This is a genomic window from Comamonas sp. w2-DMI (assembly GCF_040187735.1).
Taxonomy (GTDB): Bacteria; Pseudomonadota; Gammaproteobacteria; order Burkholderiales; family Burkholderiaceae_C; genus Comamonas; species Comamonas terrae.
Genome location: NZ_JBANEL010000015.1, coordinates 1 through 56096, shown reverse-complemented (window position 1 = coordinate 56096; position 56096 = coordinate 1). Strand labels below are relative to the sequence as shown.

51 protein-coding genes and 1 pseudogene (1 of these 52 running past the window's edge) are annotated in these 56096 nt (G+C 67.1%); 31 read left to right on the top strand and 21 right to left on the bottom strand.

Features of this window, described 5'->3' with window-relative positions; all coding sequences use genetic code 11:
• The 7 genes and pseudogenes from V8Z74_RS16065 to V8Z74_RS16035 all read left to right on the top strand — a co-directional run.
• Positions 1-406, top strand: the 3' end of a protein-coding gene (locus tag V8Z74_RS16065) for a VOC family protein (RefSeq protein WP_349710153.1). Its footprint begins 569 nt before the window's first position; 406 of the gene's 975 nt are visible here — the last part of the coding sequence; the start codon falls outside the window, past its left edge; its stop codon occupies positions 404-406.
• A gap of 63 nt (positions 407-469) precedes the next feature.
• Positions 470-1447: a Bug family tripartite tricarboxylate transporter substrate binding protein gene (locus V8Z74_RS16060; protein WP_349710152.1), complete on the top strand. Its 978-nt coding sequence runs from the start codon at positions 470-472 to the stop codon at positions 1445-1447.
• Between the two features lie 175 nt (positions 1448-1622).
• A complete protein-coding gene (locus tag V8Z74_RS16055; protein WP_066480929.1) occupies positions 1623-1844 on the top strand; it encodes a recombinase-like helix-turn-helix domain-containing protein in 222 nt (73 codons plus the stop codon).
• A 26-nt stretch (positions 1845-1870) separates the two neighbouring features.
• A complete protein-coding gene (locus V8Z74_RS16050; RefSeq protein WP_349710151.1) occupies positions 1871-2896 on the top strand; it encodes a Rieske 2Fe-2S domain-containing protein in 1026 nt (341 codons plus the stop codon).
• Positions 2893-3853, top strand: a pseudogene (locus V8Z74_RS16045) (PDR/VanB family oxidoreductase). Before V8Z74_RS16050 ends, V8Z74_RS16045 begins: the two are co-directional and overlap by 4 nt.
• 34 nt (positions 3854-3887) lie before the next feature.
• Complete coding sequence (locus tag V8Z74_RS16040) at positions 3888-4943, top strand: porin (RefSeq protein WP_066480923.1); 1056 nt, start codon at positions 3888-3890, stop codon at positions 4941-4943.
• Positions 4944-5093: 150 nt separating this feature from the next.
• Positions 5094-6362 carry an MFS transporter gene (locus V8Z74_RS16035; protein ID WP_349710149.1) on the top strand — a complete coding sequence of 423 codons (1269 nt, stop codon included), beginning with the start codon at positions 5094-5096 and terminating at the stop codon, positions 6360-6362.
• Positions 6363-6496: 134 nt separating this feature from the next.
• Here V8Z74_RS16035 and V8Z74_RS16030 read toward each other — a convergent pair whose 3' ends face one another.
• The 5 genes from V8Z74_RS16030 to tsaB all read right to left on the bottom strand — a co-directional run bounded on the left by V8Z74_RS16030 (position 6497) and on the right by tsaB (position 10353).
• Positions 6497-6913 (bottom strand): serine/threonine protein kinase, encoded by a 417-nt coding sequence (locus V8Z74_RS16030; protein ID WP_349710148.1) that lies wholly within the window; start codon positions 6911-6913, stop codon positions 6497-6499.
• A 68-nt stretch (positions 6914-6981) separates the two neighbouring features.
• Positions 6982-7968, bottom strand: a complete 987-nt coding sequence (gene corA / locus V8Z74_RS16025; protein ID WP_066480920.1) for a magnesium/cobalt transporter CorA — start codon at positions 7966-7968, stop codon at positions 6982-6984.
• A gap of 272 nt (positions 7969-8240) precedes the next feature.
• Positions 8241-9143, bottom strand: coding sequence for a uracil-DNA glycosylase family protein (locus V8Z74_RS16020; RefSeq protein WP_349710145.1), 903 nt, complete (start codon positions 9141-9143; stop codon positions 8241-8243).
• The gene (gene rimI / locus V8Z74_RS16015; RefSeq protein WP_349710143.1) at positions 9134-9649 is read right to left on the bottom strand and encodes a ribosomal protein S18-alanine N-acetyltransferase; all 516 of its coding nucleotides are present in this window, start codon (positions 9647-9649) and stop codon (positions 9134-9136) included. Before rimI ends, V8Z74_RS16020 begins: the two co-directional genes overlap by 10 nt.
• Positions 9646-10353 (bottom strand): tRNA (adenosine(37)-N6)-threonylcarbamoyltransferase complex dimerization subunit type 1 TsaB, encoded by a 708-nt coding sequence (gene tsaB / locus V8Z74_RS16010; RefSeq protein ID WP_066480917.1) that lies wholly within the window; start codon positions 10351-10353, stop codon positions 9646-9648. The genes rimI and tsaB overlap by 4 nt, the downstream gene beginning before the upstream one ends.
• A gap of 242 nt (positions 10354-10595) precedes the next feature.
• Between tsaB and dacB the strand changes: the two genes are divergently transcribed.
• The 3 genes from dacB (at position 10596) to V8Z74_RS15995 (ending at position 14192) form a co-directional block, all read left to right on the top strand.
• Positions 10596-12059: a D-alanyl-D-alanine carboxypeptidase/D-alanyl-D-alanine endopeptidase gene (gene dacB / locus V8Z74_RS16005; RefSeq protein WP_349710141.1), complete on the top strand. Its 1464-nt coding sequence runs from the start codon at positions 10596-10598 to the stop codon at positions 12057-12059.
• A 253-nt stretch (positions 12060-12312) separates the two neighbouring features.
• Positions 12313-13491: an SGNH/GDSL hydrolase family protein gene (locus tag V8Z74_RS16000; protein ID WP_349710139.1), complete on the top strand. Its 1179-nt coding sequence runs from the start codon at positions 12313-12315 to the stop codon at positions 13489-13491.
• Positions 13492-13520: 29 nt separating this feature from the next.
• Positions 13521-14192, top strand: coding sequence for an OmpW/AlkL family protein (locus V8Z74_RS15995; RefSeq protein ID WP_066480916.1), 672 nt, complete (start codon positions 13521-13523; stop codon positions 14190-14192).
• A gap of 181 nt (positions 14193-14373) precedes the next feature.
• Here V8Z74_RS15995 and V8Z74_RS15990 read toward each other — a convergent pair whose 3' ends face one another.
• Complete coding sequence (locus tag V8Z74_RS15990) at positions 14374-15918, bottom strand: CoA-acylating methylmalonate-semialdehyde dehydrogenase (RefSeq protein ID WP_349710137.1); 1545 nt, start codon at positions 15916-15918, stop codon at positions 14374-14376.
• Positions 15919-16016: 98 nt separating this feature from the next.
• Between V8Z74_RS15990 and V8Z74_RS15985 the strand changes: the two genes are divergently transcribed.
• Entirely contained in the window at positions 16017-17006 is a 990-nt protein-coding gene (locus tag V8Z74_RS15985) for a LysR family transcriptional regulator (RefSeq protein WP_349710135.1), read from the top strand.
• A 16-nt stretch (positions 17007-17022) separates the two neighbouring features.
• Here the strand turns inward: V8Z74_RS15985 and V8Z74_RS15980 are convergent, their stop codons facing one another.
• The 5 genes from V8Z74_RS15980 to V8Z74_RS15960 form a co-directional block, all read right to left on the bottom strand.
• Positions 17023-18021, bottom strand: coding sequence for an L-threonylcarbamoyladenylate synthase (locus V8Z74_RS15980; protein WP_349710133.1), 999 nt, complete (start codon positions 18019-18021; stop codon positions 17023-17025).
• 11 nt (positions 18022-18032) lie between these two features.
• Positions 18033-19205 (bottom strand): 5-(carboxyamino)imidazole ribonucleotide synthase, encoded by a 1173-nt coding sequence (locus tag V8Z74_RS15975; protein ID WP_349710131.1) that lies wholly within the window; start codon positions 19203-19205, stop codon positions 18033-18035.
• On the bottom strand, positions 19202-19696 hold the full coding sequence (gene purE, locus V8Z74_RS15970; RefSeq protein ID WP_349710129.1) for a 5-(carboxyamino)imidazole ribonucleotide mutase: 495 nt from the start codon (positions 19694-19696) through the stop codon (positions 19202-19204). The genes V8Z74_RS15975 and purE overlap by 4 nt, the downstream gene beginning before the upstream one ends.
• Before the next feature lie 105 nt (positions 19697-19801).
• Positions 19802-21172 (bottom strand): hypothetical protein, encoded by a 1371-nt coding sequence (locus V8Z74_RS15965; RefSeq protein WP_349710127.1) that lies wholly within the window; start codon positions 21170-21172, stop codon positions 19802-19804.
• Complete coding sequence (locus V8Z74_RS15960) at positions 21169-22191, bottom strand: ABC transporter ATP-binding protein (RefSeq protein WP_349710125.1); 1023 nt, start codon at positions 22189-22191, stop codon at positions 21169-21171. The genes V8Z74_RS15965 and V8Z74_RS15960 overlap by 4 nt, the downstream gene beginning before the upstream one ends.
• A gap of 303 nt (positions 22192-22494) precedes the next feature.
• On the opposite strand from V8Z74_RS15960, the gene trxA reads away from it, so the two are divergent.
• Positions 22495-23445 (top strand): thioredoxin, encoded by a 951-nt coding sequence (gene trxA, locus V8Z74_RS15955; protein WP_066480906.1) that lies wholly within the window; start codon positions 22495-22497, stop codon positions 23443-23445.
• 29 nt (positions 23446-23474) lie between these two features.
• Here trxA and V8Z74_RS15950 read toward each other — a convergent pair whose 3' ends face one another.
• From V8Z74_RS15950 to V8Z74_RS15935, 4 genes are all read right to left on the bottom strand, one after another.
• Complete coding sequence (locus tag V8Z74_RS15950) at positions 23475-24809, bottom strand: sensor domain-containing diguanylate cyclase (RefSeq protein WP_349710122.1); 1335 nt, start codon at positions 24807-24809, stop codon at positions 23475-23477.
• A 61-nt stretch (positions 24810-24870) separates the two neighbouring features.
• Positions 24871-25221 (bottom strand): ribbon-helix-helix domain-containing protein, encoded by a 351-nt coding sequence (locus tag V8Z74_RS15945; protein WP_349710120.1) that lies wholly within the window; start codon positions 25219-25221, stop codon positions 24871-24873.
• A 92-nt stretch (positions 25222-25313) separates the two neighbouring features.
• Positions 25314-25895, bottom strand: a complete 582-nt coding sequence (locus V8Z74_RS15940; RefSeq protein ID WP_349710118.1) for a DJ-1/PfpI family protein — start codon at positions 25893-25895, stop codon at positions 25314-25316.
• A gap of 278 nt (positions 25896-26173) precedes the next feature.
• Complete coding sequence (locus V8Z74_RS15935) at positions 26174-27091, bottom strand: phosphoribosylaminoimidazolesuccinocarboxamide synthase (protein ID WP_066480898.1); 918 nt, start codon at positions 27089-27091, stop codon at positions 26174-26176.
• Between the two features lie 561 nt (positions 27092-27652).
• Here V8Z74_RS15935 and hpf point away from each other — a divergent pair.
• The 3 genes from hpf to hprK all read left to right on the top strand — a co-directional run bounded on the left by hpf (position 27653) and on the right by hprK (position 29718).
• Entirely contained in the window at positions 27653-28015 is a 363-nt protein-coding gene (gene hpf / locus V8Z74_RS15930; protein WP_066480892.1) for a ribosome hibernation-promoting factor, HPF/YfiA family, read from the top strand.
• Between the two features lie 239 nt (positions 28016-28254).
• Positions 28255-28728, top strand: coding sequence for a PTS sugar transporter subunit IIA (locus V8Z74_RS15925; RefSeq protein ID WP_066480889.1), 474 nt, complete (start codon positions 28255-28257; stop codon positions 28726-28728).
• Between the two features lie 27 nt (positions 28729-28755).
• The gene (gene hprK / locus V8Z74_RS15920) at positions 28756-29718 is read left to right on the top strand and encodes an HPr(Ser) kinase/phosphatase (protein WP_066480888.1); all 963 of its coding nucleotides are present in this window, start codon (positions 28756-28758) and stop codon (positions 29716-29718) included.
• Between the two features lie 66 nt (positions 29719-29784).
• Here hprK and V8Z74_RS15915 read toward each other — a convergent pair whose 3' ends face one another.
• From V8Z74_RS15915 to fur, 3 genes are all read right to left on the bottom strand, one after another.
• Entirely contained in the window at positions 29785-31005 is a 1221-nt protein-coding gene (locus tag V8Z74_RS15915; protein ID WP_349710115.1) for a DUF1501 domain-containing protein, read from the bottom strand.
• Positions 31006-31027: 22 nt separating this feature from the next.
• Complete coding sequence (locus V8Z74_RS15910; protein WP_349710113.1) at positions 31028-32656, bottom strand: DUF1800 domain-containing protein; 1629 nt, start codon at positions 32654-32656, stop codon at positions 31028-31030.
• Positions 32657-32815: 159 nt separating this feature from the next.
• The gene (fur, locus tag V8Z74_RS15905) at positions 32816-33244 is read right to left on the bottom strand and encodes a ferric iron uptake transcriptional regulator (protein ID WP_066480879.1); all 429 of its coding nucleotides are present in this window, start codon (positions 33242-33244) and stop codon (positions 32816-32818) included.
• Positions 33245-33380: 136 nt separating this feature from the next.
• Between fur and V8Z74_RS15900 the strand changes: the two genes are divergently transcribed.
• The 6 genes from V8Z74_RS15900 to V8Z74_RS15875 all read left to right on the top strand — a co-directional run bounded on the left by V8Z74_RS15900 (position 33381) and on the right by V8Z74_RS15875 (position 38825).
• The gene (locus V8Z74_RS15900; protein WP_066480876.1) at positions 33381-33935 is read left to right on the top strand and encodes an outer membrane protein assembly factor BamE; all 555 of its coding nucleotides are present in this window, start codon (positions 33381-33383) and stop codon (positions 33933-33935) included.
• A 109-nt stretch (positions 33936-34044) separates the two neighbouring features.
• Positions 34045-34875 (top strand): 4-hydroxy-tetrahydrodipicolinate reductase, encoded by an 831-nt coding sequence (dapB, locus tag V8Z74_RS15895; RefSeq protein WP_349710111.1) that lies wholly within the window; start codon positions 34045-34047, stop codon positions 34873-34875.
• Between the two features lie 59 nt (positions 34876-34934).
• On the top strand, positions 34935-35597 hold the full coding sequence (locus V8Z74_RS15890; RefSeq protein WP_349710109.1) for a MotA/TolQ/ExbB proton channel family protein: 663 nt from the start codon (positions 34935-34937) through the stop codon (positions 35595-35597).
• 16 nt (positions 35598-35613) lie between these two features.
• Positions 35614-36045: an ExbD/TolR family protein gene (locus V8Z74_RS15885; protein ID WP_349710107.1), complete on the top strand. Its 432-nt coding sequence runs from the start codon at positions 35614-35616 to the stop codon at positions 36043-36045.
• A gap of 141 nt (positions 36046-36186) precedes the next feature.
• The gene (locus V8Z74_RS15880) at positions 36187-37191 is read left to right on the top strand and encodes a DUF2157 domain-containing protein (RefSeq protein WP_349710105.1); all 1005 of its coding nucleotides are present in this window, start codon (positions 36187-36189) and stop codon (positions 37189-37191) included.
• Entirely contained in the window at positions 37188-38825 is a 1638-nt protein-coding gene (locus V8Z74_RS15875) for a GDYXXLXY domain-containing protein (RefSeq protein ID WP_349710103.1), read from the top strand. Before V8Z74_RS15880 ends, V8Z74_RS15875 begins: the two co-directional genes overlap by 4 nt.
• A gap of 103 nt (positions 38826-38928) precedes the next feature.
• Here V8Z74_RS15875 and V8Z74_RS15870 read toward each other — a convergent pair whose 3' ends face one another.
• Positions 38929-40179, bottom strand: a complete 1251-nt coding sequence (locus V8Z74_RS15870) for a mechanosensitive ion channel family protein (protein ID WP_349710102.1) — start codon at positions 40177-40179, stop codon at positions 38929-38931.
• A gap of 464 nt (positions 40180-40643) precedes the next feature.
• Here V8Z74_RS15870 and leuS point away from each other — a divergent pair, with 464 nt between their 5' ends.
• The 3 genes from leuS to holA all read left to right on the top strand — a co-directional run bounded on the left by leuS (position 40644) and on the right by holA (position 45038).
• Complete coding sequence (leuS, locus tag V8Z74_RS15865; RefSeq protein ID WP_349710101.1) at positions 40644-43352, top strand: leucine--tRNA ligase; 2709 nt, start codon at positions 40644-40646, stop codon at positions 43350-43352.
• A gap of 65 nt (positions 43353-43417) precedes the next feature.
• Positions 43418-43930, top strand: coding sequence for an LPS-assembly lipoprotein LptE (locus tag V8Z74_RS15860; protein WP_066481026.1), 513 nt, complete (start codon positions 43418-43420; stop codon positions 43928-43930).
• Between the two features lie 58 nt (positions 43931-43988).
• On the top strand, positions 43989-45038 hold the full coding sequence (gene holA / locus V8Z74_RS15855) for a DNA polymerase III subunit delta (protein ID WP_066480865.1): 1050 nt from the start codon (positions 43989-43991) through the stop codon (positions 45036-45038).
• A gap of 63 nt (positions 45039-45101) precedes the next feature.
• Here the strand turns inward: holA and V8Z74_RS15850 are convergent, their stop codons facing one another.
• Both V8Z74_RS15850 and V8Z74_RS15845 read right to left on the bottom strand, forming a co-directional pair.
• Positions 45102-45296, bottom strand: coding sequence for a hypothetical protein (locus V8Z74_RS15850; RefSeq protein ID WP_066481024.1), 195 nt, complete (start codon positions 45294-45296; stop codon positions 45102-45104).
• Positions 45297-45454: 158 nt separating this feature from the next.
• Positions 45455-45754, bottom strand: coding sequence for a hypothetical protein (locus V8Z74_RS15845; RefSeq protein WP_349710098.1), 300 nt, complete (start codon positions 45752-45754; stop codon positions 45455-45457).
• A 79-nt stretch (positions 45755-45833) separates the two neighbouring features.
• On the opposite strand from V8Z74_RS15845, the gene V8Z74_RS15840 reads away from it, so the two are divergent.
• The 7 genes from V8Z74_RS15840 (at position 45834) to gshB (ending at position 55807) form a co-directional block, all read left to right on the top strand.
• Complete coding sequence (locus V8Z74_RS15840; protein ID WP_349710096.1) at positions 45834-47114, top strand: glutamate-5-semialdehyde dehydrogenase; 1281 nt, start codon at positions 45834-45836, stop codon at positions 47112-47114.
• 87 nt (positions 47115-47201) lie between these two features.
• Complete coding sequence (gene trkA / locus V8Z74_RS15835) at positions 47202-48659, top strand: Trk system potassium transporter TrkA (protein WP_066480852.1); 1458 nt, start codon at positions 47202-47204, stop codon at positions 48657-48659.
• An 11-nt stretch (positions 48660-48670) separates the two neighbouring features.
• Positions 48671-50137: a TrkH family potassium uptake protein gene (locus tag V8Z74_RS15830; RefSeq protein WP_349710093.1), complete on the top strand. Its 1467-nt coding sequence runs from the start codon at positions 48671-48673 to the stop codon at positions 50135-50137.
• A 79-nt stretch (positions 50138-50216) separates the two neighbouring features.
• Entirely contained in the window at positions 50217-51512 is a 1296-nt protein-coding gene (gene gshA, locus V8Z74_RS15825; protein ID WP_066480849.1) for a glutamate--cysteine ligase, read from the top strand.
• 78 nt (positions 51513-51590) lie between these two features.
• On the top strand, positions 51591-53459 hold the full coding sequence (locus V8Z74_RS15820) for a potassium transporter Kup (RefSeq protein ID WP_066480847.1): 1869 nt from the start codon (positions 51591-51593) through the stop codon (positions 53457-53459).
• A gap of 134 nt (positions 53460-53593) precedes the next feature.
• Positions 53594-54766 carry a benzoate/H(+) symporter BenE family transporter gene (locus V8Z74_RS15815; RefSeq protein ID WP_349710091.1) on the top strand — a complete coding sequence of 391 codons (1173 nt, stop codon included), beginning with the start codon at positions 53594-53596 and terminating at the stop codon, positions 54764-54766.
• Positions 54767-54859: 93 nt separating this feature from the next.
• Positions 54860-55807 carry a glutathione synthase gene (gene gshB, locus V8Z74_RS15810; protein ID WP_349710089.1) on the top strand — a complete coding sequence of 316 codons (948 nt, stop codon included), beginning with the start codon at positions 54860-54862 and terminating at the stop codon, positions 55805-55807.
• The last annotated feature ends 289 nt before the right edge of the window (positions 55808-56096 follow it).

Here is a 56096-nt window from a genome sequence, read left to right as displayed (position 1 = left end):
CTTCCTGCGCACCGCGCCCGATGGCGGCCACCACGACATCTTCCTGCTGCAGCGCCCCGACAGGCACGCCGGCCTGAACCACGTGGCCTTCACCGTGCGCGACATCCACGAGGTCTTCGGCGGCGGCATGCACATCTCGCGCTGCGGCTGGGACACCCAGCTCGGCCCGGGCCGCCACCCCGTGTCGTCGGCCTACTTCTGGTACTTCAAGAACCCGGCCGGCGCGCTGGTCGAGTACTACGCCGACGAGGACCAGCTGACCGGCGACTGGCAGCCGCGCGACTTCGAGCCCGGCCCGACGGTGTTCGCCGAATGGGCGATCGACGGCGGCCTGGACGGCAACACCCGCCGCCAGAAGGGCGCGGGCGCCGCCGACGGCAAGTTCCTGACCGATAAAAAGCATTAAGAGGCATTGACGGCACCGGCCGGTATCCCACCCTCCACGATTCCACAACCCACGGGCTATTCCATGAAAAACATTCGTCGCCAGGTAGTTATCGCTGCTGCATTGCTGGCTGCAGCCCAGATGTCCGGTTCCGCGCTGGCGCAAGCCTATCCGGCCAAGCCCATCACCCTCGTCGTGGCCTATCCGGCGGGCGGCGATACCGACGCCATGGCGCGCCTGTATGCCGACAAGCTGTCCCAGCGCCTGGGCCAGCCCGTGGTGGTGGACAACCGGCCCGGCGCCAGCGGCACCATCGGCACCGTGCATGTGGCCAAGGCCGCACCCGATGGCTACACGCTGCTGCTGGCGCCCAACACCTTTGCGATCGCGCAGTTCGTGCTCAAGACCGCCTCGGGCTCGAGCTACGACGTACTCAACGGCTTCACGCCCATCGTGCAGACCAGCGTGCAGCCCATGTTCGTGGCCACCAGCCAGGGCTCGGGCATCAAGGACATCAAGACCCTGGTGAGCCAGGGCAAGAGCGGCAACCTGACCTATGCCAGCCCCGGCAGCGGCTCGCCCATGCACATCCTGGGCGAGATGTTCAACAAGGCCGCCGGCACCAGGCTGGGCCACATCCCCTACAAGGGCGTGGCGCCGGCCGTCAACGATCTGATCGGCGGCCATGTGCCCACGACCTTCATGACCTGGGGCCCGATCGCGCCCTATGCCGGCACCAAGGTCAACGTGCTGGCCGTGGCCGATGCCCAGCGCAGCACGCTGGCGCCCAACGTGCCTACGCTGGGCGAACTGGGCATCAAGGACGTGGAAGTGTCGGCCTGGCAGGGCCTGTTCGGCCCCAAGGGCATGTCGCCCGAGACCGTCAAGCTGCTGAACACCCACCTCAACGAAATCCTCAAGATGCCGGACGTTGTCTCCAAGATGGCCACCTTCGGTGCCCTGCCTGCGGGCGGCGAGCCGGCGCGCCTGGCCAGGACCAACGCCGCCGATTACAACCGCTTCGGCAAGCTGATCAAGGACCTCGGCATCCAGGCTGATTGATATGACCCTCCCTGAGTCGCTTCGCGCCTTCCCCCCCCAAAGGGGGACGACACCTTCGGTGCGGGGCGGCCCTTCCTCGGTGTCCCTGAGCTTGGACTGCGCCAGTTCCATGCGCAGCGCGCCCCGGGCAATGAAATCGAACCACGATTCAAGACAGTTTTCGAAGGAGAGAACCATGGCTGTAGATCGATATCTCGAACCCCACCAGGCCCGTCAGCGTCCCGGCACGCTGTTCGAAGACCTGCTGGGCGATGCCATCGAGCGCGCCTTTGGCGAAGGCGTGCAGACGCTGCCCGAGCTGGTGGCCTACATCAACCGCAGCGGCCCCGCCGGCGAGAACGGCGAGGCCTGGACCGAACAGAGCTTCCAGGCGCTGATGGCGCGCCTGGGACAGTGAACCCGCGAGCACGACAGGAGCGCCCCATGAACGTACAAACCATCACCATCGATCCGGTGGACCGTCTGCTCAACCAGGGCCTGAAGAACCTCTGGTACGCCGTCTGCCCTTCCAGCTTCGTCAAGACCGAACCCATCTCGCTGCGCCGTTTCGGCCGCAAGATCGCGCTGTGGCGCGATGCCGCCGGGCAGGTCCATGCGCTGGAAGACCACTGCCCGCACCGCGGCGCGCCGCTGTCCCAGGGCGTGAACCTGGGCGACCGCCTGGCCTGCCCCTACCACGGCGTGGAAGTGCGCTGCGACGGCACCGTGACCAAGGTGCCCGGCAGCCCCGGCTGCAAGCTCGAGGGCTCGCGCGCCGCGCTGGACTTCCATGTGCGCGAGTCGCATGGCGCCATCTTCCTCTACAACAGCGACAAGCATGTGGACGAGGCGCCCGAGTTCACCCTGCCCGAGGAGCTGACCTCGCCCGCGTACTCGAACTTCCTGTGCTATGCCGAGTGGCGCAGCGACTACCGCTACGCGCTGGACAACGTCATGGACCCCATGCACGGCACCTTCCTGCACAAGCAGTCGCACTCCATGTCCGAGGGCGACAGCAAGGCCACCTTCCAGGTGCGCGACACCGACCACGGCTTCGTGTTCGAGAAGGTCGGCCAGCGCGGCGTGAACTTCGACTGGACGGAGTTCGGCGACACGGGCGTGCATTGGATGCGCCTGGAGATCCCGTACCCCAAGACCGGTGGCCCCGGCGGCAACTTCGCCATCGTCGCCTGCGTCACGCCCATCAGCGCCGAGCTGTGCTCCGTGTTCTTCTGGCGCTGCCGCAAGGTGGACGGCTGGATGCGCGACACCTGGCGCTTCCTGTACCGCAACCGCCTCGAGGCGCGCCACTGGGCCGTGCTCGAGCAGGACCGCATCATGATGGAGCAGATGGAGCACGACGCCAACGAGCGCGAGAACCTCTATCAGCACGACATCGGCCTGGTGCGCCTGCGCCGCCACCTGCGCCGCCTGGCCCAGGAACAGATCGACGAAGGCATCGCATCATGAGCAACATCTTGCAGGCCTTCGTGCACACGCTGCGCTACGAGGCCCAGGACACCATCAGCGTGGAACTGCGACCGGTGGACGGCGGCGAGTTCCCGGCCTTCACGGCGGGCTCGCACATCGACCTGCACCTGCCCAACGGGCTGGTGCGCAGCTATTCGCTGTCCAACGACAGCAGCGAGCGCCACCGCTACGTGGTCGGCGTGCTGCGCGACCGCGCCAGCCGCGGCGGCTCGCGCTGCGTGCACGAATCGCTGCGCGTGGGCATGCCCATCACCATCTCCGAGCCGCGCAACCATTTCGCGCTCGACGAGAGCGCCACGCACTCGGTGCTGGTGGCCGGCGGCATCGGCATCACGCCCATGCTGTGCATGGCGCGCCGGCTCAAGGCCCTGGGGCAGTCGTTCGAGATGCTGTACTTTGCGCGCGAACGCAAGAGCGCGGCCTTCCTGGCCGAGCTGCAGGCCCTGGGCATGCCGCTGCATCTGCATTTCGATGCCGAGGCCGGCGGCCCGCCCGATCTGCGCGGCCTGCTGGCCCAGCGTGCGCCCCAAGCCGGTCTGCACCACTACGCCTGCGGCCCCACGCCCATGCTCGACGCCTTCGAGAAGTTCTGTGCCGAGCTGGGCCATGCCAACGCCCACATCGAGCGCTTCACGCCGGTGGAGGTCAAGGCCGCTTCCGACGCGCGCACCAACTACACGGTGGAGCTGAAAAAAAAGCGGCCGCTTCATCGAGATCACGCCCGACAAGTCGCTGCTGGACACGCTGCTGGAAGCCGGCATAGCCGTGGACCACAGCTGCTGCGAAGGCGTCTGCGGCTCCTGCGAGACGCGCGTGCTCGAAGGCATACCGGACCACCGCGACTCGGTGCTCAGCCCCAAGGAGAAGGCCAGCAACAAGGTCATGATGGTCTGCGTCTCGGGCTGCAAGAGCGACAAGCTGGTTCTCGACATCTGATTCCACACCAAAACCACACAGAGGAGACATCCCCATGAAATCATTGCTTATACCCGTGCTCGGCGCGGCGGTTGCGGGCCTCGGCGGCACCGCCTTCGCGCAGTCCAAGGTCGAACTGTTCGGCGTCGTCGATGTGGGCGTGGCCCACCTGGGCGGTTCGGGCGCGTCCAAGACCGGCCTGTCCACAGGCGGCGCCAACATCAGCCGCCTGGGCTTTCGCGGCACCGAGGACCTGGGCGGCGGCCTGAAGGCGGGCTTCTGGCTCGAGGCCGGCCTGGACGTGGACAGCGGCAACGGCAAGGCTGCCGGCGGCAGCCTGAGCTTCAACCGCCGCTCCACCGTGAGCCTGATGGACAGCTGGGGCGAGATCCGCCTGGGGCGCGACGACTCGGCCACCTTTCTGAACACGCTGATCTTCGACCCCTTCCTGACCAACGGCGTCGGCGGCACGGGCGCGTTCACCATGCTGGGCGTTCCGGGCGTGCCCTCGACCGGCGGCGCACCCATCCAGATCAGCAATGCGGTGAGCTACTTCCTGCCCCAGAACCTGGGCGGCTTCTACGGCCAGGCGCAGGTGGCATTCGGCGAGCAGTCCAGCAACGCGCCCAACAAGCGCGAGGGCGACTACCGCGGCCTGCGCCTGGGCTACCGCCAGGGCGCGTTCAACGGCGCGCTGGCCACGGGCCGGCTCTATGGCAATACCAGCGACACCAACCTGACCGCGAGCAACCTGGGCCTGTCCTATGACTTCGGCGTGGCCAAGCCCATGCTGCTGTGGGCCACGGAAAAGCGCGGTGGCACCAAGATCACGGCCGTGCAGCTGGGCGTGACCGCGCCCGTGGGCAATGGCGAGGCGCGCGCCTCCTTCGGCCACTACAACACGTCGGGCAGCAATGCTGACTGGAACAAGATCAGCGTAGGCTATGGCTACAACTTCTCCAAGCGCACCCAGGTCTACGGCACCTACGCCTTCCTGAAGAACAAGGGCTCGGCGGCCCGGTCCATCGGCGTGCAGGGGCTGAGCGCTCCGGGCACCACGCCGGGTGGCAACTCCAACGGCCTGGAGTTCGGCATCCGCCACTTCTTCTGATCCTGCCCCATCGGTCCGGCAGCCGCCGGACCGGGGTTTCGGCGGCCCACCGGCCGCCGCACCGCGCGCCCCCCCGGACGTGCGCCCTGGCGGGGCCGGCGGGTGCCGGTCCCGGCTTTTCCCTTTGACAACGCTAGCCGGACCCACATCATGAAAGACTCACGCTCGTTGCGCTGGTGGGGCGTGGTCACGCTGTTCGTGATCGTCGCCATCTCCTACGTGGATCGGATCAACATCTCGGTCCTGATCACCGACCGCGACTTTCTGTCGCACATCGGCCTGACGCCCGACGATCGCACGCGCCAGGGCCTGCTGGCCACGGCCTTCATGGTGGGCTACGGCGTCTCGTCCTTCGTGCTCACGCCATTCTGCGCGGCGCTGTTCGGCGTGCGCCGCAGCCTGTTCGGCGGGCTGCTGCTGTGGGGCGTGGTGACCTTTCTCTCGCCGGCCATGAGCAGCTACGGGTTGCTGCTGGCCTCGCGCATCCTGCTGGGCGTGTCCGAAGGGCCGCTGTTTTCGCTGGCCGGCAGCTACATCAAGGCGCATTTCGAGAGCCGCGAGAACGGCAAGCCCAATTCGCTGGTCAACATGGGCACCGGGCTCGGCCTGGCGGTGGGCTATCCCTTCGTCGGCTACCTGGTCGTGGGCCACAACTGGGAGACCTCGTTCCATGTGCTGGGCCTGATCAACGTGCTGCTCGGCGTGCCCCTGGTCTGGGCCTTCGTGCGCATGCCCAAGGTGGAGACCGGCCTGCCAAAGCCCCGGTCGCTGGGCGAAGCCATGGGCCAAGTCGGCAAGATCGTGCGCGGCGCCATGCACACGCGCTACCTGTGGCTGATCACCATCCTGACGGCGGCCTTCCTGTCGTACCTGTGGGGCAGCAGCAACTGGCTGCCCGCCTACCTGAAGGAGTCGCGCGGCTTCTCGATGCGAGAGATGGGCTGGCTGGCTTCGCTGCCGCAGTACGCGAGCGTGGCGGCGGTGTTCGTGGGCGGCATGATCATCGATCGCATCGCGCGCCGCCAGGTGCCGCTGATCTTCGTCTTCGGCAGCATCGGCGTGGCCGCTGCCGTGTGGCTGGCCATCCACATGGAGGACCGCTATGCCGCGGCCTACTGCCTGATTGCGGCCAACTTCTGCTGGGGCCTGATGAGCCCGGCCATCCCGAGCACCGTGCAGCACTGCGCACGGCCCGAGCACGTGGCCAGCGCCTATGGCGTGGTCAACGGCGCGGGCAGTCTGGTGGCGGGCTTCATGCCGGCCGTCATGGGCGCGGTGATCGGCGCGCTGTCGCGCCATGGCGGCGTGAGCGCGGGCTTTTTCGCGGGCTTCGCGGCGCTGATCGGCACGCAGGTGATCGTGATGCTGTGCGGCATCGTGTTGTGGGTGCGCGAGCGCGGCCAGGCCGCTGCGGCCTGAATCTGCTCCTCAAAAGAGAGCGGGTGGCGCCTTATCTCTGTGCATCTTCTGCATGTTCTGCCATGCACAAGGCAGGCAAGAGACGCGGAAAGCTTCTTTTTTGATAGCAAACCGCCCGGCCGCGCGAGCCTCGCTCAACGCCGGTTCCTGCGGTCGCTGGGGCCGTTGCGGTCGGACAGCACCTCGGTCGGCGGCTTGATCTCGCCGCTGTCGCCGCCTTCGGCCTGCCAGGTGCCCCCGCTGCGCCCGGTATGGCCGCGCGGATGGCCCATGTCCGTGCCGTCGTCGAAATCGAGCGGCCCGTCCTGCGGCAGGGCGTCGAAGCGGTGGGCGGTCATGTCCTCGATGGAATCGGACACATCCTCCTCGGCGCTCAGGTGCTCGTTGATATCGTCGCCCTCGGGCAGGTCGGCCGTGGGATCATCGCTGCGGTCGATACGCGGCTCCCTGGGATCGGGCTTGGGTGTGATGTTCGGTATGCGCATGGCGTTCTCCGGTTGCGGCATGGCCCCCAGGGCCATGCATTGCATGGCATTAGCCTGAACGCGCATGAATCTCCGGGGAGTGGGCGCAGTGCGTGCCTGCCGGTAGGAGCAGGCCGATGCGCCGTACCGGCCTCCTACTTGAGCCAGCCGCGCTTTCTGAAGTACAGCATGGGGCCCACGGCGCTGGCGATCATCAGCAGCACCACATAGCCGTAGCCGAATTCCCATTCCAGCTCGGGCATGAACTTGAAGTTCATGCCGTAGACGCTGGCGATCAGCGTGGGCGGCAGCAGCGCCACGCTGGCCACCGAGAAGATCTTGATGATCTTGTTCTGGTTGATGTTGATGAAGCCGACCGTGGCGTCCATCAGGAAGTTGATCTTGTCGAACAGGAAGGCCGTGTGGCTGTCCAGCGACTCGATGTCGCGCAGGATCTGGCGCGCTTCCTCGAACTGCTCGGCGTTGAGCATCTTGGAGCGCATCATGAAGCTCACGGCGCGGCGCGTGTCCATGACGTTGCGGCGGATGCGGCCGTTCAGATCTTCCTGGCGCGCGATGGCGCCCAGCACGTCGCGCGCCACGTCGTCGGTCACGTCGCCCGACAGCACCATCTTGCTGGCCTTCTCGAGGTCGTCGTAGATGCGCTCCAGCGTGTCGGCCGAGTATTCGGCATCGGCGTCGAAGAGCTTGAGCAGCACGTCCTTGGCCTCGTCGATGAGGCCTGGCGCGCGGCGCGCGCGCATGCGCAGCAGCCGGAACACGGGTACGTCCTCGTCGTGGATGGAGAACAGCACGCCGCAGCTGCGCAGGTTCTGGTTGTGCTCGTTGAGGATGAAGGCCACGCGCACCGAGCGCGAGTCCTCGACATCGTCGATCAGGAAGTCGCTGCGGATGTGCAACTCGCCGTTGTCTTCCTCGTAGAAGCGGGCCGACTCCTCGATGTCGTCGTCCATGGCGTCCTCGGGAATCGACAGCTCGTAGTGCTGCTTGATCCAGCGCTTTTCCTCGGGCGTGGGCGATTCCAGGTCCACCCAGATGGGACGAAAGCGCGACAGGTCTTCAAGGGACTCGATTTCTTCCTGGACAAGGCGGCCGTTGGCCAGCGTAAAGATGTTGAGCATCAGCTCACTCCCGGTGTGTTCTCAAGGCTTTTGGCGGTGATGGGGTGCGCTTTCAACCCCGCTAGTCCTGTCGGCCGGGAGTTGAAAGCTACCAACTGGGGTAGGGTTCCACGGATTTCTTTCGCTGAATATGCGTCCCGGGCCAAGGGCTGGGGACGAGTGACGGTTGGCTGTCTGAAAGCTGGCAATTATGCAACGTTGCACTGCATCAAACGGCCAGCGGCACCGATGGGGTAGTGCAGGCCGGGGGCTTGTTCCGCGCGTGCCAGGCGTCACACGGCCTGGGTGAACGCCAGGGCATGGCACAGATCGGCCCAGGCGCCGGCCTTGGCCTGGGGGGCGCGCAGCAGGTAGTTCGGGTCGTAGGTCACCACCGTGGGCACGCCGGCAATGCGGTGCGGCTCGGCGCGCAGGCGGCCCAGGGCCTCGTGCCGGCCCAGCACGGCGCGCGCGCTGGCCAGACCCAGCACCAGCACGCAGTCGGGCCGCAGTTCGTGCAGCAATGCCTCGAGCGCGGGCTGCAGGGGCTCGGCCGGCTGGGCGGCATCGGCCGGGGCGCGGTGCAGTGCGGCACTGAAGACACGCGGATGCTTTTGCAGCTGCAGCGCGCGCAGCATGTTGTCCAGCAGCCTGGCCGCATCGCCTTCGAGCGCGGTCCGGGCGCAGCCGGGGCCGGGCTTTTGCGCCGGGCTCAGCGGCAGCGGATTGGCCGGCGGCTCCAGCAGGATCAGCCAGCCGCCCTGCGCCGGCATCGGCTCGCTGCCCCCGGCATCGGGATAGACTTTCTGCGGCCGGCCCAGGCGCCAGCCCACGCCAGGTTCGCCGGCCGGGCCCGCGGCGGGATGCTGCACATAGCTGCGGGGCGCGCGCGCGGCGCTGTCCTGGCGGACGGCGGAAGGGGCGGGATCCGGAGCCGGAACGGGAGCCGGTGCAGGGGCACGCTGCTGCATGGCGGGCGCGGAGGGCACCGGGGCCGCGGGTGCCTCGACGGGCGGCTCGGGAATCCCGGGCGCCCGTGCCACGGCTTCGCGCAACGGGGCGGGCGTAGCGCTGGCCACGGGCGTTTCGGGGGCTTGGGGCACGTCCGGCGCAGGCATTGGGGGGGCGGGCAGCCAGACGGTGATGCCCATGGCTTCCAGCATGGCCCGCTGGCGGGCATCCAGGTTCAGGTCCATAGTTTCAGGCTCATCAGCACCGCGTGCTCACGCGGTCCTTCGGGTGTGGGGTAGTAGTTTTTGCGCTGGCCCACTTCGGCAAAGCCGTGCCGGGCATAGATTTCGCGGGCACGGGCATTGCTTTCGCGCACTTCCAGCCAGATCCACTGCGCATTTTTCTGCCGCGCCGACAGCGACAGCGCATCGAGCAGCACGCGGGCCCAGCCCTGGCGCTGGAACGCGGGGTTGACGGTGATGTTGAGCAGATGCACCTCGTCCAGCACCGTCATGGCCACGAAATAGCCGAGCAGTTCGTGGTGCTGGTTGACCAGCAACTGCGCCTCGTAGCCGGCGGCCATGGCGTCCTGGAAGTTGCCGCGCGACCAGGGATGGGTATAGGCCTGGGCCTCGATGGGCAGCAGCGTGTCCAGCCACAGCGCGCTCAGCGGCTCGAAATGCACCAGGGCCTCGGGCTCTGCGGCACGACCGGGCAAGTCGGAGCGGGAATGGCTGGCGCTGGAGTTCATGGCGTGGCGGGTGGCTGTGCGGCACGGGCGGCTTCGCGCTCGGCCGTGGTCTGCGCCACTTTATCGCGGATATAGCGCGGCAGGGCCTGATCGGCGGGCACGGCCCTGCCGGCGGCCAGCAGCGCGGGAGCCAGGCGCAGCAGGGCGGTGGCCGTGGGCATGGCCGCCACATGGCGTGCCTGCGGCGCCAGCTGCTCGCCATAGACTGCCCGGGCATTGCCTGCGACCGTGCTGCCGGCCGGCAGTTGCAGCGCGCCGGGCGCGCACAGGCCGAAGTCCTCGCCGAAATCCTCGGGGCCCTGCCAGCGGCCGTCGGACCAGGCAAAGCGCGCGTGGTAGACCTCGTGCATGCGCGCATCCAGCACGGCCACCAGCTCGGTGCAGCCGTGCAGCGCGCGGGCTTCCTCGGCCACGGCCAGCAGCGTGTCCACGGGCAGCACCGGCACCCGGGCCGCGAATGCCAGGCCCTGGGTGATGGAGCAGGCCGTGCGCAGGCCGGTGAACGAGCCCGGGCCGCGGCCGAAGACGATGGCATCCAGCTCCTTGAACTGCAGGCCGGCATCGGCCATCAGGGTGCGGATGGCGGGCAGCAGCCGGGCCGAGGACTGTGCCGCACCCGGGCCGCTGTGCTGCCAGATGGCATCGCCGCGCTGCACGGCGACGAAGAAGGTGTCGGTACTGGTGTCCAGGGCAAGAAGATTCATGGCGGAGCCGCGCAAGGAAACGGAAACACGACTGACGCAAATCAGGATCAGGCAGGCGCTTGGCTTCAAGGAAGCCGTCCTGGCGCATCCTCGCTTGCGGAAGTCCTAGGGGAAAAATGCTGGCAGGTGGCGCCGCAGCAGGCTGCCTATTATCGGCCGGCTGCCGCAGCCTTGCCCGGCGGGCCGGCAATGCCCGCAGGTGCGGCGTCCGGCGTGGCGACGCCGGCGTAGACTCGCTGCCCATGTCATTGATCTCGTCCTGGATTTCCCCTCTCGCGGCCGCGTTGCTGGCCGCCGTCGCCCTGCCGGCCGCACAGGCGCAGGCACCGTCCCCGATGGGCGCCACCGCCCAGGCCGTTGCCGATACCCGCCTGCCCGCCAGCGTGGATGCGGCCCTGACCCGTGCCAGGATACCGCGCGACGCGGTCTCGCTGCTGGTCCTGGACGTGGACGGCAAGAGCGCGCCGCGCCTGGCCTGGCGCACGCAGGTGCCCATGAATCCGGCCTCGGTCATGAAGCTGGTCACCACCTACGCGGCCCTGGACCAGCTGGGTCCGGCCTATGTCTGGCGTACGCCCGTGTATTTCGGCGGGCCCGTGGCCGACGGCGCGCTGCGCGGCAATCTCTACATCCAGGGCCAGGGGGACCCCAAGCTGGTGCTGGAGCGCCTGTGGCTGATGCTGCGCCGCCTGCAGGGCATGGGCGTCAAGGTCATCGTGGGCGACATCGTGCTGGACCGCTCGGCCTTCCAACTGCCCGCGCATGATGCGGCCAGCTTTGACAACGAGCCCTGGCGGCCCTACAACGCCGCGCCCGATGCGCTGCTGGTCAACTACAAGGCCGTGGGCCTGGGTTTTGCTCCCGATACAGGAGCAGGCGTCGCACGCATCCAATACGATCCGCCGATGTCGGGCATGGAAACTCAGGCCACGGTGCCGCTGGCTGCTATGAATTCAGATTGCGGCGACTGGCGCAGCAAGCTGCAGCTGGACATGAGCGACCCGCAGCGCATCGCCTTCCAGGGCCAGTACGCGGCCCAGTGCGGAGAGAAAAGCTGGTCCGTGGCGCCTGCCCAGCCCGAGCTGTTCGCGGCCCGTGCCATCGAAGGCATGTGGCGCGAACTCGGCGGCAAGCTCACCGGCAGCGTGCACGACGGCAGGGTGCCTGCGGGCCTGCAGCCCGCGCTGCAGATCGAGTCGCCGTCGCTGGCCGAAGTGGTGCGCGACGTGAACAAGTACAGCAACAACATCATGGCCCAGCAGGTATTCCTGACGCTGGGCATGCAGCGCACCGGCGTGGCCAGCTTCGAGACCTCGCGCCAGGTGCTGGCGCAGTGGTGGCAGGCGCGGTTCGGCAGCGACCAGCCCGCCGTGGACAACGGCGCGGGCCTGAGCCGCAATGCCTGGGTGACGGCCGGCGGCCTGGGCCGGATGCTGCAGCAGGCCTGGAATTCGCCCGTCATGCCCGAGTTCGTGGCCTCCATGCCCATCGTCGGCGTGGACGGCACGCTGCGCCGCAGCCAGAGCCGCCATGCGGGCGCGGCCCACCTCAAGACGGGCACGCTGCGCGACGCCTCGGCGCTGGCCGGTTATGTGGACAGCGCCAGCGGCCGCCGCTACGTGCTGGTGGCCATGGCCAACCACCCCAATGCCGGCGCAGCGCGCCAGGCCTGGGAGGCCCTGATCGACTGGGTCGGCGCGCAGTAGCGCGCCCGGGCTGCTTGTCTATGCCAAGCGCTCCTGAAACTGGCGCACTCTAAGCGCGGGACGGCCAGCAAGGGCCGCCCCGCAGCAAAGGCCGTCGTCCCCCTTGAGGGGGAAGCCGCGCAGCGGCTCAGGGGGTGTTTCATCCTCCGCTATCGGTAATTGCCCGGTATGGCGCCAAGGTGACTATCGCTAGGATGACGTTCTGAAAAAAAAGCACGCCCGTGCTATTCATAACGTGATGGAGGTCATCATCTTGGCAAACCAATTCAAACTCCTGGCCGCCGCTTTGGCGACCGCCGGCCTGCTGGCCGCCTGCGGCGGTGGCGGCGGCGCCGACACCACTCCCAAGGCCAAGGTGACTTCGGTCAAGGTCATGGGCGACAGCCTGTCGGACAGCGGCACCTTCGGCTTCAAGTTCACGGTGCAGGGATCGGCGCCCACCGGCGCGGGCTCCACCATGATCTGGCCCGAGCGCATTGCCGACCAGTACAGCCAGAGCCTGTGCGCCCATTACCGTGCGGGCGACGAGAACCTGACCTCCTACCAGGAAGTTGCCAGCTGCACCAACTATGCGGTGGGCGGCGGCCGCGTGAATCCGCTGGGGGCGCCCGCCACGTCGCCGCTGTCGGTGCTGGTGCAGATCCAGGCCGCCTCCAAGGCCGGTTTCGGCGCGGATGACCTGGTGATCATCGACGGCGGCGCCAACGACGCGGCCGACGTGATCGGAGCCCTGATTGCCGCCGCCAAGGGCAATTCGCAGCCGCTGAATGCCATGGTGGCCTGGCTGGATTCCAAGGCGCCGGGCACGTCCGCAGCCCTGATGACCCAGGCCGGCGGCGATGCCTCCAAGTTTGCCGGCCTGGCTGCAGGCGCCTATCTGCAGACCCTGGCCAAGGCCCTGGCCGGCTCCATTGCGCAGAATGTGGTCGCCAAGGGCGCCACGCGCGTGGCGGTGCTCAATGTGCCGGCCATCACCAAGACGCCGCGCTTCCAGATGGTCCTGGCCAGCATTGCCCAGGCCGCCGGTGGCGGAGACCAGGGCGCTGCCGTGGCCGCCAAGCAGGAAGCCTCGTTCGACGCGCTGGTGCAGGCCTTCAATGCGCAGCTGGCCGCCAGCCTGGCCGGCCAGTCGCAGGTGGCCGTGGTCGACTTCTACACCGAGTTCAAGAACCAGATCAGCAATCCCGCCCAGTACGACTTCGACAACGTGAAGGATCCAGTGTGCCCGGTCACCGGCGTGGACGGCAGCGGCCTGCCCACCTATACCTTCCCGACCTGCACGGCCGCCGCCCTGAGCGCCACGCCCGGCAAGACCAGCCCCGACTGGTGGCAGCACCATGTGTTTGCCGACAGCTTCCACCCCACGCCCTACGGCCATCAGCAGATGAGCCAGCTGGTATCGCGCGCCCTGGCCCAGAAGGGCTGGCTGTAATCCGTTCCGCGAAAGACAAGGAGACAAACATGAAGAAGTTTTTGCGGATCGCCGCCGGGGCCGCGGCCCTGACCGCCTGCGGCCTGGCGGGTGCGCAATCGGCGGGCACCTGGTCGGCGCGCATCGGCGCCACCCATCTGTCGCCCGACGTATCGAGCGGCAATCTGTCGGCGCCGTCGTTTCCCAACACCAAGGTGGATGCCAAGAGCGATACCCAGCTGACCGGTGGCCTCACCTACATGGTGACCGACAACTTCGCGCTGGACGTGCCGCTCGGCCTGCCGTTCAAGAATGACCTCGTGGGCGACGGCGCGCTGGCCGGCGTGGGCAAGCTGGGCAGCACCAAGGTGCTCGCGGCCACGGTGTTCGCCCAGTACCGCTTCAACGCGGCCAATGCCGCCTTCCGCCCCTACGTGGGCCTGGGCGTGACCTATGCCTGGTTCTTCGACGAGAAGACCACGGCCACGCTCAACGGCCTGTCCGGCGGCACGCAGGCCAACCCGACCACGGCCAAGCTGGACAACAAGTTCGGCATCACGCCGCAGATCGGCTTTGTCTACAACCTGAACGACCGCTGGTTCATCGATGCGGCCTACTACAAGAGCTTCCTGAAGAGCACCATCCACCTGTCGACGGGCCAGAGCATCAAGGTCAAGTTCAACCCCGATGTCTTTGCCATCGGCATCGGCTACCGGTTCTGATGCCGCAAGGCCGATAAAAAAAGTCCGGGCCTGACCCGGACTTTTTTTTGGGGGGGCCGCTCCGGCAACGGGCAGGCTTTCAAGCTGCCGTGTTCCACGGCCCGAGGTACCGGGCAGGGGGGGCGTCCGGCGGTGGAAGCGTCTGCTCTCCACGGAAGATGCCGCGCGGCGGCCCAGGGGATTACTTTGCCGTCGGCATCGCGAATTCCGCGCCCTTGGGCGTGCTCTCGGGCCAGCGCTGCATGATGCTCTTCTGGCGTGTGTAGAAGCGCACGCCTTCCTCGCCGTAGGCGTGCATGTCGCCGAACAGGCTGCGCTTCCAGCCGCCGAAGCCCTGCCAGGCCATGGGCACGGGAATCGGCACGTTGATGCCCACCATGCCGACCTGAATGCGGCGGCCGAACTCGCGGGCCACGTGGCCGTCGCGCGTGAAGCAGGCCACGCCGTTGCCGAACTCGTGGCGGTTGACCAGCTCGACGGCCTCGGCGAAGTCCTTGGCGCGCACGATGGCCAGCACCGGGCCGAAGATCTCTTCCTTGTAGATGCGCATCTCGGGCGTCACATGGTCGAACAGCGTGCCGCCCAGCCAGAAGCCGTCCGAGGTGTCGGTGCCCGTGCCGGCACCCGCCGCGCGGGCGTCAAAGCCCCGGCCGTCCACCAGCAGCTGCGCGCCTTCCTGCACGCCCAGCTCGATGTAGCTGCAGATGCGCTCGTGCGCGGCGCGCGTCACGATGGGGCCCATCTCGGCGGCCAGGTCCTCGCCGTCCAGCACCTTGAGCGTCCGGGCGCGCTCGACGAGGCGCGGCACCAGCCGGTCGGCCGCATCGCCCACCAGCACGGCCACGCTGATGGCCATGCAGCGTTCGCCGGCCGAGCCGTAGCCCGCGCCGATCAGCGCGTCCACGGCCTGCTCCATGTCGGCGTCGGGCATGACCACCATGTGGTTCTTGGCACCGCCCAGGGCCTGCACGCGCTTGCCGTGGCGCGCACCGGCCTCGTAGATGTGGTTGGCGATGGGCGTGGAGCCCACGAAGCTCACGGCCTGCACGGCGGGGTGTTCGAGCAGCGCGTCCACGGCCTCCTTGTCGCCCTGGACCACGTTGAACACGCCGTCGGGCAGGCCGGCCTGCCGGAGCAGATCGGCAATCATCAGCGAGGGCGTGGGGTCGATGGGGCTGGGCTTGAGCACGAAGGTATTGCCTGCGGCAATGGCCACGGGGAACATCCAGCAAGGCACCATGACGGGGAAGTTGAACGGCGTGATGCCGGCCACCACGCCCAGGGGCTGGCGCAGCGTCCAGTTGTCGATACCGGTGGAGACCTGGTCGGTGAAACCGCCCTTGAGCAGCTGCGGAATGCCGCAGGCGAACTCCACGATCTCGATGCCGCGCGTGACCTCGCCCTGGGCATCGGTGAAGACCTTGCCGTGCTCGGCCGTGATGGCGTGGGCCAGCGCATCCTTGTGCTGGTTGAGCAGCTCCAGGAAGCGGAACAGTACGCGGGCGCGGCGAATGGGCGGCGTGTCGGCCCACTTGGGAAAGGCGGCCTGGGCCGCGGCCACGGCGGCGTCCACATCGGCACGCGCGGCCAGGGCCACGCGGCCCGTGACGCGGCCCGTGGCCGGATTGGTCACGTCCTGCGTGCGGCCGCCGGCGCCTTCGGTGCGCTGGCCGTTGATGAAGTGGACGATGGGAGTCGGTGCGGATTGGGGTGTGGTGGTGCTCATGAAGGCCAGTCTAGAAAGCCTGGGCGGGCTTGCCTAGATAGGCTGGCTTGAATTGATTGTTCATTGTGGTGAACAATCCATGCATGGAAAGCAAAAATATGAACGCGCAGCCGGCCGGACCGGGGCCGGGGCCGGTGGCGGGGACGGGCATCGGCACGGGCGCCGAGGCGCTGTGGAGTCATCTGCACTGGCTGGTGGTGCTGTCGCAGCAGGGCAGCTTCACGGCGGCGGCGGCGCGGCTGGGTGTGAGCAAGGCGGCGATGAGCCAGCGCATTGCCGAGCTGGAGCGCGCCGCCGGCGTGGCCCTGGTGCGGCGCACCACGCGCAGCGTGCGCCTGACCGAGGCCGGCGAGCGGTTGGTGGACCATACGCGCGGCGCCTTCGAGCACATCGCCCACGGCTTTGCCAGCGTCAAGGATCTGGCGGCCGAGCCGCGCGGGCTGCTGCGCGTGACGGCGCCCGTGGCCTTCACGCGCCAGCAGCTCATGCCGCGGCTGCCGCGCTTCGTGCGCGCCTATCCCGAGATCCGGCTGGAGCTGGACCTGTCCGACCGCATGCGCTCGCTGGCGCTGGAAGGGTTTGATCTGGCCGTGCGCCATGTCTCGGCGCCGCCCGAAACCCATGTGGCCTGGGCGCTGGCGCCCACGCGCGCGCTGCTCGTGGCCAGCCGCGACTATCTGGCCGCCCATGGAGCGCCAGCCACGCCGCAGGCCCTGGTGGGGCACAACTGCCTGCACTATCCGCGCAGCCAGGGCCAGCCGGCCTGGCATTTCGTGCGCCGCAAGAGGGGTGAAAAAGAGGGCGAGCGCATCGTCGTGCCTGTAGCGGGCGGTTTTGCCGCCAACAACAGCGAGATGCTGCGCGATGCGGCGCTGGCAGGCCTGGGCATTGCGCTGGTGCCCGATTTCAGCGCCCAGTCGGGGCTGGCCTCGGGCCAGCTGCAGCAGGTGCTGGCGGACTGGAAATCGGTGGATGCCTTCGGCGAGCAACTGTTCGCCATCCGCCCCTACGCCAGCCATGTGCCGCGCGCCGTGGCGGTGTTCGTGGAGTTTCTGCGCGAGTCGTTTGCCGAGGGCTTCGGGTCCTGACCCGGTGCCCGCGTGCTCAGCCGGCCGCCGCCGCGCGCTGCAGGCGGTCGCGCACGCCTTCCCAGTCCGCCGTGTCGGGCGGGGTTTCGATCCAGATCAGGCGGGCGCCGATCTCGTCGAAGTCGCGCAGCGTGCCGAACAATTCTCGGGCGGCGTCCAGGGCCTGCGCCGGCATGGCGCGCAGGGTGATGCCCTGGGCCGTCGAGCGCAGCGGGCTGCGGTGGTAGACGGCGATGTGCCGGCCTTCCGAGCCCAGGATGTCCAGCGCCGACTGCAGCTGCCGGGCGTCCATGAGCCGCACCTTGGCATTGGGCGCATAGTGGGCCAAAAGCGTGCCGGAGGCCCGCGGCGTGTGCGCGGGCAGCTCTTCCTTGGAGAGCGGGCGCAGGCCGCAGGCGCGCTCGATGTCGTCGCGCGTGATGGCGCCGGGGCGCAGCAGCACGGGCACGCCGCGCGTGCAGTCCACAATGGTGGATTCGATGCCCACCTCGCAGGCGCCGCCGTCCAGCACCAGCAGCGCATCGCCGAACTCATCGGCCACATGGCGGGCCGTGGTGGGGCTGACGCGGCCGAACTTGTTGGCGCTGGGCGCGGACACGCCCCAGACCGGCGGTTCCAGCCGCTGGCAGGCCGCGAGCACGGCACGGGCCACGGGATGCGAAGGGCAGCGCAGGCCCACGCTGTCCTGGCCGCCCGTCGAAGCCCTGGCCGCATGGGGCAGGCGCGGCAGGATGAGGGTGAGCGGGCCGGGCCAGAAGGCGTCGATCAGCTGCTGGGCGAAGACCGGCACCTCCTTGGCATAGCGCGTGATGGCCGCGCTGTCGGCCACGTGCACGATCAATGGATGGTTGGCCGGGCGCCCCTTGGCCGCGAAGATCTGCGCCACGGCGGCATCGTTGTCGCTGTCGGCCGCCAGGCCGTACACCGTCTCGGTGGGCAGACCCAGAAGTTCGCCGCGCTGCAGGGCCCGCGCCGCGGCCTGCACCGAGGCGTCCAGGTTTCCATCCAGTATCACGTTGCAGCCTCTCAGAACGGCGCGATGCCGAGGATTTCTGCCGCCTTCAGCGCCGTCGCGCGCACGGCTTCCGGCGTGGCGGCCGTGATGTTCAGGTGGCCCATCTTGCGGCCGCGTTTGGCATCGGCCTTGCCGTACAGATGCAGGTGGCAGCCGGGAAGCTGCAGCACCTTGTCCCAGGCCGGCGTCGCCGGCGTATCGCCGCCCTGCCTGAACCACAGATCGCCCAGCAGATTGAGCATGATGGAGGGGCTGTGCTGGCGCGGCTGGGTCAGCGGCAGGCCGGTCATGCAGCGCACCTGCAGCTCGAACTGCGAGACATCGCAGGCGTTCTGGCTGTAGTGGCCGCTGTTGTGCGGGCGCGGGGCGATCTCGTTGACGACCAGCTTGCCGTCCTGCAGCACGAAGAACTCCACGCACAGCACGCCCACGTAGTCCAGGCCGTCAGCTACGGATTTCGCAGCTGCCAGCGCTTGCTCTGCCTGGGCTGCAGGCAGGTTGCCTGCATAGACCTCGGTCACGGCCAGAATGCCCTCGCGGTGCAGATTGCGCTGCACGGGCAGGTTGACGATGTCGCCGTTGCGGCCGCGGGCCACGATGACCGAGCATTCGTGCGCCAGCGGCAGCATCTTCTCCAGCACGCAGGCCACGCGGCCCAGCTGCTCCCAGGCGGCGGCGAGCTCGGCGCGCGTCTTCACGCGCACCTGGCCCTTGCCGTCGTAGCCCATGCGGGCGGTCTTGAGGATGCCCGGCAGCAGCGCATCGTTGACGGCGGCCAGCTGCTCGGGCGTGGCTATCACGGCGTAGGGCGCGCAGGGCACGCCGCACTTCACGAAGTGCGCCTTCTCGGCGGCGCGGTCCTGGGCGATGGCCACGGCGGAACCGGCGGGCGAGACGGGCAGGCTCGTCGCCAGCTGGTTCAGTGCGCCGGCGGGCACGTTCTCGAATTCGGTGGTCACGGCCGCGCAGAGCCTGGCCAGCTCGGCCAGGCCTTGCGGGTCTTCATAGCCGGTGCGGATGTGGTGGTGGCTGACCAGGCCGGCGGGGCTGGTTGCGTCCTGGTCCAGCACGGCCGTGAAGTAGCCCATGGCCTGGGCGGCATGCACGAACATGCGGCCCAGCTGTCCGCCGCCGAGCACGCCGAGCGTCGCACCCGGCAGGATCACGTCGGTGTCTTTGCTCATGCGTTCACCGGCAGCGTCATGTTGCGGGCGGCTTCGGTCTGCTTGGCGCGGAAGGCTTCGAGCTTCTTGCGCAGCCCGGCATCCTCGTTGGCCAGCAGGGCCACGGCGAACAGGGCCGCATTGGCTGCGCCGGCATTGCCGATGGCGAAGGTCGCCACGGGCACGCCCTTGGGCATCTGCACGATGGAGTGCAGCGAGTCCACGCCCTGCAGGTGGCGGCTGGCCACGGGGACGCCCAGCACGGGCACGGTGGTCTTGGCGGCAATCATGCCGGGCAGGTGGGCGGCACCGCCGGCACCGGCGATGATGGCCTTGAGGCCCCGGTCAGCGGCGGCTTCGGCAAAGCGGAACATGTCGTCCGGCATGCGGTGGGCGGAGACCACCTGGGCCTCGAAGGCGATACCGAATTGCTGGAGGATGGCAACTGCGTGCTGCATGGTGTCCCAGTCGCTGCTGGAACCCATGACCACGCCAACTTGGATGGGGTTCATGTCGTGTGGGGCGCCTGCCGCCCGGCCTAGTGGAACCCCCGATTTTACTTTTTTGGCATGCGCCCGGGCGGCCACGGGTTTGATCGGGCTGCCCGGGCCGGCCGTTCAGCCGTTCTCGTGCGCAAAGCCCAGCACCCGGTCGCGGAAGATCCATGCCGCCCAGCCCGCGGCCAGCAGCAGCTGCAGGCCCAGCGAAACCCAGGCCGTGGCATCGCGGATGGCCGGTATCCCGGAGTCGCCGAACATCAGCGCCATGGCGGGCTGCACGGCGGCCGCGCCCCCCGGGCCGGCCAGGCCCAGGGCCAGCAGCGGCAGCACGATGTTGATGACGACCCAGGCCATGCAGAAGGCCGCCAGCGGCGAGCGCAGCCGGCCGGCCAGCAGGGCAAAGCCGGTCAGGATCAGGCCGTCGCGCAGCAGCTGCAGGCAGGCCAGCAGCGCCACCATGCCGGCGCCGTGGCCGGCCTCGTGGGCGTTCGGCTGGAGCGGCAGCAGGAGGGATGCGGCCAGGGCCAGCAGCCAGCTCACGGGCCACAGCGGCAGCGCCTGCAGCATTTCGCGCCAGCGACCGCGGCTGGCCGACCACTGCACCTGGCGCCAGCTGCGCAGGTCGCTGTGCACATGCTGCAGGGCTGCATAGGCCGTGGCGGCCAGGGCGATCCAGGCCGTGGCCTTCCAGAGCGCGGGCAGTCCGGCATCGAGCGTGCCGGCCACGAAGAAGCCGCTGGCGGCCAGCCCCAGCGGCCAGGCCCAGGGCAGGGTGCGCACGTCCAGCCGTGCGCACAGCTGGCGCCACAGCGTCAGCAGGCCCAGGGCCAGCAGCAGCGCACCGAACAGATAGGCCATGCCCTTGCTGCCGATGTCGAGGCCCCACCAGAGCACGGCCCGCTCGCTGCCGTTGAGCAGGCTGCCGTAGATGCGGCCGAGATAGGGGCCGGGAATGAAGAACAGGAACAGCAGCGGCAGCAGCGCCGCGCGGCGGCGGTTGGCGGGAATCTCCCGCTGGCCCCAGCCGATGAGCACGGAATTCATGGCCCAGGCCTGCAGGCCCAGGCCCCACAGCACGGCCAGCGCCACCGAATGCAGGCCCAGCGCGGCCTGGCCGGCCCAGGTGGCCGAGACGAAGAGCACGGCCAGGGCGAACCACAGCGTGTACATCCAGGCCGGGACGGCCGAGCCCAGCAGCTTGCCCCAGGCCATCTGCCAGGGCGACAGGGCCGACAGGCGCTGCCAGTCCCAGGTGTTCTGGCCTGCCTCCTCGGCCAGGCTTCTGCCGGCCAGCACGCTGCCGTAGACGGCCGAGGCCATCCACAGGCCGGCCGTGGCCGTGACACCCAGGTAGGAAGCACGTTCGCTGGCAGGGGCGAGCACCAGCGGCAGGGCCAGGACGAGGGCGCTCAGGCCCAGGCTCCAGGCCAGCAGCGAAGGGCTCCAGTTGAGCCAGAGCTGGCGCTGGAATTCGGGATTGCGCGTCATGCCTGCTCCTGTGCGTGGCTGGGGGCGGTTTGCGGTGCGCCATGGCCACCGCTGCTGCCTGCGGTACCTGCAGTACGCGCATAGCGGTCCTGCAGGCGCTCGCGCACCGGGGCCAGCCCGGCCACGGCCACGCCGGCCTGCACCATGCGGGCCAGCCATTGCGCGCGCGCCGCGGGCGATGCCGGCAACCACAGCAGGGTGGGGCGCATGCCGGTGGCATCCAGCTCCTGCACTTGTTCCTGCACCTGCACGCCGCTGTCCTGCAGCGCCTGGCGCAGCCGCGGCTCGGCGTCGGCGCCGGAAGGCGCGATCTCCAGCGCATACAGCGCCTGCGCGGCGGCGCTCGCCGAATCCACGGGCGCTGCGGCATGCAGGGCCTCGTGGCTTTCGATGCGGCCGCCGCGTATGGCCAGGATGTGCGTGCAGTATTCGTCGAGTTCGCTGAGGATGTGGCTGGAGACCACCAGCGTCATGCCCTGGGCCTGCAGCTGCCTGAACAGCTGCGAGAGGCTGCTGCGCGCCTCGGGGTCCAGGCCGCTGGCAGGCTCGTCCAGCAGCAGCACGCCAGGCTGGTGGACGATGGCCTGGCCTATTGCCACGCGCTGGCGCTGGCCGCGCGACAGTTCCGTCGGGTAGCGCTGCAGCAGCTCCGACAGGCCCAGCTGGGCCGCCACCTGCCGCACGCGGGCGTCGACCCGGTCCGCCGCCACGCCCATGGCCAAGGCGGAATACTGCAGGCAGCGTTCCACCCTCAGGCGGTCGTACAGGCCGTAGAAATCGGACAGGTAGCCCAGGTGGCGGTGCACCTCGCGCGGCTGCTCCTGCACCGCAATGCCCTGCACGCGGATCTGGCCCGACAGCGGCTGCTCCAGCCCCGCGATGCAGCGCATCAGCGTGGACTTGCCGGCCCCGTTGGGACCGACCAGCGCCGTGACGCTGCCCGCGGCGATGCGCAGGCTGACGCCGTCCAGCGCCCGGTGGCCCGGGTATTCGAATACCAGTTGTGAAATTTCGATCAAGTCGGCGCTCCTGGGCAGCCCATGGTGGCCGCAATATAGACCAGGGCCGGGCATGGGCTCGTCAGTCTGACTCCCGAAAAAGGAGCTGCTTGCGCCAGACGGTATTCGGTTTGAGCATTGATCGGTTCTGCAACGGCTTGAAAGGGGCGCTGGCTGCTCTTATTTCGATTGCAGCCGGGGACTTGCCGATTTGCTGGAGAATCGCCCCATATGCGCCCTGCCGCTCCTGGATGGTCAGGCGGGCTTTCGACAATCATTGCGCGCGCCCGCACCGGGGCGCGCCTTGCCACGGGGTTTGATCACATGATGGACGTCACCATTGAGAATTTTGAAGCCGAAGTCGTCGCCGCCTCCATGGAGGTGCCGGTGCTGGTGGACTTCTGGGCGCCCTGGTGCGGTCCCTGCAAGACGCTGGGGCCCATCCTGGAAAAGCTGGAAGCCGCCTATGAGGGCCGCTTCAAGCTGGTCAAGATCGACTCCGACCAGGAGCAGCAGCTGGCCGGCATGTTCGGCATCCGCTCCATCCCCACCTGCGTGCTGATGATCGGCGGCCGGCCCGTGGACGGCTTCATGGGCGCCCAGCCCGAAGGCAAGCTGCGCGAATTCCTCGACAAGCATCTGCCCTCCGAAAGCGAGCTCGCCGCCGAAGCCGAGGCCGACGAGGCCCATGCGCTGCTGGAATCCGGCGACACCCAGGCCGCGCTGCAGAAACTGGCCGATGCGCTGGCCGCCGACCCCCACAACGACGATGCGCGCTTCGACTACGTGCGCCTGCTGATCGCCACGGGCAGCTTCGAGGAGGCCGGCGCCCTGCTGGCCGAGCCCCTCAAGCGCATTCCCCAGCCGCTGCGCTTCGAGGCGCTCAGCCAGTGGCTGCAGGCCCTGCAGTTCGCGACCTCGGACGACAACGCCGACGTGGCCAAGTTCGATGCACTGATCGCCGCCAACCGCCGCGATTTCGACGCGCGCTTCGGCCGCGCCCGCGCGCTGCTGGCCCACAGCCAGTGGACGGCCGCCATGGACGAGCTGCTGGAGATCATCATGCGCGACAAGGAGTGGAACGGCCAGGCCGCGCGCAAGCTCATCGTCGCCATCCTGGAACTGCTGACCCCGCCCAAGCCCAAGAAGCAGGACGCCGTGCCCGGCAAGAGCGCCGGCGGCATCGAGCTGGTGGGCAAGAACAGCGCCGAGCAGGACCAGGCCACGGCCATGGTCAACAGCTACCGCCGCAAGCTGAGCATGGCGCTGAACTGAGCGTGCGATAGGCCTGTGGCTCTCCAGGCTTAGCCCGTGGCGCCCTGGGGCTCCATGGGCAGACAGGCGACCCGGTTGCGGCCCTGCTCCTTGGCCTGGTAAAGCGCCTGGTCGGCCTGGCGCAGCAGTGCGCCGGCCAGCGATCCGTCCTGGTGCGGCGCATGGCGCGCGCCCGCAGGCCCGGGCATCCAGGTCGTGACCCCCACGCTGATGCTGACCCGCCGCAGAGGGCTGTCGGGATGAGGCAGCGCCAGGCCCTGCACCTGGCGGCACAGATGCTCGGCCACGGACAGGGCGCCTGCCGCATCCGTGGCCGGCAGGATGAAGATGAACTCTTCGCCGCCATAGCGGCCGACGATGTCTGTGGGGCGCATCGCGCTGCGGTCGAGGGCGCGCGCCACGGCGCGCAGGCAGTCGTCGCCGGCCAGATGGCCCAGGTTGTCGTTGTAGCGCTTGAAATAGTCCACATCGGCCATGCACAGCGATACCGGCTGGCCTTCGCGCCGCGCGCGCGCCAGTTCGGCGCCCAGTTGCTCGTCCAGATGGCGGCGGTTGAACAGGCCGGTCAGGTAGTCCTGGCGCGCATACTGGGCCAACAGCCGGTTGGCCTCGGTCAGATGGTGTTCGGCCTGCCGGCGTGCGCTGATGTCCAGCCAGGCCATGGAAAGCCCCACCACATCGCCGCGCGCATCGCGCAGCGCCTGGGGCGAAACATAGAACCAGCGCTGCCGCCAGGCGAATTCATATTCCTGCAGCGCGCCGCCGGCATCCAGGCAGCCGAAGTCGGCCTGCACCTGCTGCCAGGCTTCGGGCATCAGCTGCTGCAGGCCCGCATGGCCCAGCTGCTCCGGCTCGCATCCGAGCAGCCGGGCCATGGCGCGGTTGGACATGACCATGCGGCCTTCGCGATCGACCGTGCACTGGGCCACGGGCGAGCTTTCATAGACGGCCTCGAGCTGCAGCACGCGCTCGCCCAGCGACGAAATGTCCCGGTCTATGCCGCGGTAGCCGACCAGCCGGCCTTGCGTGTCGAACAGCGGCACGCCGCTGGTCTCCAGTACCACGATGCTGCCGTCGGCCCGCTGGTTGCGGTTGACCAGGCCGGCAAACGGCCGTTGTTCCGCCACGATGGCGCCGAAGGCCTGGCCCACACGCCGGGCTTCGGCCGGCGGCATGAAGTCGAAAGGCGTCTTGCCCAGCACCTGTTCGGGCGGATAGCCCAGCATGGCCGTGACCATGCGCGAAACATAGGTGTAGCGCCCCTGTGCGTCCACTTCCCAGATCCAGTCCGTGTTGTGGTCCAGCAGTTCGCGCAGGTGCTGGCTTTCGTCCCGGGTGTCGGGCAGTCCGCAGGGAAGGTTCATGATGGGCAGTGGCAGTCTGCAGCGACTATAGCCGCGCGGGGCAGCGTGGGCGCGTTCCGATTCAGTGGCGCAGCGAAGGACTGCCGCCGGCCTGGGCTGCCAGGGCCAGCGAGCGGATCGGGATGCCTGCGTCCTGCGGGATCTCGCCCGACAGCTGCAGCGCCAGATAGCGCGTGCAGCACACGCGCAGAAAGGACGCGAAATTGTCCACGGCGCCGCGCTCGGCCAGCAGCTCGTCGTAGAGCCGGGTGCACAGCTGGGGCACGCTGTAGCCGTCGCGCGCGGCGATGTCTTCGAGCACTTGCCAGAACAGGTTTTCGAGCCGGATGCTGGTCGCTACGCCGTGCAGGCGCACGGACCGCGCGCGGTGCGCCCAGAGCTGCGGATCGGCGCTGATGAAGACTTGGCACATGGCGGGTTTCCGGAAAACAAAACCGGGCCATGGTGAGGCCCGGTGCCTGCGGCGTCAAGCCGGCCGTTCGGCGGCAGAGCCGCTCGGTGGCATCAGTGGCTGATGCGCGTACCCAGCAGTTCCAGGAACTGCGCGATCCAGGCCGGGTGCGCGGGCCAGGCGGGCGCGCTGACCAGATTGCCTTCGGTATGGGCCTGGTCCACGGGGATGTCGGCATAGGTGCCGCCGGCCAGTTCCACCTCGGCGCGGCAGGCGGGATAGGCCGAGCAGGTACGGCCCTTGAGCACGCCGGCGCCGGCCAGCAGCTGGGCGCCGTGGCAGACGGCGGCCACGGGCTTGTCGGTGTCGAAGAAATGGCGCACGGCGGCGCGCACGCTTTCATAGCCGCGCAGGTATTCGGGGCCGCGGCCGCCGGGGATGACCAGGGCGTCGTACTGCTCGGGCTTCACCTCGGCAAACGTGGCGTTGAGCGTGAAGTTGTGGCCGGGCTTTTCGCTATAGGTCTGCGCGCCCTCGAAGTCGTGGATGGCGGTCTTGATCTGTTCGCCGGCCTTCTTGTTGGGACAGACCGCGTGCACCGTGTGGCCCACGGCCAGCAGCGCCTGGAACGGCACCATGGTCTCGTAGTCCTCGCAGTAGTCGCCGCAAATCATCAGAATCTTCTTGCCTGCCATGGTTGTCTCCTTCTGGGGTGATGGAATCAGCCCATTGTGGACAGGAGCCGGAGGCTGCGGGTATTAGCCGGCTACTACGTAGCGGCACGCCGATCTTGCTCTCAATGAAGAAGCGGCTGGCGCCTGTCTCCATTGAAATATGGATGCTTTTGATTCTGAAACATATGATTGGAAAGCGCTATCAGCTTCTCTATCGATAGCAAAAGCGCGAAAAACAACAACGGCACCGGCAGCGCATTGCGCCGCCGGTGCCGCAGAAGCGTTGCGAGGGCCGGGGATCAGGCCGTCAGGCGCTCCAGCGCCTCGCGGTACTTGGCCGCGGTCTTGTCGATGACTTCCTTGGGCAGGCGCGGTGCCGGGGCCTTCTTGTCCCAGGCCTTGCCGTTGACCTGGGCCTGCTCCAGCCAGTCGCGCACGAACTGCTTGTCGTAGCTGGGCGGGTTCTCGCCCTTGGCCAGCGCGTCGGCATAGCCCTCCACGGGCCAGTAGCGCGAGCTGTCGGGCGTCAGCACCTCGTCCATCAGCACCAGGGTGCCGTCTTCGGCCAGGCCGAATTCGAACTTGGTGTCGGCAATGATCATGCCCTTTTGCAGCGCGATCTCGGCCGCTTCCTTGTAGATGCGGATGGCGGTGTCGCGGATCTGGGCGGCCAGCTTCTCGCCCACCATCTCCACGGTGCGCTCGTAGGTGATGTTCTCGTCATGGTCGCCCATCTCGGCCTTGGCGGCCGGGGTATAGATGGGCTCGGGCAGCTTGGCTGCGTTGGTCAGGCCGGCGGGCAGCTTCACGCCGCAGACCGATTGCGACTCCTGGTATTCCTTCCAGCCGCTGCCGGCCAGGTAGCCCCGCACCACGGCTTCGATCAGCACGGGCTTGAGGCGCTTGACCAGCATGGAGCGGCCCTCGACCTGCCTGACCTCGTCGGGCTGGACCACCGACTCGGGCGCCTCGCCCGTCAGGTGGTTGGGGCAGATATGGCCGAGCTTGTCGAACCAGAACAGCGCCATCTGCGTCAGCAGCACGCCCTTGCCCGGAATGGGCTCGCCCATGATCACGTCAAAGGCCGAGAGGCGGTCCGAGGCCACCATCAGGATGCGGTCGTCGCCCACGGCGTAGTTGTCGCGGACCTTGCCGCGTGCCAGCAGGGGCAGCGAGGCAATGTTGGAAGTGTGCAGGGCGGAAGGCTGGGTGGTCATGGTCGAGAAGTGGGGCAAGCTGGCGTGATCGGGCAAGGATCAGGCACGCGGTGGCAGGTCGGCCGTCCGGCGCTGGCGGCCCTGCCATCCCGTGGCGGGGCTTGCCGGCGCCGCAGGCCTGCTGGTTGTCAACAAGGGCGGCTGCGTAAAAGCGCGATTTTACCGGCGCAGCCCGCCCGTGCAGTCATGCCTGCCCCGAGCGCTCTGCGAAGGCCCCGGCAGCGCAAGCCGGCCTCCGCTCTCCCGTAGGACCCGGGGAAGGTGTATGACGGCGGCAGCGCTGCCGGTGTGTCGTAAATCTGACTGCTCCATGTAGGAAATACACGCAGGAGCCACTCAAAGCCAGCCATTGTGCGCCCAAACCCGGCCCTCGCCAAATATGCCGGCAAGGCCCTGCGCGAGCCTGCGCTATCGCGGCTTTTCGGTTGCCTTGGCCCCTTGCGGGGCGCATAGTGGTTGCGCAGCAAGACGAATGCGCATTCCGATCTGCAGGCCTTGGAACACGCGGTGTTGGCGTGGCGGCAAGGCTGTTTTCACCGGGAAAAAAAGGAGTGTTTTGTTATGAATCTGACGATTAGCGGACATCACCTGGAGGTCACTCCCTCGTTGCGCAGTTACGTGATGGCCAAGCTCGAACGCATCCTGCGGCACTTCGATCAGGTCGTGGACGTCAAGGTCCTGTTGACCGTGCACAAGCAAAAGGAAAAGGACAAGCGCCAGCGTGCCGGCTGCACGGTGCGCGTCAAGGGCCAGGACCTGTTCGTGGAGACCCGCCACTTCGATCTGTATGCGGCCGTGGACGCCCTGGCCGACAAGCTGGACCGTGCCGTCGTGCGCTACAAGACGCGCCAGCACACGAGCCGCTACGGCACGGCCAAGCGCCTGCCGGGCGCAGGGCTGCAGCTGGCGGAGATGTCCGCTTGATGAAGAAAGGCCGCAAGCCTGGTGTTTGCGGCCCTTTTACCAGCGGTTGTGGCCGGGACACAACGAATGGAGCACCGCCTGCAGAGGCGGTGTTTTGCCGCCGGGATGCCCTTGGGCCCAAAGCGGATCTCCATGGGCCGCGGCGGTATAACGCGGACAGGCGTGGGGGCATTTTTTTTGATGGCGATCAGGGTTTCCCCACGGTTTTCAGCGCTGCGGTGCATAATTGTTGACCAACCATGAATCGCCTAGCCTCCATTCTTCCCGCCGCTCAAGTGCTTGTGAGCGTTGATGTCACCAGCAAGAAACGCGCTTTTGAAGAAGCGGGTTTGCTCTTTGAGAGTCTGCATGGTTTGTCCCGTGCCCTGATCACCGACAGCCTGTTCGCGCGCGAGCGCCTGGGTTCCACGGGCCTGGGCCACGGCGTCGCGATTCCGCACGGGCGCATCAAGGGCTTGACGGCACCCATGGCCGCCGTGTTCCAGCTGGCCAACCCCATCGGCTTCGACGCGCCGGATGAGCAGGCGGTCAGCCTGCTGATCTTCCTGCTGGTGCCCGAGGCCGCCACGCAGAAGCACCTGGAAATCCTTTCGGAAATCGCCGAGCTGCTCAGCGACAGCCAGCTGCGCGAGCGCCTGAAGTCCTGCACGGATGCCCAGCAGCTGCACGGCATGATCGCCAGCTGGCAGTCGTCGGCCGCGCCGCTGGTCTAAGCCTTTCCTTTTTCGCAGGGCCTTGCCATGAGACCCAGTGCCATCAGTGCCGACGTGTTGTTCGAGGCCTTCCGCAACTCCAGCCTGCGCTGGCAGTGGGTGGCGGGCCTGGGCGCTTCCGAGCGCCGCTTCGACGAGATGGCCGTGCGCTCGGCGCGCTCGGGGGCCGACCTGGTCGGCTATCTCAACTACATCCATCCCTACCGCCTGCAGGTGCTGGGCGAGCGCGAGATCGCCTACCTGACCAATGCCACTTCGCAGGACTGCCTACGCCGCGTGGCCCGCATCGTCACGCTGGAGCCTCCGGTGCTGGTGCTGGCCGACGGCCAGAACGCGCCGGACGAACTGCTGTCCATGTGCGAGCGTGCGCACATCCCCATGTTCGCCACCCAGGAGCAGTCGGCCTTTGTGATCGACGTGCTGCGCGCCTATCTGTCCAAGCACTTTGCCGACCGCATCACCATGCACGGCGTGTTCATGGACATTCTGGGCATGGGCGTGCTGATCACCGGCGAGTCGGGCCTGGGCAAGAGCGAGCTGGGGCTGGAACTGGTGACCCGGGGCAACGGCTTGGTGGCCGACGATGCCGTGGATCTGTATCGGATCAACCAGACCACAGTCGAGGGCAAATGCCCGGACCTGCTGCAGAACCTGCTGGAAGTGCGCGGCATCGGCCTGCTCGACATCCGCTCGATCTTTGGCGAGACGGCGGTGCGCCGCAAGATGCGGCTCAAGCTCATCGTGCATCTGGTGCGCAAGGAAACCATGGAGCGCGAATACGAGCGCCTGCCGGCCGAGCCGCTGACGCAGGACGTGCTGGGCGTGCCCGTGCGCAAGGTGGTGATCCAGGTGGTGGCCGGCCGCAATATCGCCGTGCTGGTCGAGGCGGCCGTGCGCAATGCCATCCTGCAGTTGCGCGGCATCGACACCTATCAGGAATTCGTGCAGCGCCATCGCCTCGCGATGGAGCGCGGCAGCTCACTGGATTGATCCCGTTGGGGCGCCACGCGCTTTCTTCCTGGCCTGGGTAGCGCGCAGCTCCGCCGGATTGCGGTATCAGACCAGGTGCAGGTCCCTGGCCTGCGAGGCCGGGAATACCTGTTGTACCTGGGCCGGACTCAGGCCGTACATCCTGCCGAACAAGCCGCCCAGCACATCGCGGTATTCGTTGAGCACCGGATAGTCGCGGTTCTGGAACAGCGCTTTTTCGGTCACCTCGGCCTGCGTGCCGGCAATGGAGCCGCCTGCTCGGGACGAGAGGCCGCCGCCGAGGAACCAGTACACCGTGCCATGGCCGTGGTCCGTGCCCTTGTTGCCGTTTTCGCGGAAGGTCCGGCCGAATTCGCTGATGACGGCCACCACGGTGTTGCGCCAGGGCTCGGGGCCGATTTCCTGGGCGAAAGTGGCCAGGCCGCGGCTCAGTTCCGCCAGGCGGTTGGCCAGGTTGCCGCTGGCGCTCCCCTGGTTCACGTGGGTGTCCCAGCCGCCGACATCCACGAAGCCCAGGTCGAACTGCTCGCGCATGAGGACGGCCATGCGTTGCGCCACGAGGCTGAAGCCCTTGGCGCTGATGGCATCGCGCCCGGCCCTGTCCATTTCCTCCTGTACGCCGCGCTGCACGGCATCCCGGACGGAAAATCCTTCGGCCACGGCGCCTCCCAGCGGCGTGCCCTGGTACATGGACGCAATGATCTGGCTGTGGCGCTCGTCCACGCCGGCCTTGCCCACCGAGGCCAGCGCCATGTTGGCCGCCTGGGCGCTGCCGCGCAGGGCCAGCGGCAGCTGGGCGGTGAAGGCCATGGTGCTCGGTCCGCGGCGGCTTTGCCGGTCGGACTGCAGCACCTGGGTCAGCCGGTTCAGAAAGCCGGACTGGAAGGATTTGTGCCCCTCCAGCGGCTGGCCGAGTTCTATGGAGTCCTGCGTCTCGAAATGGCTGCGGGACAGGTCGTTGGTGCCGGCAAACGGCACAAAGCAGGCCTGCCGGCTCTGGAACAGGGGCAGGATGCTGTCTTCGAGCATGGGATGCAGGCCCCAGTCGGCATTCAGCGCCAGGGCGCCCTGCGCCTGGCCGGGGCGGGCGATGGCGATCGTGGGCCGGGCGCGGTAGTAGAACTCGCTGTGCGTGGGGACCAGCAGGCTGTTGCAGTCATAGGCGCCGCGCAGGAATACTAGCAGGAAGCGGGGGGTGCCGGCCTGGGGCGTGGCGGTCCATCCGCGCCCCAGATAGGCGGCGAAGGGCAGGCCCGCGGCGGCGGAAAGGAATCGGCGTCTTTGCATGGAAAAACTCCAGGGCACGGTGTCAGCGGAACATCATCTCGGGGGCGGAGAGGAAATAGGTATTCCAGTCCACGGGATTGCGCGCCTGTGCCAGGGCTTGGCGTGAACGGGCGCTCCAGGAAGGCAGGCGCGCCTGCACGCTGCCGCGCTTGGCCAGATCCGGGTAGGGCGGTTTTTCCAGCGCGGCCTGCGGCTCGGTGCGAAACAGCACGGCCCCGCGTGCGGCCATCTGGCGCGCCACCTCGAATCTTGCGGTCATCTGGCCGGAGCTCGCCCAGTCAGACTGCGCCAGCGGATAGCCGTCGGGCGTCTCGTGGCCGTAGAGCGGCTCGCCCAGGCGGCTGAGCCAGCCCAGCAGCGGCGCCATGTCGGTGGCGACCCGCTGGTCATAGGCCAGGCGCGTGGCGCCGACGACATAGTGCACAGGGTCCTTGAAGCGCTGGCCGAAGCGCTGCATTGCCTCAGGGGCCGCGAGCAGGGTGGCCAGGGTGGCGGCTATGTCGCCCCGGCTGCGCTCGAAGGCCTGTGCGGCACGTTCCACCAGTTGCGCAGGCGGGTTGTCGTCGATGAAATAGACCGCCAGCTTGCGGGCGACGAAGCGTGCGGTGGCGGGTGCCGCCACGATGCGGTCCAGTGCTTCTTCCACCTGGGCCATGCCCTGGCCCTGCAGCGGACGGCCGAGGAATGTCTGGGGCGTGTAATCGTGGCGGTTGGGGTTGAATTCGAAGAAACCCTGGCGCACATAGTCGCCGCGCCGCTCGGGGCGCAGCTTGGGAGCGGGCGCACCGGCTTCGCGCGTGGTGAAGCCGACGCCCGTCAGCACATGGGCCATGGCCTGAACATCGGCCTGGGTGTAGCCGCTTCCCACGCCCATGGTGTGCAGCTCCAGCAGCTCGCGCGCATAGTTCTCGTTGATATGGCCGGCGGCGTTGCTCGCGTTGTCCAGGTACACCAGCATGGCCGGATGGCGCATGCTGGCTTCCAGCAACTGGCGGAAATTGCCCAGGGCATGGGGGCGGATGGCGTGCTCCTCATAGTCCCCCACCCACAGGCGGACATCGCCCTTGCGCGTGCTGACGTTGAAATGGTTCATCCAGAACCAGGTCATCTGTTCCTGCAGCTGGTGCGGGGAATACAGTGCGCGCAGCAGGTGGCGCTTCTGCGCCTCCTGGGCCCACTGGTTGAGCTGGCGCTGCAAAGCCTGGCCCAGGCGCGACTTTTCTTCGGGATCGGCAGCATTGCGGATCGCCTGGCGCTGGGCGGCGACATCCTGCTGGATCTGCTCCATGCTGCGCTGGCTGATATCGAGGGCATCGATACGCTGCTGCACTTCGGCGGGCAAGGGCGCCAGGCCGGGCGCGAGCTGCTGCGCCAGCCATGCCTTCAGGCCGAGCTTCTGCAGCTGGACGTCGTCGCTGTCGCTGGCGCCCCAGGTGATGCGGTCCAGCCATTGCTGGCGCTGTTCGGCGGTCAGCGGTGCCGCCAGCTGCGGGCTGGCCAGCGCCTGCCGGGTCAGGGGATCGGCATGGTAGGGCGTGGCTGTGCCCTGGGGCAATGCGGTGCAGCCGGCCAGCGCGGCGACTGCGATCCAGATCCAGTATTTTCCTGAGCGTAGTGCGGCCGGCGCATGCAGCCTCCTTGGGGTTGCCATGGAATGCAGGCAGATTAGGTGTGCCGAGCTGAACAACAGCTTGAAAGCGACATCTCCCTTGTCCGAGAGTCCCTCGGCGCGTACAAGTTTGCGCCACAAAAAGTAAAAGGGCGAAGCATTTGCATGCTTCGCCCCAAGTGTTTTGTCCGGGAACTGCCGTTATTTGTGCGCAGCCCGCTTGGCGCATTCGGCGCACTGGCCGTACAGCGCCATGGAATGGTCCTGGATCACCCAGCCCTTGGACTTGGCGATCAGGTTCTGGCGCTTTTCGATCTCGGCGTCGTAGAACTCCTCGACCTTGCCGCAGCTGGTGCAGACGAAGTGGTCGTGGTGCTGGCCTTCGTTGAGTTCGTAAACGGCCTTGCCGCTTTCGAAATTGCTGCGGATGAGGATGCCGGCCTGTTCGAACTGGGTGAGCACGCGGTAGACGGTGGCCAGGCCGATGTCCGAACGTTCGTCCAGCAGCACGCGGAACACGTCTTCGGCCGTCATGTGGCGCTGGGCGCCGGTCTGGAAGATCTCCAGGATCTTCAGGCGCGGCAGGGTGGCTTTCAGGCCGGTGCTCTTGAGTTCGTCGATGTTCTTCATGTCAGGGTCTCTGGGTGGACTGCCATGCAAGCATGGACAGCAGTCGATGGCCCTGGCGCCGGGGCCGTTGGAATCATCGGGCGCCTTCGGGACCAGCCGCTACAATGATCCTGATCATATCCCTATGCCATTATCCATGCATGTTCAAGCCCGTAGCCGCGCAGGTCTGGCCCTGACGCTGGCAGTCGCAGCGGCATTGGCCGGCTGCAACAGTCTCGATGGAGCAGCTCACCGTGTCGCCAATGCCATCACGCCCTACAAGGTGGAGGTGGTGCAAGGCAATTTCGTCTCCAAGGAACAGGTGCAGGCGCTGCAGCCCGGCATGAGCCGGCAGCAGATCCGCGACATCCTGGGCACGCCGCTGGTCACCAGCGTGTTCCATGCCGACCGCTGGGAATATGTGTTCACGATCAAGCGTCCCGATGTGGATCCCCAGGTGCGCAAGCTGACGGTGTTCTTCGAAGGCGACCGCTTTGTGCGCGCCGAAGGCGACGAAATGCCTTCGGAGGCCGAATTCGTGGCCAGCCTCAAGGGCCTGAAGGGCAAGCCCAAGGTGCCGCAGCTCGAAGCCACGGAAGCCCAGCTGGCCAAGTACCCGCCGCGCAAGGAGGCGGACGCCGACAAGCCCGAGGACAGCCTGCCGCCCGCCGCTGCCAGCTATCCTCCGCTGGAGCCGGCTTCACGCTATTGACGGCCTGCCGTGCCGGCTGCACTTGGCCGGCCCCTTTTGATTCCGATTCGACCCTTGACCGGCGCCCTTGGGCCGCAGCAGGCGCCAGAAACACCGTGAGCGATAGCGCATGACCGCAAATACCGCATCTTCTTCCGTCCGCCAGCGCGTTGCCGTGGCGGGCGCCTCCGGCCGCATGGGCCGCATGCTGATCGAAGCCATCCTGAACAGCAGCGACTGCGTGCTTGCCGCAGCGCTGGACCGCGCCGACAGCCCTTCCATCGGCACCGATCCCTCGGCCTTCCTGGGCCAGCCCAGCGGCCTGAAGATCGAGAGCGATATCTGCGCCGCGCTGGCCAAGGCCGATTGCCTGATCGACTTCACGCGCCCCGAAGGCACCATGGAGCACCTGGCCGTGGCGGCCGAGCTGGGCGTGAAGGTGGTGATCGGCACCACGGGCTTTTCGGAGGCGCAGAAGGCGCAGATCGCCGAGTACGCCCGAAAGACCGCATTGGTGCTGGCGCCCAACATGAGCGTGGGCGTGAACGTGACGCTCAAGCTGCTGGAGATGGCGGCCAAGGCGCTGCGCACCGGCTACGACATCGAGATCGTCGAGGCCCACCACAAGCACAAGGTGGACGCGCCTTCGGGCACGGCTCTCAAGATGGGCGAGGTGATCGCAGAGGCCCAGGGCACGAAGCTGGCCGATCGCGCCGTCTACGAGCGCTTCGGCCACACGGGCGAGCGCAAGGAGGACAGCATCGGCTTTGCCACCGTGCGCGGCGGCGATATCGTGGGCGACCATACCGTGCTGTTTGCGGGCACGGGCGAGCGCATCGAGATTTCGCACAAGTCCAGCAGCCGAGCCGGCTATGCGCAAGGCAGCCTGCGGGCCGTGGGCTATCTGGCGGGCAAGACGGCCGGCCAGTTCGACATGTTCGATGTGCTGAACCTGCGCTGATGGATCGCATGACTGGAGGGGCCGGCCGGCCCCTTCTCGTATCTGGAGCGAGGTGAACAATGTCTTCGGGACTGTGGCACTGGCTGGAACAGGGCGATGCGGTGATGCGCAGCACGGCCGTGGTGATGCTGGCCATGTCCGTGGCCAGCTGGGTGATCATCGTCTACAAGCTCTGGTTCATGGCCTCGGCGCGGCGCAGCGTCTCCCGGGCCATTGCTGCCTTCTGGCAGGCACCGGATGTGGCGCAGGCACGGGCCGCAGTGCATGGACTGGATGCGCGCCGGTTGCTGCGGCCCATGGTCCAGGCCTTGCCGGAGCCGGCGCAGGCGGTGGCTGCGCAGGACCTGGCCGGGCGTGCCAGCCATGGCCAGCGGATGATGCGCGGCCTGCGCGCCGGGCTGGACGCCGCTTCGCTGCAACTGCAGTGGGGCCAGACGCTGCTGGCCACCATAGGCGCCACGGCGCCTTTCGTCGGCCTGCTGGGCACGGTCTGGGGCATCCACCATGCACTGGGCGTGCTGGCCGGCAGCGGCCAGGTCGGCATAGAGCAGCTGGCCGGGCCGGTGGGCGAGGCCCTGGTGATGACGGCTGCGGGCCTGGCCGTGGCCTTGCCGGCCGTGCTGGCCTACAACCTGTTCGGCCGCGCGGCCGGCATGCTGCAGGCCTTGCTCGAAGGGTTTGCGCATGACCTGCAGGCCCAGTTCGGCGGCGATGCCGGATAGGGCCGGGTGAGCGGCCATGGCATTCGGACGAATGAACACGCGCCAGGGCGGCGACGCACCGGTCAGCAGCATCAACGTCACGCCGCTGGTGGATGTGATGCTGGTGCTGGTGGTCATCTTCATCCTGGCCGCGCCCATGCTGGCCGCCAGCCTGCGCCTGCAGCTGCCCAGGGCGCAGTCCGCCGTGCCGCAAGGACCGGTGGCGCGCAGCGAGACGCTGCTGGTGGAGATCAGCCCCGGCGGCGCGATCTGGGTGCAGGGCAAGGAAGCCAGCGACGAGGCCGTGCAGCAGCAGCTCAAAAACCTGGGCGCAAGCCGGCCCGATGCCGAAATCCAGCTGCGCGCGGATACCTCGGTTCCCTATGGGCGCGTGGTCGAGCTCATGGGCTGGGCCCACGCTGCGGGGCTCACGCGCATAGGCTTTGTCGCGGAACCGGACACGCGCTGAGGCGGCCCATGTGGGCTACTGCGCGTATCGCTTGAAGATACTTGGCTTTCGATGGTGCCCGGATCGTACCGGTGCTTGCTACATTGCACGCCATGAAGGGGGCGCTCTTGCTCCTGAATACCTATCTCCAGGGAGTCTTGCATGGACCCAATCCTGTACCGGGCTGCCAGCGATGCCCGGCTTGATGTCAGCCAAAGGCAGCAGCTCTACCGCCTGGCCATGGCGCCGGCCGAACCCGCGCTGCTGGCACGGCGCTTGAACCAGGGCCTTTTGCTCGTTGCGGCCCTGCTCCTGGCCGGCGGGCTGATCTTCTGGATCGCGGCCAACTGGCAGGAGCAGACCCGCATGTTCAAGCTGGGCCTGATCGAGGCCGCGCTGGCACTGAGCGTGGTGGCGGCCGCGGCCTTGCCGCGCGCCCGGGTGCCGGCCCTGCTGGCGGCCAATCTGGTGCTGGGTGGACTGCTGGCCTTTGTGGGCCAGACCTACCAGACCGGCGCCGATGCCTGGCAGCTGTTCGCCGCCTGGGCGGCGCTGTCGCTGGTCTGGACGGGCCTGGCGCGCAGCGATGTCCTGTGGACCCTGTGGATTGGCATCTGCGCCGCGGGGCTGCTCAGTTGGGAAGGCCGCCTGGGCGGCTGGTTCGACATGCTGCAGCTTCAGTCTTCGGCTCCGGCCCAGGGCTTGCGCATGGGCCTGTGGCTGGCGCTGGCCGTGGTGCCGGGCCTGGTGGCGAGCCTCGCCGGCCTGCGCCTGGCGCAGGGCCTGGGCCGCGGGTCGCACCGGCTGGCGCTGGGCCTGGCGCTGGCGGCCTGGTGCATTGACGGCACTGCCGGCCTGTTTGATGCACCGTCAGGCGCGGGCCTGTTTGCCGTGGCCTGCGCGCTGGTGGCGGCCGTGTGGTTGCTGTCCCGCAATGCAGGGCGCTGGCAGGACTTTGCCAGTCTGTGCCTGGCCACCGTGGCGGCCAATGCGCTGCTGATGGCTGCGGCGCTGCGCGTGGCGGCGGGTTCTGATCTGGTGGGGCTGCTGCTGATCGGCCTGATCGTGGGCGTGGGCGGCCTGGGCGGTTCGGTGGCCGGACTGCTGTCGGTGCAGCGCCGCATGGCGGCCGAGGCCATGGCGGCAAACAAGGAGCAGGTGGCATGAATTTCCGGAACTCTGCAGGGACCTCCTTGCCCGCATGGTGGGCCGCGGCCCGCCAGCGGGGGCTGGTGCAGGACGAGGCCGTGGCCACGGGGCAGGAGCAGCCCTCGTTCTGGATCGTTGCCCTGGCCATGCTGGGTGCCGCACTGTGCACCATACCGCTGCTCGGGCTGGTGCTGGTGACCGGCATCGATTTCTGGTGGGAAAGCGGCGGTGCCTATGTATTGGGTCTGATCGGCATGGGTGTCGGCGGGCTGATGCTGCGCAAGGCGCAGCATGTGTTTGCCAGCTGCATGGGCCTGGTGCTCTGGAGCGGCGGCCAGGGTCTGCTGGCGCTGCAGCTGGCCTTGTCGCTGGACGGCAGCGAGCGGCAGCTGTTCACCGTGCTCAGCGGCTGCCTGGCGCTGGCGCAGGCAGCGGGTGCGGCACTGGCCGGGCCGCTGTGGGTGCGCCAGGTCATGGCGGTGTCGTTCGGTGCCTCGGCCTACGGCTTCGGCGTCGCCCTGCTGGGCGGCAGCCTGCTGCTGGCGCCCTTGCAGCCGGCCGCCGTGCTGCTGGCCCTGGCCTGGGGCTTCTGGATATGGCGGGAGCCGCAGCATCTGCGGCGCGGCATGGCGCCATGGGCCGCATGCGCCGATGCGGCCATCGTGGGCCTGCTGTGCACGGTGCTGAGCGAGTATGTGGCGCCTGCGTTCTGGCTGCAGGCCGGCGGGGACCGCCTGGAGCTGCTGCCGTTCGGCCCCGGCTGGAATGCGCTGGCCGTGCTGCTGACGCTGGCGGCGGGCGCGGCGCTGGCCAGGCGCTGGCAGCAGAACGGTCTGCTGCGGCCCGGCGTGCGCGGGGCGCTGGTGCTGATCGTGCTGCTGCTGGCCGCAGCATCCTGGTTCCAGCCCGCGCTGGCCGTACCGGCGGTGGTCGGCTTTGCCGCCGCTGCGGGCGCGCGCTGGCGCATTCTGGCCCTGTGCGGCCTGGGCATGCTGTGGCTGCTGGGCCGCTTCTATTACAGCCTGCAGTGGCCGCTGGCCCTCAAGGGCCTGGGACTGGCCGTGCTGGGCGCGGCGCTGTTGCTGGGCCTGCTCGCGCAGCGCTGGCTGAGGCGGGGTGCGGCAGCACGGACAGCCGGGACTGCCGCAAGCTCCGCGGCGGCTGCGCGCATGCCGCTGGCCTGGCTGGCGCTGGGCGCCGTGCTGGCCTTCGGCCTGGTGAACTGGGATGTGCGCGGCAAGGAGGCCGTGATGGCCAACGGTCAGCCGCTGCTGGTGCCGCTGGCGCCGGTCGATCCGCGCTCGCTGATGCAGGGCGACTACATGAGCCTGAACTTCGACATTCCGGCCGCGGTCCGCGACGCACTGGACGGCAGCGCGGCCGTGTCGGCGCAGGCGGTGGCACGCCGGGATGCGCAGGGCCGCGCGCGTATCGAGCGCCTGGCCCGGCCGCAGGAAGTGCTGGCCGCCGACGAGCTGCTGCTGCCGCTCAGGCAGCTCAAGGGCCGCTGGACTCTGGTGACCGATGCCTTCTTCTTCGCGGAAGGCCGGGGCGAGCATTTCGCCCGGGCGCGCTTTGGCGACTTCCGCGTGCTGCCCGACGGCCGCGCCCTGCTGGTGGGGCTGGCGGACGAGGACGGCAAGCCGCTGTAGTGCATGGCGTGCTTCTGATGGGATAGCTTCTTGCGCCTGTCATTCAATGGTTTCAAGGGAAAAAGTGCTTGAAATCTTTTGAATGCAAGCGCTGCCAGCTCACTTATCTGATGTCCGGTGCGAGGCTCTCGTCGGCCGCCTTGCGCGCGCCGGGCACCGGATAGTGCATGCCGTAGTCCGAGGAGCGCTGGTACAGGCACAGGCCGAAGTGCGGCAGCATGGCGATCAGGTGGTCGAAGATCTCGCCCTGGACGGCCTCGTACTCCACCCAGACCGTGGTGTTCGTGTAGCAGTACAGCTCCAGCGGCACGCCCTGGGGCGAGGGCTCCAGCGTGCGCGCCAGCAGGAACATGCCGGGGCTTTTGTGCACGCGCGGATGGTCCAGCAGGTAGGCATAGGCGTAGGCCTTGAAGGCCGCGAGGTTGCTCACCTGGTCGGGCGCGATCAGGTGGCCGCTTTGCGCCGTGATGCAGCCGGGGCGGGCATCGTCCACGGCGCGCAGGCCGCTTTTTTCGTTCCAGTAATCCCGCAGCAGGGCAATGCCCGACAGGCGCGCGCGCTCCGCCGGCGTGAGCAGATGGATGCTGTGCGCATCCAGGTGCAGGCTGCGGCGGATGCGGCGCCCGCCCGACTCGAACATGCCGCGCCAGTTCTTGAAGCTGTCGCTCATCAGCCGCCAGGTCGGGATGGTGGTGATGGTCTTGTCCCAGTTCTGCACCTTGACGGTGTTGAGCGCGATGTCGATCACGAAGCCGTCGGCCCCCACCTGGGGCATCTCTATCCAGTCGCCCACGCGCAGCATGTCGTTGCTGCCCAGCTGCACGCCGGCGACAAAGGACAGGATGGTGTCCTTGAACACCAGCATCAGCACCGCCGAGGCCGCGCCCAGGCCCGACAGCAGCAGCAGCGGCGAGCGGTCCAGCAGCGTGGCCACGATGAGCACGGCGGCAAAGATGCACGCCAGCAGCTTGCCCAGCTGCGTGTAGCTTTTGATGGAATGGGTCGGCGTGGCCTTGCGCGCCTCGTTGCGGTCGTGGGCCTCGTTCATGGCGTTGAGCAGGTCGCACAGCGCGCGCGCCAGGTGGTAGACCGTGAAGCAGACCGCCACGTTGGCGATGAGCTGCGCCAGGCGCGGCTGCAGATGCGGCACGGCCGCTATGCCCAGCTGCACCAGCAGCGCGGGCACGGCCCTGGCCAGGCGGCGCAGCACCTTGTCGTGCATGAAGACCTGGGCCCAGTCCGCGGCAATGCCGTCGCGCAGGCGGCGGAACACGCGCAGCAGACCCCAGCGGGCCAGCCAGCCGGCCATCAGCGCGGCCAGCGCCAGCAGCCCCAGGGCGGCCGCGGTCTGCATGAAAGGGCTCCATTCGGATGTCAAAGACCATGGGGAAAGCAACAAGAGCTCCTTGAACAAGAAGGGAAACGGAAAGGCCGCGGCCGGCGCGGCGGCCGGTACGGCAAGGCAGGCGGCGGACCGGCCCCGGCGCAAGCGGCGTCGCAGGACGCGGGCGATGGCGGGGCGCTCGGGATCCGGGCGCATGGCGGCCGGCGTGCGCCCGTGGCTCAAGGGCGGCCTGCCGGCCGGAGATCGCAGCAAGGCTGCTGCAGGCCTGCAAGCATACGCATGCCGGCCTGCTCCAGTAGGAAAGCCGGTCTTGGCCAAAGTTCCCGGCCCGGCCCGCGGCCGGAAGGCGCAGCGCTTTCTGCGGGCATGGCAGCCCAAATCTCTGGGTTCGGGCAGGGCGCCTAAAATCCCTGCTGATTCCGGATTACCACCTTGTCGGAGCCCCCCGAGGCCACCGGCGACTGCCAAGCACCATGCAAGAAAAGTACAACCACATCGAGGTCGAGCGCGCCGCGCAGGACCGCTGGACCGCCCAGGACGCCTACCGCGTCACCGAAGACAAGACCAAGCCCAAGTTCTACGCCTGCTCCATGCTGCCCTACCCCAGCGGCAAGCTGCACATGGGCCACGTGCGCAACTACACCATCAACGACATGCTCACGCGCCAGCTGCGCATGAAGGGCTACAACGTCCTCATGCCCATGGGCTGGGACGCCTTCGGCCTGCCGGCCGAGAATGCCGCGCTCAAGAACAAGGTGCCGCCGGCCAAGTGGACGTACGAGAACATCGCGTACATGAAGAAGCAGATGCAGGCCATGGGCCTGGCCATCGACTGGAGCCGCGAAGTCGCCACCTGCGATCCCGACTACTACAAGTGGAACCAGTGGCTGTTTCTCAAGATGCTGGAAAAGGGCATCGCCTACCGCAAGACCCAGGTCGTGAACTGGGACCCGGTGGACCAGACCGTGCTGGCCAACGAGCAGGTCATCGACGGCCGCGGCTGGCGCACCGGCGCGCTGGTGGAAAAGCGCGAGATCCCCGGCTACTACCTGAAGATCACCGACTACGCGCAGGAGCTGCTCGACCATGTGCAGCTCGGCGGCGAGAAGGCCACGCTGACCGGCTGGCCCGACAAGGTGCGGCTGATGCAGGAAAACTGGATCGGCAAGAGCGCGGGCGTGCGCTTCGCGTTCACGCACGGCATCCAGGGCGCCGACGGCAAGCTGATCCAGGACGGCAAGCTCTACGTCTTCACCACGCGCGCCGACACCATCATGGGCGTGACCTTCTGCGCCGTGGCGCCCGAGCACCCGCTGGCGCTGCATGCGGCCGCGACCAACGACAAGCTCGCCGCCTTTATCGAGGAATGCAAGAAGGGCGGCACCACCGAGGCCGAACTCGCGCTCAAGGAAAAAGAAGGCCTGCCCACGGGCCTGTTCGTCACGCACCCGGTCACGGGCGCCCAGGTCGAGGTCTGGGTCGGCAACTACGTGCTGATGAGCTACGGCGACGGCGCCGTGATGGGCGTGCCCGCGCACGACGAGCGCGACTTCGCGTTTGCCAACAAGTACGGCCTGCCCATCCGGCAGGTCGTGGCCGTGGAAGGCCAGGACGCTTACGACGACAAGCAGTGGCATGACTGGTACGGCGACAAGGAACGCGGCGTGCTGATCAACTCCGGCGCGTTCGACGGCCTGAACCACAAGGATGCCGTGGCCGCCGTGGCGCAGCTGCTGGCCGACAAGGGCCTGGGCGAGCTCAAGACCACCTGGCGCCTGCGTGACTGGGGCATCAGCCGCCAGCGCTACTGGGGCACGCCCATCCCCATCATCCACTGCGAAGACTGCGGTGCCCAGCCCGTGCCAGAAAAAGACCTGCCCGTGGTTCTGCCACGGGACCTGGTGCCCGATGGCTCGGGCAACCCGCTGGTCAAGAGCGAAGCCTTCCACGCCGGCGTGGTCTGCCCCTGCTGCGGCAAGCCTGCGCGCCGTGAAACCGACACCATGGATACCTTCGTGGATTCGTCCTGGTACTTCATGCGCTATTGCGACGCCAAGAACGGCGAGCAGATGGTGGCCGACGGCGCCGACTACTGGATGCCCATGGACCAGTACATCGGTGGCGTGGAACATGCGATCCTGCACCTGCTGTACGCACGTTTCTGGACCAAGGTCATGCGCGATCTGGGTCTGCTCAAGATCGACGAGCCCTTTACCAAGCTGCTGACCCAGGGCATGGTGCTCAACCATATCTACAGCCGCCGCACGGCCAAGGGCGCCAAGGAATACTTCTGGCCCAAGGATGTCGAGCATGTGTTCGATGATGCCGGCAAGATCACAGGCGCCAAGCTCAAGGTCGAAGTGGACAGCGCCGACGGCATGCTGCCCGTGGGCACGGCCATCGACTACGAGGGCGTGGGCACCATGTCCAAGTCCAAGAACAACGGTGTCGATCCGCAGGAGCTGATCGAGAAGTACGGCGCCGACACGGCCCGTCTGTACACCATGTTCACCTCGCCCCCCGAGCTGACGCTGGAGTGGAACGATGCCGCCGTGGAAGGCAGCTACCGCTTCCTGCGCCGCGTCTACAACTTCGGTGCCAAGCTGTCGGGCATGGACATGGCGGCAGCCGTGGCTGGCGTGGCCGGTGCCAAGTCGCTGGACGATGTGGAATTCAGCAAGGCCGCCAAGGCGCTGCGCCTGGAAATCCACACCGTGCTCAAGCAGGTGGAATACGACTACCAGCGCATGCAGTACAACACCGTGGTCTCGGGCGCGATGAAGATGATCAACGCGCTGGAGGACTTCAAGGCCCTGGACGACGCCGGCGCCAAGGTGGCGCTGATCGAAGGCTTCGGCATCCTGCTGCGCGTGCTCTACCCCGCCACGCCCCACTTGGCCCACGTGCTGTGGAGCGAACTCGGCTATGCCAACCACCTGGGCGACCTGCTCGATGCGGCCTGGCCCCAGGTCGACCCCAAGGCGCTGGTGCAGGACGAGATCTCGCTGGTGCTGCAGGTCAACGGCAAGCTGCGCGGCGCCATCCTGGTGTCCGCCACGGCCGACAAGGCCGCCATCGAGGCCGCGGCCCTGGCCAACGAGGATTTCCTGAAGTTTGCCGAAGGCAAGACGCCCAAGAAGATCATCGTGGTGCCGGGCCGCCTGGTGAATGTGGTGATCTGATCGGGGCTCCGGCCCTGCCGCCGCCCGCAAGGCGCGGCAGGGCGCTTTGAATGCAAGGACAGTTCATGCAAAAACGTACGCTGCTGGCCGCCATGGCTTTGTCGCCTCTGCTGGGGGCCTGCGGCTTTCGCCTGCGCGGCGTGCCCAACTTCGTCTTCCGCTCCATCTACATCCAGGCGGGGCGGGGCTCGCCCGTGGGCACGCTGCTGCGCCGCAACCTCGAATCGTCCAGCGACAAGCTCACGGTGCTGCGCGATCCGACGCCGCCGGATCAGGCCGAGGTGATCTGCCAGGTCATCAGCGAGCAGCAGCAGCGCGTGATCGTGGGCATGAACGTGGCCGGCCAGGTGCGTGAAATCGAACTGCGCCTGATCGTCAGCTTCTCGCTGCGCACGCCGGGTGGCGACGAGGTGATTCCTCCGACCGAGATCCGCCAGATCCGCAACGTGACCTATAACGAAACCAACGCCTTGTCCAAGGCGGCGGAAGAAGAAATGCTCAACAAGGACATGCGCAACGACATCGTGCAGCAGATGATTCGCCGCCTGTCCGCCGTAAAGAGCTTGCAGTCTTCCTGATTTGATAGCTGCTGACGCTTGTCTGGCAAGCGCTGCAGGCATTTTTGACAATATATCCATGCAGCTTGCGCTGAACCAGCTTGCAGCCCATCTGGCCAAGGGCCTGCGTCCGCTCTACGTCCTGCACGGGGACGAGCCCCTGCAGCAGCAGGAGGCGGCCGATGCCATCCGCGCCGCGGCGCGGGCGGCCGGTTATACCGAGCGCAGCAGCTACACCGTGGCCGGCGCGCACTTCGACTGGAGCGCGGTGTTGGCCGCAGGCGGCTCGCTGTCCCTGTTCGCCGACCGGCAGATCCTGGAGATCCGCATTCCCTCCGGCAAGCCCGGCAAGGACGGCAGCGCGGCGCTGCAGCAGCTGGCCGAAAGCGCCCAGGGCAACGACAGCACGCTCACGCTGGTGAGCCTGCCGCGCCTGGACAAGGCCACCAGGAGCAGCGCCTGGTTTGCCGCGCTCGATGCCGGCGGCGTCTCGCTGCAGATCGACCCGGTGGAGCGCGGCGCGCTGCCCGGCTGGATCGCCCAGCGCCTGGCCGCCCAGGGCCAGCGCGTGGCCGCGGGCGAGGAAGGCCAGCGCACGCTGCAGTTCTTTGCCGACCGCGTGGAGGGCAATCTGCTGGCCGCCCACCAGGAAATCCAGAAGCTGGCGCTGCTGTACCCGCAGGGCGAGCTGGGTTTCGAACAGGTCGAGCAGGCCGTGCTCAACGTGGCGCGCTACGACGTGTTCAAGCTCTCCGAGGCCGTGCTCTCGGGCCAGCTGGCGCGCACCATGCGCATGCTCGACGGCCTGCAGGCCGAAGGCGAGGCCGAGGTGCTGGTGCACTGGGCGCTGGCCGAGGACATCCGCAACATCAAGCGCATCAAGGACGCCATGGCCGCGGGCAAGCCCCTGCCCATGGCGCTGCGCGAAAACCGCATCTGGGGTCCCAAGGAACGCCTGCTCGAGCGCCTGCTGCCGCGCGTGAGCGACGCCACGGCCGCGCAGCTGCTGCAGGCGGCCCACACGGTGGACGGCATCGTCAAGGGCCTGCCCGCCGACGGCTGGCCCCGCGACGGCTGGCAGGCCTTGCGCCAGCTGGCCATGCTGCTGGCCCAGGCGGGCAGGGCCTGAGCGCGGCGCAAAAGCGAAAAAGGATGCGGCGCGCATCCTTTTTCGTGGAAAAGAGAGGGAGGCTCACTGCGGCGCGCCGTCGGCCGGTGGCTGCTGCTCCTGCTGCAGGTGTTCGTCGATCTTTTCCTCGATGACTTTCTCGCCTTCAAAGCCGGCAAGGGCCGCCATGCCTTTCTTGAGCAGACCCGCCTCGGGGTCGACCTTGTCCAGGGCCTCTTCGGCAACCACAGCACCGATGATCTGATTGAGCAGTCCCATGGCAATCTCCAAGCAAATAAAGAGGCTTCCAAGGTAGCGGTGCGCGCGGGGCGCTGCCAGCAGTGTTGCGGCTTTTTACACGCGGACAAATTGCTTCATGCCCGTGGCATTTGTTTGCAATCCTGACGCGGCCCAAGACCCTGCTGCGGCCGCGATTTTCAGCTTTTATCAAGCTGGGCCTGCGCCTTGTCGGCCCACAGCAGCAGGTTGTCCGTCAGGTCCTTCTGGCTGAAGGAGCAGCTTTCCTCGGTGAACAGCGCGCTGGATTCCAGCCGGTCCAGCAGGTTGAGCAGCACTTCGCCATAGCGCGCAGGCAAGGCCTGCAGCAGCGCAGTGGCGGCGCGGGCCTGCTGGCCCAGGGCGGCCGGCGCCAGTTGCTGGCGGGCCAGCTGTTCGAAGCCCGAGCGCAGCTGCTGCAGCTGCCGGGCGGCCAGCGAGGGGGAGGCGGTGGGGGTCATCGCGGTTCTTTCTCCGTATCGCCCGCAGTGTAGAGGGCTTGTTGGCCCACGGGCAGGCCAGATAGGGGAAAATCGGCGTATGAACGCGCTCAATACCGTCGAATACATGCACAACCTCGGCCTGCAGGCAAAAATGGCCTCTGCGCTGATGGCCAGTGCGTCTGCAGCTACCAAAAACAAAGCACTGAAGGCGCTGGCCCGCCTGCTGCGCGAAAACGTGGAGCCGCTGCAGGCCGACAACGCCAGGGATCTGGAGCGTGCGGTGGCCAACGGCCTGTCGGCGCCCATGGTGGACCGCCTGCGCCTGACGCCCAAGGTGCTGGAGACCTGCGCCCAGGGCTGCGAGCAGCTGGCCGCGATGGCCGACGTGATCGGCGAGATCATCGGCATGAAGCAGATGCCCAGCGGTATCCGCGTGGGCCAGATGCGCGTGCCCATCGGCGTGTTCGGCATGATCTACGAAAGCCGTCCCAATGTGACCATCGAGGCGGCCAGCCTGTCGATCAAGAGCGGCAATGCCTGCATCCTGCGCGGCGGCTCCGAGGCCATCGACTCCAACAAGGCGCTGGCCAGGCTGGTGGCCCGGGCGCTGGCCGAGGCCGGCCTGCCCGAGCACGGCGTACAGCTGGTGCAGACCACCGACCGCGAGGCCGTGGGCCAGCTGATCGCCATGCCCGAGTACGTGGACGTGATCATTCCGCGCGGCGGCAAGGGCCTGATCGAGCGCATCAGCCGCGAGGCTAAGGTGCCGGTGATCAAGCACCTGGATGGCAACTGCCACACCTATGTGGACGACCCCTGCGACATCGCCATGGCCGTGAAGGTAGCCGACAACGCCAAGACGCAGAAGTACAGCCCCTGCAATGCCAGCGAGGGCCTGCTGGTGGCGCGCGGCGTGGCGGCCGGGTTCCTGCCGCTGATCGGCGCCGTCTATGCGGCCAAGGGCGTGGAGATGCGCTGCGACCCCGAAGCCCTGGCCATGCTGCAGGGCGTGCAGGGCGCCAGGCTGGTGGCCGCGACCGAGCAGGACTGGAGCGAGGAATACCTTGCGCCCATCATCAGCATCAAGCTGGTGGAGGGCGTGGAGGAGGCCATTGCCCACATCAACAAGTATTCGAGCCACCATACCGACGCCATCCTGACGACGAACCACATGCACGCTCAGAAATTCCTGCGCGAAGTGGATTCGGCCAGCGTCATGGTCAATGCCAGCACGCGCTTTGCCGACGGCTTCGAATACGGACTGGGCGCCGAGATCGGCATCAGCACCGACAAGTTCCATGCGCGCGGCCCCGTGGGCATCGAGGGGCTGACCTCGCTCAAGTACGTGGTCCTGGGCGACGGCGAAGTCCGCGCCTGACGCCATGCCGCCGCCGCCTGGAGAGCACGTTCCAGGGGCCGGCGGCTTTTAGAATCCTCCAGCCGCTTCGGTTCCGCATACAACACCATGAAAATCATCATTCTGGGTGCCGGGCGTGTAGGCCACAGCGTGGCCGAGAGCCTGGTGTCCGAGCAGAACAGCATCACCGTCATCGACACCGACGCGCGCGCGCTGCGCGAGCTGGAATCCCGCTTCGATCTGCGCGGCGTGGTCGGCAACGGCATCGATCCGCAGGTGCTGGCCGAGGCCGGTGCCCGGGATACGGACCTGCTGATCGCCTGCGCCTCCATGGACGAGACCAATCTGGTCTGCTGCAAGCTGGCCCAGGCCATGTTCGACATCCCCACGCGGATTGCGCGCGTGCGCTCCTCGGGCTTTGCCGCCAACGAATCGGTGCTGGGCAAGGATGGTTTCGGCGTGGACCGCATCATCTGCCCCGAAGAGTCCATCACCAACTACATCCGCAAGCTGATCGAATATCCCGAGGCCATGCAGGTGCGCTCGTTCGCGGGCGCGCGCGCAGCGCTGGCCTCGGTGCGCGCGCGTGCCGGGGCGCCGGCCGTGGGCCTGCAGATCGCCGAGATCCGCGAGCGCATGCCCGAGCTGGTGATGCGCATCGTGGCCATCTACCGCCGCTTTCTCGATGAACCCGACCGCTTTGTGCGCTGCGACGGGGCCACGCGCATCGAGCCGGGCGACGAGGTCTTCATCCTGGCGGCGACCGAGCATGTGTCCGAGGCCCTGCGCGCCATCAACCGCCCCGAGGGCCGGCCCTCGCGTCCGGTGTTCCGCATCATGATCGCGGGCGGGGGCCAGGTCAGCCTGCGCTTGGCCAGGAAGCTGGCCCAGACGCCGGGGCGCTTTCACATCAAGATCATCGAGCACAGCGAGCAGCAATGCCTGAACCTGTCGGCGGCGCTGCCGGCCGAGGTGCTGGTGCTGGAAGGCGATGTCACCGACGAGGATGTGCTGGCGGAGGAGGGCATCGAGGAAGTCGACCTGTTCCTGGCGCTCACCGATGACGACGAGGACAACATCATGTCCAGCCTGCTGGCCAAGCGCATGGGGGCGCGCCGCGTGCTGGCGCTGATCAACCGCCGCGCCTATGCCGACCTGATGCACGGCACGCAGATCGACATCGCGCTGTCGCCGGCCCAGGCCATGCTGGGCGAATTCCTGGCCTATGTGCGCCGCGGCGACGTGCAGGCCGTGCACAGCCTGCGCCGTGGCGTGGCCGAGGCGCTGGAGATCGTGGCGCGCGGGGACAAGAAGAGTTCGCGCGTGGTCGGCCGCAGGGTCGAGGAGCTGCGCCTGCCCGAGGAAGTGCATATCGGCCTCATCGTGCGCGGCATTCCCGAGGGCCAGTCCGCCGACGACACGGGCGGCGAAGTGGAAACCGAGGTCATCATCCCGCGCAGCAACACGGTGATCGAGAGCGGGGACCATGTGGTCTTCTTCCTGCCCAACAAGCGCCTGGTGCGCAACGTGGAAAACCTGTTCCGCGTCAGCGCCACTTTTTTCTGAAGCCACAGGCCATGCGAGACCTGCTTCCCGTACTGCGCGTGCTCGGCATGCTGATGGTCATGTTTGCCGGCGCCATGCTGCTGCCGTTCGGCGTGTCCTGGTTCACGCAGGACGGTGTCTGGCGCATCTATCCGTGGTCCATCGGCATCACGGCCTGCGCGGGCCTGCTGCTGTGGGGCGCACTGTACCGCTACAAGCGCGACCTGCAGGCCCGCCATGGCGTGATCCTCGTGACCCTGGTGTGGGTGGTGCTGCCGCTGTGTGCCGTGCTGCCGCTGATGCTGGGCCTGAAGCGCGTGGGCCTGCACATCAGCTTCACGCATGCCTATTTCGAGGCGGTGTCGGGCCTGACCACGGCAGGCGCCACGGTGCTCAGCGGCGTGGACAAGCTGCCGGTGTCCATCAATGTCTGGCGCACCTTTTTGCAGTGGATGGGCGGCATGGGCATTCTGATCCTGGCCGTGGCCGTGCTGCCGCTGCTGGGCGTGGGTGGCGCGCAGCTGTTTCGTGCGGAGGCGGCGGGACCCGTGAAGGATACCAAGCTCACGCCGCGCATCACCGAGACGGCCAAGGGGCTGTGGGGCGTGTATGCGCTGTTTTCCATCGCCTGCGCGCTGGCCTTCTGGGCGGGCGGCATGACGCCGCTGGATGCGCTCATGCACATGTTCGCCACGGTGAGCCTGGGCGGACTGTCCTCCCACGATGCGAGCTTTGCCTATTTCAATTCGCCGCTGCTGGAGTCCATTGCGCTGATCTTCATGCTGCTGGCGAGCTGCAATTTCGCGCTGTACTTCGTGGCCCTGCGTAAGGGGCATCTGGACAGCTTTCTGCGGGACCCGGAAATGCGGGCCACGATTTCGGTGCTCGTGGGCGCCGGCCTGCTGGCCGCGCTTTTGCTGTGGGGCAAGGGTGTCTACGGTCCGCTGGACGCCTTGCGCTACGGCATGTTCCACACGGTCTCGGTCGCCACGACGACGGGCTTTTCGACCACCGACTATCTGGCGTGGCCGGTCTTCATCCCGGTGCTGCTGCTGTTGCTGTCGGGGGTTGCCACCAGTGCCGGCTCCACGGGCGGCGGCATCAAAATGGTGCGCATGCTGATTCTGGTCAAACAAGCGCGGCGCGAGATGACGCGCCTGGTCCACCCGCGCGCCATGCAGCCCGTGCGCCTGGGCAACGCCGTGGTCGAGAACCGCATGATCTTTTCGGTGCTGGCCTATATGCTGGTCTACGGCGCCACGGTGATCGTGCTGAGCATGGTCATGCTGCTGACCGACCTGGATCCCGTGACGGCTTTTTCCGCCGTGCTGGCCAGCGTGCACTGCCTGGGCCCGGGGCTCGGGGCCATCGGGCCTGCATCGAATTACACGGTGTTGACCGATTTTCAGACTTGGGTGTGTACTTTGGGCATGCTGCTGGGCCGTCTTGAAATCCTGAGCTTCATGGCCTTGCTGTCACCCGCTTTCTGGCGTCGCTAGTCCTTGCACCTAGGGAAAACGCTTAATTTGTGCGGCGGTCTCTACAATTGCAACCCACCATCGGTTCATAAGGGTCTTTATGGTTCCACATCTCGTCACGGCTTTGACCGGCCCCATCAACGAACTCGAGCAGCGCATCCTGGACTCCATGCCTGCGATCGAGCGTTGGTTCCGCCTGGAGTGGATGGAGCACACGCCGCCTTTCTACTGCTCGGTGGACATTCGCAATGCGGGCTTCAAGCTGGCACCGGTGGATACCAACCTTTTTCCGGGCGGTTGGAACAACCTGACCGATGAAATGCTGCCGCTGGCCGTGCAGGCTGCGATGGCTGCTATCGAAAAGATATGTCCGGAAGCGCGCAATCTGCTCATCATCCCCGAGAACCACACGCGCAACACCCACTACCTGGCCAGCGTGCTGCAGCTCAAGCGCATCTTCAACATGGCCGGGCTCAATGTGCGCATCGGCTCCATCAGCCCGGAGATCAAGAAGACGCTGTCGATCACGCTGCCCCATGGCGACGAGATCAAGCTGGAGCCCGTGATCCGCACCAAGCGCCGTCTGGGGCTCAAGGACTTCGACCCCTGCACCATCCTGCTCAACAACGACCTGTCCACCGGCACACCCGGCATCATCGAGGAGCTGTACGAGCAATACCTGCTGCCGCCGCTGCATGCAGGCTGGAACGTGCGCCGCAAGAGCCGCCACTTCCAGAGCTATGAGGAAGTGGGCAAGCGCTTCGGCAAGCTGCTGGGCATCGATCCCTGGCTGATCAATCCGCTGTTCGGCCATGTGGAAAACATCGACTTTGCCGACGGTGTGGGCATGGACCGGCTGGCCGAGCAGGTGGACACCATCCTGTCCAAGGTGCGCCGCAAGTACAAGGAATACGGCATCAAGGAAAAGCCGTTCGCCGTGGTCAAGGCCGACAACGGCACCTACGGCATGGGCGTGATGATGGTGCGCGATGCCAAGGAACTGGCAGACCTGCCCCGCAAGAGCCGCAACAAGATGGGCGTGATCAAGGATGGCCAGACCGTGCACGACGTCATCGTGCAGGAGGGCGTGCTGACCTATGAGCGCATGAACAATGCGGTGGCCGAGCCCGTGGTCTACATGATGGACCGCTATGTGGTCGGGGGCTTTTACCGCATGCACCCCGAGCGCGACGTGGACGAGAACCTCAACACGCCCGGTGCCGGTTATGTGCCGCTGGCTTTCCCGAACAGCAACCAGCTGCCGCAGGTGGGCGCACGCCCGGGCGCCAGCGCTCCCAACCGCTTCTACATGTATGGCGTGATTGCGCGCTTGGCCATGCTGGCCGCCAGCTACGAGCTGGAAGCGACGAATCCTGACGCGGAAATCTACGACTGAAGCAGCGGGCCGCCCGGACCGAGCACAATGCCGAAACCTTGAGACCCGGTGACTGCCTTACGAGTCGCTTCCTGAGCCGTGCAAACTTCCAAATCCTCTTTGTCCGCCCTCACGCTGGGCGCTATCGGTGTCGTCTATGGAGACATTGGCACCAGTGTTCTGTACTCGGTCAAGGAGGTCTTCGGATCGGGCTATGTGCCTTTCACGCCGGCCAACGTCTACGGCGTGCTGTCCGTGCTGTTCTGGACGCTCACGGTCATCGTCTCGCTCAAGTACGTGGTCCTGGTGCTGCGCGCGGACAACAATGGCGAGGGCGGCCTGGTGGCCATGCTGGCCCTGGCCTCGCAGACCGTGAAGGACAAGCCGCGCCTGTCCAGCACGCTGTTCCTGGTCGGCATGTTCGGCACTTCGCTGTTCTACGGCGACGGCGTGATCACGCCGGCCATCTCCGTGCTGTCGGCCGTGGAAGGCCTGGAGGTGATCTCCCCGCATTTCACGCGCGCCGTGATTCCGCTGACCCTGGTGATCCTGTTTCTGCTGTTCTTCGTGCAGAAAAGAGGCACCGCCGGCATCGGCAAGTTCTTCGGCCCGATCACGCTGACCTGGTTCTTCTGCATCGCCCTGCTGGGCATTCACCAGATCCTCGGCCATCCGGAAATCCTGGCCGCCCTCAGCCCGCACCATGCGGTCGGCTTCATCTGGAACAATCCCGGCACCTCGTTCATCATCCTGGGCTCGGTCGTGCTGTGCGTGACGGGCGCCGAGGCCCTGTATGCCGACCTGGGCCATTTCGGCAAGAAGCCCATCCGCCTGGCCTGGTTCAGCATTGCCATGCCGGCGCTGACGCTCAACTACTTCGGTCAGGGAGCGCTGTTGCTGGCCAACCCGGAGGCGGTCAAGAACCCGTTCTACATGATGGCGCCGAGCTGGGCCTTGCTGCCCATGGTGATCATGGCCACCATGGCCACGGTGATCGCCTCGCAGGCGTTGATCACCGGCGCCTTCAGCGTGACGCGCCAGGTGATCCAGCTCGGCTACCTGCCGCGCTTCGAGGTGCGCCACACCAGCGTGAAGGAAACTGGACAGATCTATATGCCGCTGGTGAACTGGGGGCTGTTCGTGGCGATCGCGCTGGCGGTGCTGCTGTTCCGAAACAGCGGCAATCTGGCGGCGGCCTACGGCATCGCCGTGACGCTGGACATGCTGATCACCACCACGCTGACCTTCTTCGTGGTCCGTTATCGCTGGAACTACCCTCTGGCGGTCTGCATCCTGGCCACGGGCTTTTTCTTCATCGTGGATCTGGCCTTCTTCTCGTCGAATCTGCTCAAGCTGTTCGAAGGCGGCTGGTTCCCGCTGCTGATCGGCGGCACGGTCTTCACGCTGATGATGACCTGGCGCAAGGGGCGCGATCTGCTGCAGGAAAGACTGCATGCCGATGCGCTCAACCTGCGTGAATTCCTCGAATCGGCCTGGCGCCATCCGCCCACGCGGGTGCCGGGCACGGCCGTGTTCCTGTCGGGCGAGCCCGGCACCGTGCCCCATGCGCTGCTGCACAACCTTAAGCACAACAAGGTGCTGCACGAGCGCAACATCTTCGTGACGGTGCGCAACCACGAAGTCCCCTGGGTGGGGCTGGACAAGCGCGTGCAGGCCGAATCGCTGGGCGGCGACTGCTGGGAGGTGCTGATCCATTACGGCTTCAAGAACGAGCCCGACGTGCCGGCCGCGCTGGCCCAGCTGCGCACACAGGGCTGCATGTTCGAATCCATGGAAACCAGCTACTTCCTCTCGCGCGATGTCATCATTCCGCGCATGAGCCATCGCATGGCGCCCTGGCGCGAGAAGCTGTTCGCCCAGATGCACCGCAACGCCAGCCGGGTGTCCGATTTCCTGCACTTGCCCAGCAACTCCGTGGTCGAACTGGGCTCTAAGATCGAGCTGTAGCTTGGGTCAAAAAGGCCTGTATCGCTTATCCAGAAAGCGCTGATAGCTATCAATTTGGAAGTGATGGTCGCCTTCGCGATTCGCATGCACCGTCCAGGCGGTGTTTTTCGCAGGCCTGATGCCAGAATGCGCAGATGCGCTTTTTCAGAGACTTGAGTCCCGCCGCCTTTGCGGCCGGTTTCGTGGCCGTGCTGGTGGGCTTCACCAGCTCCGTGGCCCTGGTGTTCCAGGCAGCCCAGGCCTTCCAGGCCACGCCGGCCCAGATCACCTCCTGGATCTGGGCCCTGGGCCTGGGCATGGGGCTGTGCTCCCTTGTCCCCTCGTTGCTGCTGCGCATGCCTGTCATGGTGGCCTGGTCCACGCCGGGTGCCGCGGTGCTGGCGACGGCCGGGCTGGCCGGCGGATTTTCCATGGGGGAAGCCGTGGGTGCTTTCATCGCCAGCGCGGTGCTCATCATTGTGGCGGGCGCCACGGGCTGGTTCGAGCGCATCATGAACCGCATCCCCATGGAGATCGCCTCGGCCCTGCTGGCCGGCGTGCTGGCCAAGTTCGGCATGCAGGCCTTCTCGGCGGCCGAGAGCAATCTGCCTCTGGTGCTGGTCATGCTGGTTGCCTATCTGCTGTCCCGGCGTCTGGCTCCGCGTTACGCGGTGATCGTGACCTTGATGGCCGGCATTGTCTGGGCGGCGCTGCGCGGGCAGATGCAGTGGTCCGCCGTGCATGCGGGCCTGGCCATGCCGGTGTTCACCATGCCGCAGTTCTCTGTTCAGGCCCTGGTGAGCCTGGCCCTGCCGCTGTTCGTCGTCACCATGGCCTCGCAAAACCTGCCGGGCGTGGTCGTGATCCGCGCCACGGGCTATGACATTCCCGTCTCCCGCATCATCAGCATGACGGGCGCGGCCACCCTGGTGCTGGCACCGTTCGGCGGCTATGCCTTGAATCTGAGCGCCATCACTGCGGCCATCTGCATGGGTCCCGAAGCGCATGAAGACAAATCCAGGCGCTATACGGCGGCGGCCGTCTGCGGCCTGTTCTACATCGTGCTGGGCATCTTCGGCGCCGTGGTCACGGGGCTGCTGACTGCCTTTCCCAAGGAGCTGGTGGCTTGCATCGCGGGGCTGGCCCTGCTCGGCTCCATCGGCGGCGGCCTGGCTGCAGCGCTCAGGGAGGAGCAACACCGCGAGGCTGCGCTCATCACATTTCTCGTGACTCTGAGCGGCGTGGTGATTGCCGGCATAGGATCGGCTTTCTGGGGCGTGGTGGCGGGCAGCGTGGCGCTGTGCATCCAGCACTTTCGCCGCCGCTAGAAGGGGGAAGGCGGAAACTTCACGGAAAATCTGTGATGTCTTCTCAGGCCGTGCATGATGTCCGGCGAGATCTGTCCTATCTGAACCACCACCATGCAAATACTGTTTGTTGCCGATCCACTGGAGTCCTTCGTGATCTACAAGGACTCCACCTTTGCCATGATGCGCGAGGCACAGCGCCGAGGCCACCAGATCGTGGCTTGCGAGCCTGGCAGCATGTCATGGGAAAGCGGAGGCAAGGTCACGGCCCGGGTGCGCTTCATCACGCTGACGGGCGACAAGAAGCAATGGTTTGACGAAACCGAAGCTCGCAGCATGGCGCTGGCGGAATTCGATGCCGTCGTGATGCGCAAGGATCCGCCCTTCGATTCCGAGTATTTCTACGCCACCCACCTGCTGAGCCAGGCCGAGCGTGAGGGCGCCAAGGTTTTCAACAAGCCCCAGGCACTGCGCGAACACCCGGAAAAGCTCGCCATCATGGAGTTCGCGCACTTCATCTCGCCAACGCTGGTGACGCGCACGGCCCAGGATATCCGGGCCTTCCATGCCCAGCACCAGGACATCATTCTCAAACCCCTGGATGGCATGGGCGGCATGGGCATCTTCCGCGTGGGTCCCGACGAGCGCAACCTCGGCAGCATCATCGAGACCCTGAACCGGGGCGGAGCCACCAGCGTCATGGTGCAGAAGTTCCTGCCCGACATCGTCCAGGGCGACAAGCGTGTGCTCATCATCGGCGGCAAGCCGGTGCCTTATTGCCTGGCCCGCATTCCGCAAGGCAATGAAGTGCGCGGCAATCTGGCCGCCGGCGGCAAGGGCGTGGCCCAGCCCCTGAGCAACGAGGACAAGGCGATTGCGGAAACCATCGGTGCCAAGCTGGTGCAGCGCGGCCTGCTGCTGATCGGCCTGGATGTGATCGGACACAACGTCACTGAGATCAACGTGACCAGTCCGACTTGCTTCCAGGAAATCCACGACCAGACCGGCTGTGACGTGGCTGCCCTGTTTGTCGATGCGCTGGAACTGGCGGCCCGGGCCTGAAGCCTTCGCTATCGCAAGATGAAGACAAGAGGGAGCAGGCTTGCCTGCTCCCTCTTGTCTTTTGGCGGTTGGATTGGACTGCCTTCAAAAAACCGGGTGTGAGTTGCGCCAGGTCGAAAATTCTGTGTACAATGCAAGGCTTCACTGAGCGAGATGCACTTCGCAGGTGGTTGAAGAAAGTTTGAAAATTCTTTCTGCAAGCGCTAAAAACTGTGCTACAATGCAAGGCTTCGCTGATTGCAGCGAGTCAGAAGAATCAAGCGATTGACTCTTCGGTTCATTAAAAAAA

Excerpts from the sequence above, each read along its gene's own strand:
- V8Z74_RS16060 (WP_349710152.1), top strand. The coding sequence starts at position 470 with ATGAAAAACATTCGTCGCCAGGTAGTTATCGCTGCTGCATTGCTGGCT.
- V8Z74_RS16055 (WP_066480929.1), top strand. The coding sequence starts at position 1,623 with ATGGCTGTAGATCGATATCTCGAACCCCACCAGGCCCGTCAGCGTCCC.
- V8Z74_RS16050 (WP_349710151.1), top strand. The coding sequence starts at position 1,871 with ATGAACGTACAAACCATCACCATCGATCCGGTGGACCGTCTGCTCAAC.
- V8Z74_RS16040 (WP_066480923.1), top strand. The coding sequence starts at position 3,888 with ATGAAATCATTGCTTATACCCGTGCTCGGCGCGGCGGTTGCGGGCCTC.
- V8Z74_RS16035 (WP_349710149.1), top strand. The coding sequence starts at position 5,094 with ATGAAAGACTCACGCTCGTTGCGCTGGTGGGGCGTGGTCACGCTGTTC.
- V8Z74_RS16030 (WP_349710148.1), bottom strand. The coding sequence starts at position 6,913 with ATGCGCGTTCAGGCTAATGCCATGCAATGCATGGCCCTGGGGGCCATG.
- corA (WP_066480920.1), bottom strand. The coding sequence starts at position 7,968 with ATGCTCAACATCTTTACGCTGGCCAACGGCCGCCTTGTCCAGGAAGAA.
- V8Z74_RS16020 (WP_349710145.1), bottom strand. The coding sequence starts at position 9,143 with ATGGACCTGAACCTGGATGCCCGCCAGCGGGCCATGCTGGAAGCCATG.
- rimI (WP_349710143.1), bottom strand. The coding sequence starts at position 9,649 with ATGAACTCCAGCGCCAGCCATTCCCGCTCCGACTTGCCCGGTCGTGCC.
- tsaB (WP_066480917.1), bottom strand. The coding sequence starts at position 10,353 with ATGAATCTTCTTGCCCTGGACACCAGTACCGACACCTTCTTCGTCGCC.
- dacB (WP_349710141.1), top strand. The coding sequence starts at position 10,596 with ATGTCATTGATCTCGTCCTGGATTTCCCCTCTCGCGGCCGCGTTGCTG.
- V8Z74_RS15995 (WP_066480916.1), top strand. The coding sequence starts at position 13,521 with ATGAAGAAGTTTTTGCGGATCGCCGCCGGGGCCGCGGCCCTGACCGCC.
- V8Z74_RS15990 (WP_349710137.1), bottom strand. The coding sequence starts at position 15,918 with ATGAGCACCACCACACCCCAATCCGCACCGACTCCCATCGTCCACTTC.
- V8Z74_RS15985 (WP_349710135.1), top strand. The coding sequence starts at position 16,017 with ATGAACGCGCAGCCGGCCGGACCGGGGCCGGGGCCGGTGGCGGGGACG.
- V8Z74_RS15975 (WP_349710131.1), bottom strand. The coding sequence starts at position 19,205 with ATGAGCAAAGACACCGACGTGATCCTGCCGGGTGCGACGCTCGGCGTG.
- purE (WP_349710129.1), bottom strand. The coding sequence starts at position 19,696 with ATGAACCCCATCCAAGTTGGCGTGGTCATGGGTTCCAGCAGCGACTGG.
- V8Z74_RS15965 (WP_349710127.1), bottom strand. The coding sequence starts at position 21,172 with ATGACGCGCAATCCCGAATTCCAGCGCCAGCTCTGGCTCAACTGGAGC.
- trxA (WP_066480906.1), top strand. The coding sequence starts at position 22,495 with ATGATGGACGTCACCATTGAGAATTTTGAAGCCGAAGTCGTCGCCGCC.
- V8Z74_RS15950 (WP_349710122.1), bottom strand. The coding sequence starts at position 24,809 with ATGAACCTTCCCTGCGGACTGCCCGACACCCGGGACGAAAGCCAGCAC.
- V8Z74_RS15945 (WP_349710120.1), bottom strand. The coding sequence starts at position 25,221 with ATGTGCCAAGTCTTCATCAGCGCCGATCCGCAGCTCTGGGCGCACCGC.
- V8Z74_RS15940 (WP_349710118.1), bottom strand. The coding sequence starts at position 25,895 with ATGGCAGGCAAGAAGATTCTGATGATTTGCGGCGACTACTGCGAGGAC.
- V8Z74_RS15935 (WP_066480898.1), bottom strand. The coding sequence starts at position 27,091 with ATGACCACCCAGCCTTCCGCCCTGCACACTTCCAACATTGCCTCGCTG.
- hpf (WP_066480892.1), top strand. The coding sequence starts at position 27,653 with ATGAATCTGACGATTAGCGGACATCACCTGGAGGTCACTCCCTCGTTG.
- V8Z74_RS15925 (WP_066480889.1), top strand. The coding sequence starts at position 28,255 with ATGAATCGCCTAGCCTCCATTCTTCCCGCCGCTCAAGTGCTTGTGAGC.
- hprK (WP_066480888.1), top strand. The coding sequence starts at position 28,756 with ATGAGACCCAGTGCCATCAGTGCCGACGTGTTGTTCGAGGCCTTCCGC.
- V8Z74_RS15915 (WP_349710115.1), bottom strand. The coding sequence starts at position 31,005 with ATGCAAAGACGCCGATTCCTTTCCGCCGCCGCGGGCCTGCCCTTCGCC.
- V8Z74_RS15910 (WP_349710113.1), bottom strand. The coding sequence starts at position 32,656 with ATGGCAACCCCAAGGAGGCTGCATGCGCCGGCCGCACTACGCTCAGGA.
- fur (WP_066480879.1), bottom strand. The coding sequence starts at position 33,244 with ATGAAGAACATCGACGAACTCAAGAGCACCGGCCTGAAAGCCACCCTG.
- V8Z74_RS15900 (WP_066480876.1), top strand. The coding sequence starts at position 33,381 with ATGCATGTTCAAGCCCGTAGCCGCGCAGGTCTGGCCCTGACGCTGGCA.
- dapB (WP_349710111.1), top strand. The coding sequence starts at position 34,045 with ATGACCGCAAATACCGCATCTTCTTCCGTCCGCCAGCGCGTTGCCGTG.
- V8Z74_RS15890 (WP_349710109.1), top strand. The coding sequence starts at position 34,935 with ATGTCTTCGGGACTGTGGCACTGGCTGGAACAGGGCGATGCGGTGATG.
- V8Z74_RS15885 (WP_349710107.1), top strand. The coding sequence starts at position 35,614 with ATGGCATTCGGACGAATGAACACGCGCCAGGGCGGCGACGCACCGGTC.
- V8Z74_RS15880 (WP_349710105.1), top strand. The coding sequence starts at position 36,187 with ATGGACCCAATCCTGTACCGGGCTGCCAGCGATGCCCGGCTTGATGTC.
- V8Z74_RS15875 (WP_349710103.1), top strand. The coding sequence starts at position 37,188 with ATGAATTTCCGGAACTCTGCAGGGACCTCCTTGCCCGCATGGTGGGCC.
- V8Z74_RS15870 (WP_349710102.1), bottom strand. The coding sequence starts at position 40,179 with ATGCAGACCGCGGCCGCCCTGGGGCTGCTGGCGCTGGCCGCGCTGATG.
- leuS (WP_349710101.1), top strand. The coding sequence starts at position 40,644 with ATGCAAGAAAAGTACAACCACATCGAGGTCGAGCGCGCCGCGCAGGAC.
- V8Z74_RS15860 (WP_066481026.1), top strand. The coding sequence starts at position 43,418 with ATGCAAAAACGTACGCTGCTGGCCGCCATGGCTTTGTCGCCTCTGCTG.
- holA (WP_066480865.1), top strand. The coding sequence starts at position 43,989 with ATGCAGCTTGCGCTGAACCAGCTTGCAGCCCATCTGGCCAAGGGCCTG.
- V8Z74_RS15850 (WP_066481024.1), bottom strand. The coding sequence starts at position 45,296 with ATGGGACTGCTCAATCAGATCATCGGTGCTGTGGTTGCCGAAGAGGCC.
- V8Z74_RS15845 (WP_349710098.1), bottom strand. The coding sequence starts at position 45,754 with ATGACCCCCACCGCCTCCCCCTCGCTGGCCGCCCGGCAGCTGCAGCAG.
- V8Z74_RS15840 (WP_349710096.1), top strand. The coding sequence starts at position 45,834 with ATGAACGCGCTCAATACCGTCGAATACATGCACAACCTCGGCCTGCAG.
- trkA (WP_066480852.1), top strand. The coding sequence starts at position 47,202 with ATGAAAATCATCATTCTGGGTGCCGGGCGTGTAGGCCACAGCGTGGCC.
- V8Z74_RS15830 (WP_349710093.1), top strand. The coding sequence starts at position 48,671 with ATGCGAGACCTGCTTCCCGTACTGCGCGTGCTCGGCATGCTGATGGTC.
- gshA (WP_066480849.1), top strand. The coding sequence starts at position 50,217 with ATGGTTCCACATCTCGTCACGGCTTTGACCGGCCCCATCAACGAACTC.
- V8Z74_RS15815 (WP_349710091.1), top strand. The coding sequence starts at position 53,594 with ATGCGCTTTTTCAGAGACTTGAGTCCCGCCGCCTTTGCGGCCGGTTTC.
- gshB (WP_349710089.1), top strand. The coding sequence starts at position 54,860 with ATGCAAATACTGTTTGTTGCCGATCCACTGGAGTCCTTCGTGATCTAC.